This window comes from Agrobacterium sp. CFBP 3001 (assembly GCF_027871605.1).
GTDB lineage: Bacteria > Pseudomonadota > Alphaproteobacteria > Rhizobiales > Rhizobiaceae > Agrobacterium > Agrobacterium leguminum.
In genome coordinates, this window is the sequence record NZ_JAQAHD010000019.1 from 55,865 (window position 1) to 96,991 (window position 41,127).

A 41,127-nucleotide genomic window follows, 5' to 3' on the forward strand; every position below is an offset into this window, starting at 1 on the left:
CGGCCTCACCGTGCGGGAAGCGATAAGCGAAAAGGGCACACCTTACGCCGACCTCGGCCTCGACAACCCGGGCCTCACCGACGACCAGCTGCTTGATGCCATGCTCAAGAATCCGATCCTGATCAACCGGCCGTTCGTGATTACGCCCATGGGCACGCGCCTGTCGCGGCCCTCGGAACTCGTGCTCGACATCCTGCCCGACACTCATCAGGGCGCGTTCGCCAAGGAAGACGGTGAACAGGTCCTCGATGCGGAGGGCAAGCGCATTGGCTGATTTCCCTGCCGCCGATCTGGCGCATCTGCGCCAGCCGGATATTGAGGCCCTGCGTCCACCGTTCTCCACCCATAAACCGCGTATCCTGATCCTGTATGGCTCGTTGCGAGAGGTCTCCTATAGCCGGTTGCTCGCCCGCGAAGCGGCGCGCCTGCTGGAGCATTTCGGGTGCGATGTGCGCATCTTTGACCCGGCCGGCCTGCCGCTGCCCGATGCGGAGCCGGTGACGCACCCCAAGGTGCAGGAGCTGCGTGAGCTGTCGCAATGGTCCGAAGGCCAGGTGTGGGTTAGTCCGGAGCGCCACGGTGCCATGACCGGCATCATGAAAGCGCAGATCGACTGGATCCCGCTTTCGGTCGGCTCCGTGCGGCCGACGCAGGGCAAGACCCTGGCCGTTATGCAGGTCTCCGGCGGCTCGCAGTCGTTCAACGCCGTCAGCCAGCTCCGCGTTCTCGGCCGCTGGATGCGGATGATCACCATCCCCAACCAGTCGTCGGTGGCCAAGGCGTTTCAGGAGTTCGACGGGGAGGGGCGAATGAAACCCTCGTCCTATTACGATCGCGTGGTTGATGTCTGCGAGGAGCTGGTAAAGTTCACCTGGCTCACCCGCGACGCCTCGGCCTATCTCACCGATCGCTACAGCGAACGGAAGGAAGAGGCGGAAAAGCTGGAGCAACGCGTGAGCCTGAAATCCATATGACCACCCGCACGCCGATCGCCGCAGTGCTGATCCTTGGTCTGACCCAGATCATCGGCTACGGCACCCTCTATTACAGCTTTAGCATCCTCGCGCCTGACATGGCCAAGGACCTGGCCTGGTCCACCGAATGGGTCTTCGGCGCGCTGTCAGCGGCCCTGCTCATCGGCGGCTTGACGGCGCCGTGGCTGGGCAGCCTGATTGACCGGATTGGAGCGGGAAGAGTGATGACCATCGGCTCCGCCGTGGCCGCTCTGGCGCTGATCGCCTGCGCCTATGCGCCCGGCAAAGCGACCTATGTCCTGGCCCTCATTGCTATCGAAACTGCTGCCAATCTGGTGCAATACGGCGCTGCCTTTGCGCTGCTGGTACAACTGCAACCGGCGGCGGCGTCGCGCAGCATCACCTACCTGACCCTGATTGCCGGCTTTGCTTCGACGATCTTCTGGCCGATCACCACAGCGCTTCATGCGCAGTTCAGCTGGCAGACGGTGTACCTGATTTTCGCGGGCCTGAATCTGGCCATCTGCTTGCCGCTGCACGCCTGGCTGTCGTTCGGACTCGCCAAAAGCCGCCGCGCAGAGGCCACCACCGCCGCGCCCTCGGTCGTCGGGATCCTGCGAGCTGATCAGCGGTCGCGCGGATTTCTCCTGATGGCCACGGCGTTCTCCCTGCAATACCTCGCCAGCTCGGCCGTGCTGGTCCACATGGTGCCGTTGCTAGGCGGCCTTGGCCTTGGCGCCGCCGCCGCCCTGGTCGGCGCGCTGTTCGGCCCGTCTCAGGTGGCCAGCCGCCTGATCAACATGCTCTTCGGCAAGAACCTGTCGGCCCTGCACCTGGCGTTGGTCTCCGCTGCGCTGATTCCAATCGGCACGGTGGTGCTGCTCCTCACCGCGCCGTCCGTTCTGGGTGCGATGGTCTTCGCCGTTATCTTCGGCATGGGCAACGGTCTGTTGAGTATCGTCAGCGGTACCCTGCCGCTGGCCTTGTTTGGTAGTGACGGATACGGCAGACTGCAGGGCAAGATGATGGCGGCGCGGCTGATCGTGTCGGCTACCGCGCCGTTTGTCTTGGCGCTGGGGATGGAGCGGCTTGGCATAAGCCTCTCACTGGCACTAACGGCGACGCTGGGGGCAGGGGCCATCGCGCTTTTTGGTGCTGTGGCTTATGTGGGGCGGCGGGCGCAGTTGGACACTGAAGAATCTGGGCGAGCTGTTGCAGGCTGACAGCCGTTATCGTGGTCACGTCACTTGCAGGTCCCAGGATTGACCAGCATAAACGAAAGGCCACAAGCGCGGCGAGGAACGGAGGAATGTCGAGGCGTCTTGCATCAAGCGCTATCGATGAACGTTGAGCTGCCGCTCATATCATCCGACCGTTTCCGCCGTCAGCGTGATGTCGCCAAAGCGTCGATCGACTCTTGCTAGAGAAGCCGTGCCGCCCGTCCGCTGCGCCGTGTCGCGTTGTTGTAATAACTGGACGCCTGCTGAACTGATCGGTGCCTCGATTGCTCCATCGCTTCGGGCAGTGGAACGCCGCGATTGGCTGCCTCAGTCAGATAGCCTGACCGCAATCCATGCGCCGAAAAGTCGCGGCTGTCCAAGCCCGCTATCTCCGCGCGCTGCTTGAGAATGGCATTAATAGATTGGGGATCGAGCGCCCGGCGCGAGACGGTGCCCCATCTTCCGATCCCCCGGAACACACTGCCCTTGTCGATCCTGGCGGCCGCCAGCCAGGCATTCAGCGCCTCGACCGGCCGGCCGGTGAGATAGACGATGTCGTCCTCTTCGCCGGAGGTCGTCTTGGTCCGACCGAGGTGAATGGCAAGGGAGGGGAGGGGAGGGCCATCTTCGACTTCGATCGGTGCCTCGATGCTCAGTTGCTCCTTCCGCAATCCGGCGATCTCGCTACGGCGGCGGCCGCCGGAGGCGAAGGCGACCATCAGGATCGCCCGGTCGCGCAGATCACGAAGGTTTTCGCTTTCGCAGGTCGCCAGCAGCTTGGCCAAAATATCGCCGGTGACCGCCTTGGCACTTTTGCGACGACGCGGCCTAGGGACGGCACGCACTGCCAGCCGGATCGCCTGCTTGAGGGCAGGGGAGGCGAATGCGCCGTCGAGGCCGCGCCATTTGGTCAAGGTTGACCAGCTGGCCAGCCTGCGACGAACCGTGTCGGGCGCGTGCGGGCCAGTGGATTTCAAAAATCTCTGATCTCGCAACAGTTGATCGACGTCGGCCGGCATGCCGTGATCAGGATCGTTCTGGCGTTTTTTGGGATCCCACAGATGATGAGCGACGAATTTCAGCAGCAGCGCCTCGGGCGCCGGCCAGGGCAGGGATTTTTTCGTCGCCGCCAATCCCCAGGCTTCGAGGTAGGCGAGATCGGAGGTCAGCGCCCGCAGCGTGTTGTCGCCCATGCCCTGGTTGACCAGATGTTTTAGCGTTTCGACGTCCTGGTCGGTCAGCAGTTCGGCCAATTCGTCCCGGCGCTCGATGGGCAGCACAGAAGCGATGGTATCGAGCTCGACTGCACGGCGCTCGACGCTGGACAGGGTGTCGGATTTCTTTGGGGTCGCCATCAGTCGATCTCGACGTGCGGCCGCCAGCGGCGGATGATCTGGATGATCTCCGGCTTGTAGGCGTCCGGATAGGAGAGTGTTTCTTCGCGCGCCATCCAGGTAAAGACGGTGACCATGTCGCCGCAGATTTCAGGATCGAGATCGGCGAGGTCAGTCAGATCGAAGCCGCCATGCACGCTGGCATTCCACCAGGCGAGCAAAAAATTGGCGACGCGGCGCCCTTGGCCGGTATCCTGGTGAGCGACATTGAGCAGCTTTTCGAGGGCGAAGCGGACGCGATCTTCCATGGTTGGTAGCCTTTGCTGAGCGTGATTTGGCCCAGGTTAAGTGAATTTACGGGCTTTGTCGATCTACCATCGATAAGGGTTACTTATCGATGGTTAGAACCCCAACCCGCAACCATACCATGTGAGGAACCCTAATATTTAGATAGAGTTCCTTTAGCAAATCATTTACCATGATTTCAATGGCTTACGATCTCGCGAAAATCAGCATTTCAAACTTGGTGGGGTCTTCATTTGACGCCGCTGTCGCCCTCACGCGTCTCGACGAGCGCATCGCCCGTTCACCGGTCGGCGAAGGCTGGATCGAGCGCCAGAATTTCGCCGATGCCTGCGCCTCGCTTTGGATCGATGGCGAACTCGTCCATCTCGAAGACCTCGTCCTCCATGACGCGACCCGCGATATCCGCACACCCACCCACGAGCTGACAATCGCCCGCGACGTGTTGCGCACCCGTAGGCGCATCGCGGCTCAGTCGCCAAACTGGGCGCTCTCGCCGGAAGGCATTCGCACACTGCGGCAGACCTCGGAGATCACAGCCGCTGACACTGGCGCGGCGGAGGCGGCCAGCACCATCCGGCGCTCCGTCCCGGTGGACGAGGCAGGGGAGGGGGATGAGGACGCCGACCTAGGCGAAAATCTGCCCGGCGTAGACTATGCCGCCATCGATGCTGTGCTGGCCCGATCGGAGGCGGTAATCGAAAGTGTGACCCGTCCCAGCCGCAACGGCAGCAGCCGTGCCGAAAAAGATCCAATGATCTACGATCTCGACTGGGACGAGGATACCCGGCTCGACGAATGGCGCGGTGTTCTGCGCCAGGCAGAAAATCTGCCGGCGGTGCTGCAGGCCATCGTCGCCCTCGATGCCTGGAACGAGCTTGCCGTCCTGCAGCATGCACGCTGGCTCGGCCGGCTATTTGCGGCCTCCATCCTGCGTCAGGCCGGCGTCACCACCGGCGCGCACCTGGCCGCCATCAATCTTGGCCTCAAAACCATTCCCGTCGATCGGCGCCGGCATCGTGATCGGGAGACCCGGTTGCTCGCCATCGCCCACGGATTTTTGGCGGCCGCCGAGATCGGCATGAAAGAGCATGACCGGCTGACGCTGGCGAAGACGATGATGGACCGAAAACTTGAAGGACGGCGGACCTCCTCTAAATTGCCGGAGCTGGTCGAGCTGGTGATGGCAAAGCCGCTGGTGTCGGCCGGGATGGTGGCGAAAACGCTCGAGGTCACGCCGCAGGCGGCACGGCGGATCGTGTTGGAACTCGGTCTCAGAGAGATGACGGGGAGGGGGAGGTTTCGGGCGTGGGGAGTTGTGTAGCCTGATCACTCTTTAAAGACGGCATAGCTCGTCCCGCGCGACCGGCGGAAAGGAGCCGATGGCGTTCAACTTGAGCGTAGCAGCCGGGATCGTGGATTTGCGCGCTTTAAGACCTAACCACCCTGGTTCTTGTATGAAGCCATGGCCCTGGGATCGAGACCAGTAGAGTCCTTCATTAAGTTGATGAACTCCAGAGCAGTCTCATGAAACATTTTGGCGTGCTGTAGGTCGACTAAGCTGAGGTAGTCTTTATGACGCCACTTTTTATGCAGTTTTCGGGTAGCCTCTGTCGTATCCGTTATAATCGTCGGCTCGATTTCATAAGGCGAAGCATGTGTGACCAGATTGCGCCAATGCTGCATTTTCTCGATCCGCTGAAATAGGGCCTTCGATTTATCGACTTCGATTCCTGCGGCACGGCAGAGCAGGTCCATTTTATCCCAGAACCGTTTCGTGTGCCGGTATTTGTCAAAGTCGAACGCTTCGAACCTCGCATCACCCTTCATAGTGAAGGCAATGGAGGCTGAGAAGCTTTCGATTGCTGCAAAGGCCAGGACCATTCCGCCGGTAAAGTAGGCAAAGCCCATGGACATGTTGCCGGTTCGCTCTTGCTGATCTGCGGCTATGCCCGCTTTGATAAGCTGGGTAGCTGCCAGCATAGTCATGTCCCAGTCGTGACTTTGCGCCGAGTACTCGTAAGCCATCAACGTTCCATATCCTTTATGTCAACATGAGCGCGGGGCAAACTTGTCGTTCCGTCCTGTTCGCCGCCCATTAAGGCTGTTTACTCAATCCTTTTTGGGTTCGCCACGTTTGAAATCCGGGCGACGATATCCTGCGCAACCTCCATGACTTCCTTCGCCTTTACCGGGGCGTCTCCCTCAGACATCTGAAGTGCGACACTCAGCGGCTCCAGAAATTCTTTGGCTGGTGATGCCTCAATTAAGGCGAGGGCTTCTTTCGCGTTCCCCCGGCGCGCCAAAGCGATAGTCGTGTCTACGACGCCCGGGAGGAGTTCCCGACGATTTGAAAGCGCTGCCATCGCCTCGTTAAGGAAGGGCATTGCTTCGACCGGGTCGCCGTGCTCCGCCAATATCAGCGAAAGAACCAATTGTGCTTCTGGGAAATCCGCGGTGATGTTCAGGCTTTGACGCAGGTCTTCTATGCTATCGACGATCGCGCCTCGGGCACGCTTCACCAGTGCTCGGGCGAGAAAGACCCTAGCATCGGCAGGATTGGTCTCTACCGCCTTCTCGACCCAATGCTCGGCGGCAATTGGATCGTTCTCCAATTCGATCGCGATCTGCGCGAGACTGGTCATCGCGGTGATGCCCTTTGGGTTCACATCGAGTGCTCGGGAAAAGAATGCCTTGGCTTCCTCTGCGTTGCAGGCTCGAGTGGCGATCCCTCCATGCAGCGTCAGGCTACAATAGCAACGGGCATTTGCATTTACGGCGCCGTTGAGGAACGGTCTTGCCTCTTCATCCTGTCCACGGTGGATGAGAAGCGCTGCAAGTTCCTTATGGAGCATGCAGGGTGCATCGTTGGTTGAGGCCAGCGATTTTCGCAAAACTGCTTCTGCATCGTCCAGCCTGCCAGGTCGCTGCTGCAAAAAGCGAGCATATTCATAAGACGGATACGAGCCAGCATTCGGAAGAGATATCGCCTTCTTGTATGCATCTTCCGCTTCAAGCCAGTCTTCGTTCTTCGCCAGGATCTCAGCCCGCGTAATCCAACCTCCGACTGAATCTGGGTCGAGCTCGATGGACTTGCCGCTCGCTTCCAGCGCAAGACGAAAATCGGAGTCCACGGCCGACAATGTCTCTGCATAGGCCTGCCAATAAAAGCTCTCGTTCGGTTCGAGGCCTAATAGCTTCTCGAACGCCTCTGCTGCTTCCCGATGCTTTCGCAGGGTGCGATGGAGCATAGCCGCGAGGTTGAACCAAGCGTCGACCGACGCTGGGTCATACTCCACCGCCGACCTAAGAGTTTGTTCGGCTTCTTCGGCTCTCCCAAGGACCAGCAGACATTGGGCCAGAAATTGCCTAGCATCGTCCCAGTCGGGATGTTCTGCAACCGCCTGCTGAAGCAGCTTCTCTGCTTCTTCAGCACGCCCAAGGCCTGGACCCAGCACCGACGTCAGCTTCACAAGCGACTCTTCGATGTCAGGCGCAACTTCCCATGCTCTACGATAGAGCATCAGCGCCTCGTCCAGATCGTCGTTGTGGTATCGGATGTCACCCAGCGTAGCTAACGCAATTACGTTGTCAGCATCGAGATCTAGCGCCTGCTTAAGGTGGCGTTCGGCCTTCTCTGCGTCCCTTATCTCGCTATACAAGAGTAGCCCGTACATCGAATGAGCAGTGCTGGAGGCCGGCAAGCAGTCAACGGCGTTGGAGGCGGCTGTAACAGCGTCTGTCCGTCGATCGGACTCCTTGCTCAGCAGGAAAGCCAGTTCCAGCCACAATGTGCCGTTGGTGGCATCGTTTGCCAGAGCGTCACGAAGAAGAGATTCGGCAATGTCTGGCTTGTCATCATTGATCGCCGATTTAACCTGCGACAGCAGGGCCTCATAATGCCTTTTTTTTCTCGGCGCCTTCTTCGCAACAGTTCTCTTTTGGAAATCCATTTGCCTCTCAGTTGCTGCGAGGGCGGACCTGAACTCGGCATCATCCTGAAGTGGAGATAGGAAGTCCGCTGGCGTCTGAGAAAGTATTTTTTGGCGGGTTTCGCCACTCGACTGAGCAATGATGGCATTGAACGCTGAATGATATTCCTGTCGCCGATGCGGATGGAGTAGGCACGCTTCAGCAACGAGCTTTGCTGTAGTGTCAACAAGCTCGTCATTCTTGTAGTATTGCGTCATGAAGGCGACAAGAGCGCGGACGCGGCTAGAGGGGTGGCTCCGTCGCCGCATAAGATAGTAAATGTTGAAGAGTCTTTCAGTTGCATGATAGCTGACCGCCCGCCCTTTTCCCGGAAGTTTGATGACTGATCCTCGGTCAGCGAGGCGTCCGAGCATTGCGGATGCAATATTGACATTCACGCGGGCATTTTGAGCGACTTCTTTCGCCGTGCTGGGATCCCAGATGTCAAGGAGCGCAGCGAATACCTTCCGCTCTGTTGGCGGTAGATTATCGAGCTGGCTCTTAAAATACTCGGTGTTTTGGTCGATTAGCTGATTCAGATTTTCCATCAGGTTTTGGAGTGAAGGCGATACTGTGAACTCCGCCATAATCCTCATCAGACGTGGGCTCCCTCCCGTCAGGATTTGGATTGGCCTAATGCGTTCCGAGCGTACTTCCTGGTTTGTGAGGGCGGCCCATAACTCCGTGCACTCGGCGAGATCAAGCGGTTGCAGCGAAACGATTTCGAAACGCTGATAAAGCCACTTCGTGTCGTCGGGATCCTGACTATCGTCAGCACAATCCTTGACGGAAGTCCCCAGCAGCATCAGCGACGGCTCGGCATTGAAGATTGCTTCCAGGGTTGCTGCATCTGGCCCAATTTGCTCCCCGAGGATCATGTGTAGATTTTCAACGATCAGAAGCAGCTTCTTGCCCGTGTGCTCAGAAAATCTCCGCAGCTCTCCCACTGATACCTTGAGGAGATCCGCTTCACTCTGTTGCTTCTCGGCAAGTTCGAATGCGCGAACCCATTGTTCATCTTGAAGCTGATCCTGAAGATGGAAGAGGCATTCGAGAAAGAATTCGCCCGGGGTGGTAATGTTGTAGCTTTCCTCGCCGAGGATAAGTGGAAACCAATCAGCTGAAAACTCGTGGTTCAAGCGCAACTCGGCTAACACGCGCCTTACTATGGTTGTCTTGCCGGCGCCCCGTGGTGCGGAGACTAAGACATTTTTGTTTGTCGGGGCGTTCGTGTTCGCCGAAATCTGACCCAGAATCCGCGCGAGCTCTTTTTTGCGAACTACAAAAGACTCGATGACCTCTCCATCGGTCAAAAAGCTCGGGTTGAATTTGTACGGCAGAGAGGATGGTTTGGCGGCTTCTTTTTCAATCATTGAATCTTTCCAACAAAATTGTTGGTACCCCTTGAACGACTCGCTTGTTGCCATCATATTTGTTGGCAACAATTCTGCTGGCAAAATGACATGGGCTTGATCTAGCGTCAACGAACGTCAGCGTGCGTTTTCTTGAAGTTCAACTCAGGGGGTAAATGCGTGAACGGGATTGATGTCTTTTTGAAACGCTTTGCGCGGAACCCGGAGATCCTACGGGAGCCGATGAGCAATGTCTGTCGTCGCCTGAAGCGTTTGCGAGATGATGAGTATCTCTGCCGCGAAGGCGAGCCCGCAGAGTGCTTTTGGATCGTGGACGACGGGGCTATAGTTATTGGCACAGAGGGTAAAATCGTCCGGCGCACCAAGGGGGATCTTGTTGGGGAGATCGCCTTTCACCGCCGAGACGAGGCCAGGCGGACTACCTCGATGCGTGCGGACGGAGTTGCCAGGGTCTGGCAAATCGATCGAGTATTCCTAGATGAACTCACTCCTGAACAGAGCGCGGCCTGGTTTGAAACCGTTGCGGCCGTTCTGGCAGAAAAAGTCATTGAAGCAACAGAGCAGCGCACGAGGCTTCTGTCCGACAACGTTTCGCTGGACCACGTCCTGCGTCGCTTCGTCTGTGATGACGGCTTGATGGCCGTCAACGCTACGTTTGGTGATTCCGAGTTGGCGAACATCGTGCCGGATCAAACCACTGCGATGCTGTGGTTCAGTGACGTTGCAGGGTTTTCTTCCTTCGCGAAGGAGATGGCGCCGAAAGATGCTGCACGCCAAATGCGTCGATTCATGGATATCCAAGTCGAGGAAATCACTCGCGCTGGGGGTGAGATCGACAAGTTCATGGGCGACGGGTTGATGGCTTTTTGGCGTGTTCCAGACGACGCTCGCATACGCGATCGGGTCCCCAAAGCGGTTCTGGCGGCGTTCAACTCAATCGACCGCATCCGGGCGATCATCAACGAGGAAGGCCTTTCCCTGGACATTAGGATAGGTCTCCACCTTGGTCCGGTAGTCATTGGCGATTTCGGCGGTAGTGGCCGGATCGCGTACACATTGATGGGCGAAACTGTCAACTCGGCATCTAGATACGAGCAGGCGCGTCTAGATTCTGAAAACAATCAACTTGGGGCCCTTCGCCTCAGCGAGATGGTGTTCGCCCATGTTCAGAACACGCACCTTTTAGCGCGGCTGAATTCTGAACCACGTCGCTTTCTTGCGAAGGCTGGTCGCGAGTTCACCACTTACACATCGATCGACTGAGGAGATTTGAATGAGCTGGAGCCAACCCCGGGCCGAGCAGAGGATTCGTCAGTCGCTGCAGACTGTGCCGAGCAAGCTCGTTAATGTTCAAACGTATGAAGAGCGTGTTGTGGATGTCGCGACCGTTGCTTCTTTTAGCCTCGGTGGACGAACTAATCCACCGCCCCTCCTCCATATCCCTCCGAGCACGGCGGTGGTCGTGGACGGGGTCCATGTTTATCTGCAGCTGATCGACTATCACGCCGTGTTGCAGGACACTCGACGGGAATCTGAAGCACGCCATCGCCGTGCGCTTCAGTTCCTGCATATCCACTACAGCGCGTGCGATCAGATCGTCCGCGAATTCGGCGCGCAACGCGTGGATTTCCACGGACCGCGCCTTCACGCGGTCATAGCCACGCCGCCCGGCAAGGCGAATGAACGGTTGCGTCTTGAGCGCGCGTTGGAATTCGCCAATGCCCTCGCCAGAATGGTCGAGGAGACGGGTCGTTCTGTGTCAAACGGAGAGTTTCAGACACGCACCAGGATCGGGATAGACACCGGGAAAGCCATCGCCGTCAATTCTGGCAGAGGCGATGAGCCTGAGCCGCTGTTTTTGGGTCGTCCAGCGAACTATGCGGCTAAGCTCGCCGATGGAGATGAGAAGGGCATCTATCTGAGTGACCAGGCTCGTTCAACCCTCGGCTACATACCGGCGGGTTCATTGGTGTTGGAGAAGAGTAGCTCCTTTAATTTACGTAGCAGAGCAGCGCTACCAAGCGCCATAACTGGAGTGACAGATGCTCGCATCCGCACCTTGTCAGCAGATGTGCGTCTGCGCGTCGAACCTGCAATTCGCGACGTGAATTTTAGGTTTCACCACCATACCCCTCCGCTGCGAACGATCGACTATTCTCTCTTGTCGCCCAGCAACAGCATTCACATGCCGCTTGTTTCGATTTTCGCCGATATAGACGGCTTTACGAAGTATGTTGACGACTGCACGATCGGCGGAAAGATCGCTGAGATGGTCTCGAATCTCCATGCCATCCGACACGAGCTCGCAGCTGTGTTGAAGAAGGATTTCGACGGAAAGAAGGTCCGTTTCATTGGCGATTGCCTGCATGGCGTCATGGCTACCGGGACAGCCTTCGACATAGATGAGCGGGAGACGGTTCGTAACGCCGTCATGTGTGCCGCTGCCATGCGATCGAGCTTCGATCTTTGCAAGACATTGCTACCCAGCATCCAGCAGCTTGGATTGGCGATCGGGGTCGAGTTGGGGCCAACGCCGATAACTCGTCTGGGCATTCGAGGTGATTTCTCGGTTCGATGCGCGACCAGTAAGGCAGTCTCCAACTCCGAGGACCTACAGTCTATCTGCGGCGGTAGAGAGAGCGCGCTCGGCGACCGAGCCCTTGCAGTTGCGCCTCGTGACATCCGAGATCTCTTCGGGCACAGCGGCCGCGTGCAAGATCTTACATATTCACGGGCGCTCGCCCTCGATTCAGGGAACGCCAGCAAGGCGTCGCCTCTCGCCGCCCCGGCGCTCGCCACGTCGGGCGGCTGGATCAGCCGTGCTGCCGCGAGTGAAAATGCCGTGCACAGCAGCGGTGGCACTCGCCATGCTTGAGCTGAATGATGATGTGTTTGACCACATAGATGAGGCAGTTGCGGCTGCAGTGGAACAACGTTTCTCCGCCGTTGAAGGGACAGAATGGCGGCGCCTCGAAAGGCGCGATCTCCTGCGTTATGTGGGGCGAAACTTTGAAGGCGGCTGGCGATTGTCCCTCAAGTTCTCCGACGGGATCAAACACCTTGATGTTCTCATCACACGCTGGTTCCCGAGCATATCAGCACGCATAGCACTGGTAGAACATCCTCCTCGGCTGACGTGGCCGCATGTTGAGGATGATGGCGTGCTTTGTCTGCTTGGAAACGGCTTTGAGTTGGACCAGGATGATCCCCCTGCTGTCGTAGAGAACCTGCTTTCCCGCTCCTGTCGTCTCATTGAAGAGCTCCTTTGCGGTGAAATCATTGAACGCGATTTTCAGGAAGAGTTCCTGACGTACTGGGCATACGATCTTTGCAGACCACGTCGACATTACAGCCTTCTGCGCGCCGCGGGCCCCTCGCGGGAGATATGGTCCTGGAATGGACCGGCTTTCACCCTACTCGCTGAAACCGAGGAGGATGTTCGCGATTGGCTTCGGAAGTATACCGGGTTGACCAAGGTCTACGCCATACTGCCAGCAGCATTGCTGTGGTTCGAGGCGGCGCCTCTCCCAGCCGACTATCCGCAGCGTGCGCGCCATATCGTTAATCTTGCGCGCCGTGCCCAGGGCGACGGCCTCGGAGCTGTACGCTCGACCTTGTCAGACTTAAACCGAGCAAAGACAATTGTAATTGGTGCGCCAGGTCGAGGCGGGCCGGGACTTGTCGCGGCGACCGTTGACATGCCTGTCGCTGAGGCCTCCCGCGGCAGAGGTCGGCTTCCTTCCGACGGCTTCAGGAGCGGCGCAGTGCCCACAGACATTCTGATGGATCGCGTTTTTGGCTCGCAGACCATATCCCGAAGCCGCGTCATCAGAGCTGAGGCCGAATGGATTCACGGCCGCGGCCGAGATCCAAGGGCCAGTCGCTTGCTGAATTCGACCGTCGTCCTGTTTGGCTGCGGGTCGGTGGGGAGCTTTGTGGCGGCATCTCTTCTGCGTGCGGGGGTAGGCAAGTTGCATGTGGTAGATTGCGACACGCTGGAATGGTCTAATGTCGGCCGACATCATCTCGGTGGGCAGTCCGTTGGGCTCAATAAGGCCAGCGAATTCGCGGCTCGTTCAAGCGCCGAATACCCTCACCTTAACATCGTGGGTCATGAGTGGACTGCGGAGTCAGTCGTTGCGGAAGCTCCAGACTGGTTCAGCGGAGCAGATCTAATCATCTCAACGACGGGCAGCGGGCATGCCGATAAATTGCTGAATGCATGGCAGAACACGCACGGTCGCCGAATTCCAGTCGTCTATGGATGGACCGAGCCATTCGCGGGTGCAGGTCATGCGCTGGCGGTCCTTGAAAACGGACCATGTTTGTCATCGACTGTCGACAATCTTGGTCGCTCAAACTTCAACATGGTCACCTGGACGGAGGGCGGCCTGCTTGAAGAGCCAGCGTGTGGTGTGCATTTTGCTCCTTACGGACCGATCGAGCTCAATCACGTTACCAGTCTTGTGTGCGAACTTGCACTGGATTGCTTGCTTGGTCGTGAGAAGGAATCCTCTCATCGGATATGGGCGGCGCGAAAGCGTCATCTACAGGAATTTGGTGGAGTTTGGACGGAACAGGCTTTGGCCCTCATGAAGGGTGACCCTCGCGGGGAAACGGTTCTCGACCGGCAGCTCCCCTCGTGTTCATGCTGTTCAGGAGGAGGGCTTTAGGCTGAAAGAACAAGCGTGACGCCAATCTGCTTAACTGGGGGCTTTTTACAACCCCTTTCGCCGGTTTATGTCGTTGGTGTCGCGAGCTTCGGAACGGGGTGAATTAGAAGACCAAAAGCAAAATTTTCAGTGGCTTGATAAACCAACTAATGGGCCGGTCGTTCGAATCCGCTCAAGAGCGAAACGAAGAGGTCGGCTCGGACGGAGACTGTCATCACTATACGAGCCGAGTATCTCATTCGATCTTACGCAGCTTCCCAAACTTGGTTGAGGATTTTGGCAGCCAGGGCCGCCTTGTCTTGCGGCAAGAAGCGACCGTAGTGCTGCTGCACGACATCTGGCGTATCTTGAATGGCATAGCTTGCCTGCTCGTAGGATCCGGTCTGTTTCAGAATATGCGTCGCAAGAATGTCCCGCAGGTTATGCGGTCCATGCGGCAGGAGGCCCTTGATCGCACCCCGGCCGGTATAGGGATTATAGATGCCGTAACGTTGGATGACCGTCCGCCAAGCCTCGTAGAATGTGGTCGAATTGTAAGCAGCATCAATGCTGGTCGTTTTCACTGTCTTGACGAATAGCGTTTGGGGATCTTTCGCACCGCTGAGCAGAACTCCACGATGCCTGTCGATATACGCGTCGAGGTATTTGTAGAGATCGAGAAGGTCGGGCAAAATCAACCGGAATGGCTTCTGTCCGAAGAAGGAGGAGCCCGAGTTTTTGAACGCGACCGATGGGATAAGGACCTCCCACCCATGATCGCGGTCGCTCCAGCGCAACTCTCCGCACTTCATATCTTCAAGTCGGCGTTCTGAGGTCGGATAATGTCCGCGCGGGCAGACGCGTAACTGGCGAAGGTTCTTTTGCCGCAGCCCAAGGTGCAGGCCAAGCCGAAGCAGCAGGAATGATCTGACGGCTTCGGCCGCCGGCCGGGGATATCTGTTCTCATCCGGCATGCGTTCAAGAATCTCATCGGTGATCTTACGATATTCGGCCAACGGACTCTCTGCCTCAAGGACGCACATGATCGGCTCGAATGGATCGCGATGGACGCGCATGACACGCTGAATTTCCTTGGAACGATTGGCGGCATGTCGGTGAAAAGCGTCACAGGCGCCATGCCAGTCGCGAGCCGCAAAGTTGATTTCTTCGGCCTCAATCAAGCCCGCGATTGGCCTGACGTTCTGAAGTAGCTCCGGGTGCTGCCGTATCCAGCCGACGTCCGCGCGAGTAAGAGCCTGGGCGACCATCAGCATGTCTTCTTCCCATTTTGTATAGAAACCGCGCCGCTGTTCCCGCCACTGCAGATACCAGTCCCAAACACCGGGGAAGACGAGAAGGCCAAAGCTCAACTGGCTAAGCGGTACGCCGAAACCTCTTACTGCGCCATTCGGTGAGGAAGCTAGTGCGCCGAACATCAAGCCGAGATGTTCTATCTTCTGAGAGGCCGTTTCCTCCCCCCAGACTCCATTCCGTTGAAAGCCAATGGCAGTCAGGGTCGAGGTTTTGAAACGGATAAGGTCTGCCATTTCCATTGCAAGCCTTGGCGGCGCATCGATAACCCCGGACAGCAAATCCGGATCATCGTTTTCTGTCACTGCATTCTGATAGGTGCTGACTGCGGGTGCCAAGGACCGGGGTGATATGGAACTTCCGCCATAAGTGACACCAGGAAAGCGGATGGCATAACGTTGCTTGCTCGCCGCTGCCTGATATCGGCGATATTCTGTCGATCCGGAAATGATCACCCGGCGCACCCAATCGAGAATCTCCTCGCGCTTGGTAAAGGGCAGGCTACTGAAGTCATCTGGCAGATGCATTGAAATCCTGCGCCGCTCAGCCGGGCTGATATCGCCGAGATCATGACCATAAAGCGAGCGCGCCTGGTGCGGTAGCTTGTCCTTGAAATATCCTTCCTGCAACCGATAGCGCCGCTCGATGCGGCGCAGGATATTAAAGCTGGCAACGGAGCGGGGCACGCGCTCCCCCTGCATCCAGGATAGCAGCGTCTTGTTATCGAATGTCTCATCCAGATGAACAACGGCGCGGTGGAGCTGCCAATAAGTGTCGCCGAACCGACGCATATGATATATCAATGCTTCCTGAAAGCTCGCCGGATCTTCTGTCGCTTCAAAGAGTGCTTCTGGGAAAGGGCTTATCGGTTTTAGTGCAGGCCCGCGCTGTGACGACGCAGACCGGGTAAAGGCACCGTCGGTCGCCGCGCATTGCGGCTTTCTGGTCGAGGATGCGGGAGCTGCCTTCTTGGCGGGGGCCATTTTGCCCGAGGTAACTGTCGGCTTTGGCGGTCGTCGTTCCTCGGCCGCTGGTGGTGCGCCCAGCCAGCGGATGATTGCATCCAAGCCCGGCCGGAGCTGCTTTTTCAGTTCTGCCGTCAGCTCGGCTTCGATCCCACAGGCCTGACTGATCATCGTCCAGTCGATATGGCCATTCAGAAGCGGAGGGGATTTCCGGTAGATGATCAAACTGGCTAGATAAGGCCGTATATTCTCCAACACCCGCCTGGATGCGATCGGAGCGATACGAAGCTCGCAGAATTCTGAAATTTTTCGCTGAAAATGTCGTGATGAAAGGTCGTGTTTAGTCATGCTCATTCCGTTTCTTTCGGCACCAGTGCCGAGGGCGAGCGGGAATAGGGGGCGCCCGTTAACAAAATATGTTTAGGACAAGTGGTTAGCTGTCGATCGCTGCCTCTTGAACGGAGCGCTGCAGATTGTGGTGCCGAGCGATAGACGGGCTTGCAATAGCTCATTTCTGGCAATAATTATGAGTTATAGAGAGGGGTGCTATAACTCATGAAATGGAACTGGCAAAACACGGATTGGCCAAACTTCAGATACGACACCGCAAGCCTGGTAACGTTGGAGCAGAAATTCCTGCAGTCCGCCGGCGAGGTTATCGGTGCTGTTCGACATTTCAACGAGGACGACAGCAACCAACTTCGCATTGAATTGCTGAGCGACGAAGCGGTCAAGACCTCAGAGATTGAGGGGGAATTTCTGGACCGCGTGAGTGTCCAGTCGTCACTCCGTCGACAGTTCGGGCTAAACACTGATGACAGACAAATCCGCCCCCAAGAGCGGGGGATCGCCGAGATGATGGCGGATGTCTATCGAAGCTGGCATGGGCCGCTGCGTCATGAGGGACTGTTCCACTGGCATTCAATGCTGATGGCGGGAAACCTATATATTGAAACAGTTGGTGCTTACCGCAGGCATGAAGACGCCATGCAGATCGTGTCGGGTCGATTGGACAAGCCCACCATCCACTTCGAGGCTCCCCCGTCTCGCCGGGTTGCCGCTGAGATGGAGACCTTTATCGCATGGTTCAATCAATCCGGGCCAGATGGCCAAACGTCGCTTCAAGCGTTGACGCGCGCCGCAGTAGGCCATCTTTACTTTGAAAGCATACATCCCTTTGAGGATGGCAACGGCCGAATTGGGCGCGCGCTCGCTGAGAAATCCTTGGCGCAAAACATAGGGCAACCAAGTCTCATTTCACTCGCCTTCACAATCGAGAAGCGCCGGAAGGCCTACTACTCCGAGCTTGAGCGGCACCAGCGCACGCTTGATATCACCGACTGGATCATTTTCTTTTCGGAAACGATCCTGGATGCTCAGCGGGCGACGCTTGAGCGCATCGATTTCTTCATTCAAAAAGCAAAGTTCTATGATCGTTTTCGTGGCCAGTTGAACGAGCGGCAGGAAAAGGTAGTCGCGCGCATCTTCAAGGAAGGCACGGCAGGCTTCAAGGGAGGGCTCAGTGCCGAAAACTATATTTCGATCACAGACACATCCCGCGCTACAGCAACACGCGACCTTCAGCAGCTCGTGGAGATCGGTGCACTGACGCGCACGGGTGAACGTCGGCATACCCGGTACTCGCTGTCACTGCAGAAATAAACTGCTGCTAGGCAAATGCACTTGGTGAACGGCTGTTCGATTCCGCTCAAGGCGAAGACGCTCGCAAGGCATCTTGCTCGAGCTAACTGTGGTTCATTCGCAACGACGGCATTGCGCCTTCGAAGCAGTCGTTGTTCGTTATCCACGGATAAAGCTGCTTTGCCCCTTCATTCCGGACGTAAGCATAGCAATTACACGCTCCCTAAAGCAGTCTTTTCGCTTATCAGGCCTTCAACGATCGTTAAGGGATGGGAAATTGACTGGCAGGTTTCGGACGACGGCGGCGGGAAAGCTGCATCCCACCGAGCCAGCGAGCTTTGGGCGGCAGTGCACTTTACATCGCCACTCCTTCATTCCTGCCGCTCCTCAGGAGTGAGCATCGCGTGTATCGATGGAGGGTCAAATTAGCCCTCGTTCTTTGATATTAACGGTTTTACAGAACGGCAAATATCTGTGCGGGTTGGCTTCGAAGCTATCCCGCCCCCAAATGACCTTAATTGAAGGATTGCTAAACAGACGAGCGGGCCTCATCATCGTGACCTCGGCAGCAATTTCACCGGGCGCTGCCGCCGGGGGCTTTAATGCCGCGCCCGCAATCTGAAAGGAGGACACCATGTCTTCCAGCGTCCACGTCGTCGATTTCGATCCCGGCAGCAATCGAATTCTCAACCAGATGCTTCATAAGGCCGGATATGTAACGGCGAGGATGAAACCGCTGTCAGGAGCGCTTTCAAGTCAATCGCGCATTGTGTTGCTCCGGTTCATGTCCGGAGTTATACGCCAGCGAGACGGTGGTTTTCCGTCGGGACCGGAGTCCATTTCTGCTTTCGGACGACCGTGATTCCATAGGTGAACCTCGTGTCTGGTTACGCTCCCAGCTCCGTTTCCGCAGTCGAGGCTGTGAAACGGCTTAGGAAAATACAACTAAATGCTGAGAATATTGGTGAGAAAAAACTAAAAGTTGACAATCGCATATGAGCGACCTATATGTTGATTGTCGATATTTGCTTGCTTAGCTTTGGTTATCGCGCGTCTGGCACCGTGCCCTGAACGAGCCTTTTCTCTCAAAAATCGCTATCGCATCTGCAGCGCCGCAGGCGTTGTGGTCCTCTTATTGCTATGAAAGGGTTCATCATGACCACTGGCACAGTTAAATGGTTCAATTCCACGAAGGGCTTTGGCTTCATCCAGCCTGACAATGGCGGCACCGACGCGTTCGTGCATATCTCGGCCGTCGAGCGCGCCGGAATGCGCGAACTCATTGAAGGCCAGAAGATCGGCTACGACCTTGAGCGCGATAACAAGTCGGGCAAGATGTCGGCTTGCAACCTCCAGGCCGCTTAATCATCCCGGTATCCGCTCTCCGTTGACCACGGATGTACTGGCACTGGCGAGAGCATGATACCAGCAAGGTCAGGCAGATTGCCTGACCTTTTTTTTGTTGCCACGGCGGCGTTCAATCTGGAAAAGCCATGTCACAGACACACAGCAAATCCCGGCAGAAGGCGGAGATTGCCTTCGCCAATACTCAATCGCAATTCTTCGCGCGTAACAGCGCCGTCGAGGAACTCGATTCCCTCGTTCTGGCCCGCGAGGAAAAGACGAGGCGGCTTCGTGAAGCGCGACTTGCGAAAGAATTGAAGGACCGTGAGGCGACGACAGCCTCTCTTCTCACGAAACGACGGGCCAAGACGGTCTGATCTGCCCAGGAAGAGTGGGGCGCGGACGGATAAAACACGACGAGGCCGCCCGCAATCGGCGGTACGCCAATCGCAAGGCAAGGCGGTTATAGCAAATGGCTTGGTCACGTGAGATCATCAATCAGGCTCTGTCCGCAGTTTCTTTCAAACCGTTGCACTCCGCAACCGAAAGGGATACCTATGGCAGACAGTATCGGCGAACTTCAGGCACTCAACACGGCATGGCAGATCGCAATCCAGGAAATCCTGCGGATGGTGATCCGAGACATGTATCATGCGGCCGGAGAGGAAGCCTTTCTGGCGAACATCAAGCGGATCGAAGAGGCCGCCGTCGACAGCATTTATGCAGACCTGCGGCTACGCGGGACGAATGAATGGACGGAAGCGCTTGTCAAGGATAATGCGAGTAACTTTGTAACCACGCTGCTGACATCGTTCACATATGATCGAATCTAGTGGAAGATCGGGCCGTGAGCCGCATCGCTGCTGTTTCGTATGAGCATGTTGATAAGTTCCGCTTTGCGCGCGGCAAGTCGCTGGCGAGCGTCTGCTTTCAGGAACTATATGGGAGGCTCACAGCCCTAATGTCCGGACGGACGCTATGGCGGCAAGATGGAAAACCGCGCGCGTCTGATACTCGAAGTCACGGCCACGTGGTGCAGGAAATCGGCGGCGAGCGCACGGGTGTGCCGGATTTCGCCAGTTTCGCCTACAAATAGTATTTCCTGTAGCGGTCCCAGACGCAATACGAGTATATCATCGATCGACTTGATGTTCTCGGCATCACCTGCATTCACGTCGTTGAAGGCGCGACGGGCCGCCCGCGCGAGGTCGCACCCTTCGAATACGGATCGCTCCGCCGCCGCTTCAGCAGGACATATATCGCCAATAATGGCTGTGACCTCGACCTTGCAACGCCGCATCTGGCCGATGGCAAGGCAGTTCTGATCGCCTTCGGACGCCCGTTCGTCGCCAATCCGAATCTCGTCGAACGACTGCAAAGCGACCCCGGCTGAGATCGGGTCACGCTGTATGGCGGCGGCGCTGCGGGTTATATCGATTATCCCGCTTCATCGGGACTTCCGGCCGTGAGCCATCAGGGGGCGTACTTCGGGGGGGCTCCTGCGATATCGATCTTCATCAATCTCCGATAATTCCCAAGGCTGCGTAGCCGGATGCCGCGTCATATCAAAAAAATCTCTGGCCACCGTCGCCTCAAAGGACACCTGTCCGCACCCATGATCCATAGCACAGAGTGAAAACAGAGAGCATCAAGTTTTGTGATGGGGTTGATGAAATCAAGGGCGGAGTCTGCAGGCTATTTTTCGTCGGGGAAAAATCTTATGAGCTGTGTCTTCGTAAGCGTATCTCGACTCGCTGTATCAGAGGAGATGCAATGTTCAATATTTGCGCGTAAATCTGCCGGCACTTCTGGTCCGCCGGCTTTCAAGAGCTTGTCGCTCATCGCGAGAAGAGTCGCCAGTTCCACACCGCATCGAGACGCAGACATAACTACTCCTCCGGCCGGACTGGATCGCATTTCTTCAAGGTCTTTGCTGCCGGTATAAAGCGTCAACAAATACCAGATCAGAAAGAAAGCGGACCAAAGCACCATACTTCCAAGAACATACGCGCGCACAGGTGTTTCCCCGCTATCTGCCGAACCCCGGAAGACCTTGGATTGCATATCTCGGGAGTGGTCTGCGAGATGGCACACGTTCCCGTTGCTGTACCCCGAACAGGAACAGCATTTCTCCTTTGAGTTTGGAAGGGTCGGTCATTCCACCCTGAAAAAGATCGATTATCTTGCGGGTGGCCTTGTTGAATGACCGGTCGTCAGCCGAGCGCGTGTCGATTTCAAAGCCGGCATCTGACAACAGGGACAGCAACATATTCAGATCGTGAGACGAAATCGGGCCGTATTCTTGTGTGGAAGACATCGTGTCCTCCTTTCGTTGGGGCCAAGGGATTTCACCTTGAAGCGGTAACGCCCTTTAAAAAAGCTACCGAAGGAACGAGCCTGCGCGTTTTGAGGTTCATTAGCAAGGGAATTCCAATGTGCTAGAACGCAGCCGCCGCTCAATAATGACCAGCGAATGGCTGGTGAACTTCGCTGGAGCTTTCCAAAACCGTATTCGCTTGCGTCTTAAGCTATTCAGGCGCACTGTAAGGCGTCGGTAGCGATGTCACGGGCACTACTGGTTGAGGGTCGGTTACCCTAGCCCCAACGAGAGGAGGACATTATGTCTTCCCACCCCAGTTTTGCAGCCATCTCCCCCAAAGAGATGGAGATGATCCAGTCAGTTTTGAAGAGTGCGGGCTATAACGCCACATTGCTGGGCAATGACCAGCGACAATTCAACACGGCCGCGTTTCTTGTAATGAGACTGTTTCTTGCGGGAGAAACATCTGCCGATGCTCTCGCAGCACAATTGAAACGCCGTCTTGGGAATGCGGACTCACTCAATCAATCCTACCAATCACGGCCTGTCCTTGAGACCATCAGAAGTGTCCCGCGCAACACGATATACGTCCTCAGCTTTTTCAGGAAGGCCAGTGGTCGATCAATTGGGGCTAATGAATAGCCCTGGAAGAGCGAAGCCGGCGCGCTATAGGCAATCTCTTTGTTAATCCTTCTCAGGGGGTCGAAATCCACTTAGTGGAGAGCGATGACGGTCAAGGATAAACGTTGCGGCGCGGTGTGAATGACGTGTCAGGAAAGAGTTTAAGGGTATGAAAGAAAGAACGACATACAAAGAAATCACCTTCGCGAATCCGTTCGTATTGGATGGATTAGTAGTACCTTTGGAAGCTGGAACATATCGTCTGGTCGTTGATGAACAGCTCATTGAAGGTCTCAGTTTTCCTTCGTATCAACCCGTCGCAACACACCTTGAGATACCTGCTATCTCCGCACAATTAGTGAAGCGCCAGTTTTTGCAGGTGTCCGCGGAGGAAATAGAAGTGGCGCTGCAAAAGGATACCGAATCGCAATGCGGTGAGTCAGACCAGTGATCAACGTTTCACAAGTTGGCCGGCGATTGCGCTGGTCAGTTATGGGCAAGCGGTAATACAACGCCACTTGCGCTGCTTAGTTTTCTCCAGCAGAAATCTATCTCTGGCGTAGCACGGGCGAGCGCAGAACGAGCAAGGATATTCCTGTGTTACGCGCCTTCAGAGGGAAGAAGCTGATAGTGGTAGAGCGGCGTCCGTCGTTGACGGCGGCGTGCCATGCGCAACTTACTGCCGCCGGAGCCACCGTTGCAGGCCCTGTTTTTTCTGTCGAGCAAGTCTTGAACCTGTTGGAAGCCGGCGATGTCGACGGGGCAATTATTGACGTCAAAGTTGACGTAGAAATGATGTTACGCTTAGCCATGCTACTGGAATCAATGGCGACGCCGTTCGTTTTCGCATCTTTCATCGATGTGAACTCGGAAGGCTACTCTTTTGGTGGTGATAGGAAGCATCTCCGCAAGATAGCCGACGTTCTTTTTGGCTCGCCTGGACCGGCGTCAACCCTCCATTAACGTGGTCCCGTTGCATAGATGGTGTGGTTGATGGTCCACCCACCCCGCGCGTTCTTGTCAGAGGATGGCCGGATTAAACACAACGGGTGAAAGGACGGCGGCATGACATCAAATACTATGAGGGGGATCGATTTCGCGAAGAACGTTTTCCAAGATTCATGGAGCTTCGCTTTCCGAAGAGGTCAAGTTTCGGCGGAAGCTATCCCGGCAGCATTTCCTAGTTTGTAGCCGGGCAGGGCGTTTCGATAGTCGTAATGGAGGCTTGCGGGATGGCTCATTACTGGTCACGCGAACTGACGAAACTCGGCCATGAAGTACGGCTGACAACACCACAGTATGTGTGTCCATTCGTAAAGCGCGAGAAGAACGATGCTGTGGATCGCACTATGACCTCTATGACAAACCGGAGCCGGTCGAAAGAGCGTTGGCGAAACTGATCCCTTCTACACGGAAAACCTCTGAGCATGGCTAAACGGCCGCCATGTTACAATGGCGGCCCCTCTGCATGCGCAAACGAGCGGCATCAGACGTCTGTTTGGAGGTCTGGTAACTGAACGACAGCTATCCGATAAATGCGTCCACCACCGGACAGTCCGCTCCCGGCCCCAGACCGGCCACTCCGGAAAGTAAGTGTTGCCCGGATCGGCAAGATGCCGCCAACAAAACCCAGGGGTCGGCGGTTCGACTCCCTTCAAGGCGTTCACAAAACCTTTGTATGTGGGAAAGCCCTACCCTATCTCAACAATTCCCTCAGTCGCGGAGTTGCGAAGTCGAGGAACGTTCTGAGTTTGAGCGGCATCAGGCCCTCCGATATGTGGAGGAGATGAACCGGCGACGCCTTCGGTTCAAAAGTCTCCAACAGCGGCACCAGCAAGCCGGCATCGACTGCTCGCTTCGCCTGATAAGCCATGACACGTGTTATCCCGAGACCGGCGGCTGCAGCATCGACCGCCGCTTCTGCCGTGTTGACGGAAAGGCGCGTCCGGATCGGCACTTCGACTTCCTTTGCCCCGTCGCGGAACGTCCATGACCGCGTTGACAGTACTCCGTTGAAGGCGATGCAATCATGGTCCTTGAGGTCGTGAGGATTTGAGGGAAGGGAGTGCCGCTTCAGATAGTCGGGATTGCCATAGGTCGTGGTGCGGATCGAACCCAGACGGATCGCGATCAGGCTGCTGTCTGAAAGCGCGCTGATGCGCAGAGCAACATCGATATGTTCGTCAGCGAGACTGACCGTCCGATCGCTCAGCGTCAGGTGAATGTTGATATCCGGATAGGCCTTCAGGAAGTCCGTGATCACCGGCAGCACATGCAAGCGGCCGAAGACAATCGGCGCCGTCATGGTCAGATCACCCTTCGGCGCCGCATATTCTCCTTTGGCACGGCGTTCGGCGTCTTCCACTCGCTCGAGAATCTCGCGTGCTGCCGCGACATAACTCTCCCCGGCCTCTGTAAGCAGAATCCGGCGGCTGGTGCGAGTGATCAGGCGCACGCCGAGATGAGCCTCCAATTCGGCGATCTTGCGGCTGACTGTCGGGAGCGGCGAGTGCATTGCGCGTGACGCGGCGGAAAGGCTGCCATGCTCCACGACAGAGAGCAGCACCGCCATGGAATCAAGCCGATCCATATATGCCTTCCATAAAACGAGAGGATGACTCCAGAAATGGAGCTCTACTACGAAAAGATGGATGCCGCTACCTTTCTGCCATCGCCGGATGATGGTGTCCGGATCTCAAGGGAGCCAGCGATGAAACTCTATCACTTTCCACTTTCGGGTCATGCGCACCGCGCCCGCCTCTTCCTTTCTCTGCTCAACGTGAAAGCTGAGATTGTCGACGTTGATCTGGCGCATGGCGAGCACAAGACGCCCGAGTTCCTGAAGCTCAACCCGTTCGGGCAGGTGCCGGTGCTCGAAGATGGCGATGTCGTCGTCAACGATTCCAATGCCATCCTGGTCTATGTCGCCACGAAGTTCGGACGCAAAGACTGGCTGCCGGATGATCTGGCTTCCACCGCGAAGATCCAGAAGTGGCTATCCGTCGCGGCCGGAGAGATTGCCTATGGCCCATGCGCGGCGCGATTGGTTACGGTCTTCGGGGCAGATTTCCGGGCCGAGGAGGTGATCGCACGCGCTCACCGGGTTCTTGCCCTCATCAATGCGGAGCTTGATGATCACCCCTTCATGACAGGCGAAACGCCGACGATCGCGGATGTCGCACTCTACAGCTACATCGCTGGCGCGCCGGAAGGCAATGTCGACCTGGCAGCGCATCCGCATGTTCTCCAGTGGCTGGCGCGGATCGAAGCTTTGCCCGGTTTCGTCCCTTTCCCCAAAACGCCGGTCGGCCTCGCAGCCTGAGACAATCTTGCGGCCGGGACCTTGGTTCCGGCTGCCTTCCCAAAGGAGAGGCCGATGCCTGCTGAAGAATCCTCACCATCGTCACCATGGCATGCGGGTGAACTGCAGTTGCAGCGGCACGCCGGCGTGGTCGAGCAGATGGACCCCATCGGCCGCAGGGTCCTGCGCACCTTTATGCTCGATCAGCACCGGGAGTTCTATTCGCTGCTGCCCTTCATCGTGATCGGATCTGTCGATCGTGATGGCATGCCATGGGCGACGATCCGCAGCGGACGGCCAGGCTTTCTGCATTCGCCCGATCCTCTGACGCTGGATATTAATGCCGCGAGCGATCCGGATGATCCGGCCGAAGCCGGCATCATCGATGGGGAACCGATCGGTCTGGTTGGCGTCGATCTAATAACGCGCCGACGCAATCGGCTAAATGGTACTGTCATCCGCAGCGGCAACGAACGCTTTTCCGTTTCAGTCGGGCAGAGCTTCGGCAACTGTCCGCGCTACATCCAAAATCGGCAGTTCAGCTTTGTGCGCGATCCGGCTTTGCCGAGGCGGTCCGAGGTGCTGGTTTCAAATGGACTGGACGCAGACGCACGGGGTCTCATCACAGCTGCCGACACCCTCTTCGTTGCCTCATATGTGGAGCGCGAGGGTGAGGGACGGCAGGTGGATGTCTCCCATCGGGGCGGCCGACGCGGTTTCGTCCGCGTGGATGCCGATGGTGGCCTGACCATACCGGATTTCAATGGAAATCAGTTTTTCAACACGCTTGGTAACTTCATCATCAATTCGCGCGCCGGACTTCTGTTCGTGGATCACGAGACGGGCGACATGCTGCAGATCACCGGCCGCGTCGACGTCATTTTGGATTCACCCGAAATTGCCGCCTTCGAGGGCGCCGAGCGTCTGTGGCATGTCATGCCAGAGAAGGTGGTGATGCGCAAAGACGCCTTGCCGCTGCGGTGGAGCTTGATCGAAGGCGGTATGTCACCGAACAGTTTGATGACAGGCGGATGGAGTGAGGCCGCTAGCCGCTTAAAGATAGCAGCCCAGCCAAAGACGTGGCGGCGCTTCCGCGTGCAGAAGGCCATTCGGGAGAGTTCCACCGTCCGTTCGCTTCACCTTGCACCAGTCGATGAAGAAGCTGTCATTCCCCACCTTGCGGGCCAGCATCTGCCGATCAGAATGAGGGACGGGGCGGACTCGCTTCGTCGGAGCTATACAATATCCAGTGCTCCATTGGATGGCTTCTACAGATTGAGCGTGAAGAGTCAGGGTAGGGCATCAACGCTCTTGCACGCACTGCGTGAAGGCGACGAGATCGAGGCACTGCCACCGGTCGGAGCGTTTACCATCGACGCGATGGAACGGAACCGGCCGGCCGTTCTCCTCGCTGCTGGCATCGGGATCACGCCGTTGCTGTCCATGCTGCGCCACGTTGTCCAAACTGGCGACAGGACGCGCTATCGGCGGGGAATCTGGTTGTTCCGGTCGTCGCATGTCTCTGCTGAAAGAGCGTTTGATCGCGAAATCGGCGAACTGGTTGAGCGCAGCGAAGGGACAATTCGAGATATCCGGGTGCTCGGAGCGCCCGATGTCGAGGACGAAGGTCTTTTTGATGCAGTCGGTCGCGTCGACATGACGCTGTTGAACGCACATCTGCCATTTAACGACTATGATTTCTATATCTGCGGACCATCTTCCTTCATGCAATCCATATATGACGGGCTGCGCGGACTAAATATCCCAGACGGTCGGATACATGCAGAGCAGTTTGGCCCTTCCGGCCTGAAGCGAGATCCAGGTGCTTACTCGTCCTCTCTGCCGCTCAAGCCTGCAGCCAAGGCACCGATCCGCGTCGTCTTCACTCGGTCGGGAAAAGAGACACTCTGGCAGCCAGGCGGGGGGGCGTTGCTGGAAGTCGCCGAGCAGCTCGGACTCAGTCCGGTCTTCGGCTGCCGAGCAGGCAATTGCGGCGATTGCCGAACGAAGATTGTCAAGGGTGCCGTCAGCTATCAATCAGAGCCTGGCTGTGCCGTAGCAGCTGGAGAGGCACTAATCTGCTGTTCGGTACCTGCACAAATGGATGAGGCTTTAAAGCTCGAACTGTAATGGCTGGCCGGATCGGTACGCGCGTTTTCCTATCCCCGCCGTGTAGGCGAGGTGAGTGAGAATATTCTCTGAGAAACACTGAATTGCTGCGTTACCGCTTCCGGATCCTGGCGCTGGGGGATGTGCTTATGCACTGAAGCACTTGCATCGATCTCACAAGTCCATGATTTGATCCTCTGAGACTTAGTCCGTCGCTACGGCGGGTCGTCGTTCCATGCTCTTCAAGGAGGCAAGATGGGCCGCTTTCCGCAGTGCCTTGGGTTCAATACTTGTCGGTGTTCACCGGAGCAAAAGTTGCATAATTTAACGCAACATTACAACCCACGCTCCGCTTGCATGCACCGTCTGTATTTTCAATAGCTTGGCGGACTAACTCTCGGGGCGAGGGTTCTGATCCCTTCAAGAGCTTAAAAGGCTGGCAGCCACGCGGCGCAAGAAAGGGATTGCGAGATTAAAATGAAAGCGTTATATGTAGATACGTTCCTACATGGAGGCGACTATGGCTACGACTAACTTGACCAGCCGCGAACTGAATCACGATGTTGGCAGAGCGAAAAAAGCTGCTGAGGCAGGGCCTGTCGTCATCACCGATCGAGGCAGACCTTCGCATGTGTTGATGACGTACCGTGAGTTTGAGCGTCTGACAGGTAAGCGTCACAATCTTGTCGATGCGCTTTCAATGCCAGGATTGTCGAATATCGATTTCGATCTGTCTCGGTCGGTCATTGCAACTCGCGAAGTTGATCTCTCTTGAAATACTTGCTCGACACAAACGTTGTCTCCGAGCTCCGTAAAGTGGGTGACGGTAAGGCTGATCTGAACGTGACGACTTGGTTAGGTGCCAAGGATTCTCGTGATCTGTATATTTCTGCCATAACAATTTTAGAGCTTGAGCGCGGGATACTCAGCATCCAGCGCCGTGACATCGAGCAGGGCTCTCGCTTACGAACCTGGATGGATAGCCGAGTTCGACCGGAGTTCGCTGAGCGCATGATCTCTATCGATGAAGCAATTGCGACGCGATGTGCTCACTTGCATATTCCGGATCGCCGCAATGAAGCAGATGCACTCATTGCTGCGACAGCGATCGTGCATGGACTAGTGGTTGTCACACGCAACATTCATGATTTCCAAGGTACAGGCGTTGTTCTCGTAGACCCATGGCGTGCCTAAAGACCGGCATGCGGGGCGCCTTGAAATTGTTTCTGCGAGCTCGGCAGGAACCTCATTGAGTTTTCGAAATGCAGAGGTCGGCCGTTCAGATTATATCAAGGCGAAATGGCTTCGAGAAACAAGCTCGATACCTCAAAAGATATGTATTTTAACCTGTTGCTGGAGATGAAGGTCATAACGTAATATGCCCAAGGGTAGCGATGTTGCGTACTTCCGGCAGCAAAGGATTGCGGTTGTGGGGACTCCAAATGGCGTGAAGCTCTGCAACACATTCTTCTCGCAAATCCAAGGATCGAAAGATCACATCATCGAAGCAGGCGTTTTGGGTGCCGGCCGGAACTAGCGCCAGGCCGATGCCGGCGCTGACCAGTGAGAGGATGGCCTGAGAATGGGTCATGCTTTGAACGACGCGGGGGGCAATACCGTTCTGCTCCATCAGTCTGGTCAGCTTGTCGTGCAGATAGCGTGCAGGCGGGGAAAACATGATGAAGGGCTCACCATTGAGCGCATCCAGCGCAGGTCGGCGTTTTGCGGCAAGCGGATGCGCGCGAGGGATGGCGAGCATCATGGGTTCGCGCGCAACGCACAGGCTTTCCAGATGATGATTGCCGGTAAGCGGGCGGGAAAGTCCGAGATCGATATCGCCGGCATTGATCGCTTGAAGCTGCTCGGCCGTTTCCATCTGCACCAGTTCGAGTTCGACCTGAGGTACGGCAGTACGCGCCCGACTGATGAACCTCGGCAGGAAACTATAGGTGCTGGCGCCGACAAAGGCGATTTTCACTGCCCCCGCACTCCCGCGTGCTGCCCTTCTTGTCGCGGTTACCGCTGCATCCCCCTGTTCAAGCAGTTTCCGGGCCTCCGCCAGAAACGCTACCCCTGCCGGCGTCAGGACGACGCTGCGGCTGGTTCTCTCGAAGAGTGTGACGTCGAGTTCCTGCTCCAGCAGCTTGATCTGCCGGCTGAGTGGAGGCTGGGTCATATTCAAACGCCGGGCCGCGCGGCTGAAATTCAGCTCGGCGGCGATGGCGACAAATGAACGGACCTGTCCCAAATCAAGCATCTATTCAATCCTGGTATCAATATCCAACAGAAAACAACTTGGACTTAAATTGATTGCCGCGATATCAGTCAAGACGAGGGCCGCTCGGCGGGTGAAAATCAGAGAGGCGAAGATGGATACGCAGCCAGCAAAAACCGGCCACCGGCAACAGGCCCTCGGCGCAGACAGCATTGCCTGGATAAAGCTTTCCTCGATCTTCCTGCCGCTGAAGGCGCCGATAAGCGATGCAAAGGTTTTGACCGGCAGGCAGAGGCCTTTGACCGAAGTCGCTTTTCTCTTTGCGGAAATAGAGACGAAGCACGGCCATAGCGGCATTGGGTTCAGCTATTCCAAGCGTGCCGGTGGTCCGGGTCAATATGAACACGCCAAGGAGATCGCGAGCGTCCTTATCGGCGAAGACCCGAACGACATTGGCAAGCTGTGGAACAAGCTTTGCTGGGCCGGAGCGTCGGTCGGTCGCAGCGGGCTTGCCGTCCAGGCGATAGCAGCCTTCGATGTGGCCTTGTGGGACCTCAAGGCGAAACGTGCAGGCCTGCCGCTTGCCAAGTTGCTCGGCGCCCACCGCGATTCCGTGCAATGCTATAACACATCAGGTGGCTTCCTGTCGTCGCCGATTGAGGAAGTTCTCGATAATGTCGAGCGCTCGATTGCTGCGGGCATAGGTGGGATCAAGATCAAGGTCGGTCAGCCCGATATGGCTGTCGATCTCAAACGCGTCGCGGCGGTGCATGAGCGCCTCGGCGGCAGGGTGGCGATGATGGTTGATGCGAACCAGCAGTGGGATCGCCCCACCGCTATGCGTTTCGGCCGTCTCATGGAGCCCTATAATCTGACATGGATCGAAGAGCCGCTCGATGCCTATGATGTCGAAGGCCATGCGGCGCTCGCCGCAACGCTCGATACACCGATCGCAACCGGCGAAATGCTGGCGAGCGTTCTGGAGCATATCTCGTTGATTGAGAATAAATCCGTCGATTTCATCCAGCCCGATGCGCCGCGCGTTGGGGGCATCACGCAATTCCTGAAAATCTGCGCGCTGGCAGAGTCCAGGAAGCTGCAGCTTGCGCCCCATTTCGCCATGGAAATCCACCTCCATCTGGCGGCCGCCTACGAGCTTGAGCCTTGGGTGGAGCATTTCGACTGGCTCGATCCGCTTTTCAACGAGCGGCTGGAGATCAGGGATGGCCGCATGCTGGTGCCAAGCCGGCCAGGTCTTGGCATTACGCTTTCGGAACAGGCCGATCACTGGACGCGGGCCACGGCGGAATTTGGCAAGCGGCCGTAAGCGCGCTGCGTCAGGCGGTGCCGCGGGCAACGATGTGGAAACCGATATTGATCATGGCCTCCACATTCCCGTCGCCTTCTATCTTTCTGAGAATGGAGCGCGCTGCCTTGGTGCCGATGTCACGGCGATCGATACGGATCGTTGTCAATGGCGGGTGTGTGTAGGGAGCAAAGTCAAAATCGCCGAAACCGATAACGGCGAGCTGATCGGGTATGCTGCAGCCGCGTGCATTTGCTTCCGCTAGGGCGCCGTGGGCGACGACGTCCGATGAACAGAATACGCCGAGCGTGCCCTGCCCACTGTCCAGAAGCTGCGCCATCGCCAATCTTCCGTCCCGAAAGGTAGAGGGTGAATTCATTTCCAGCGCTGGTAACTCGACATCCGCGACCCCTCTGAGGCGACCGACGAAACCGTCGCGGCGCTGAACGGCGCGGGGATCGTTGGCACCGATCTGGGCATAGCGGTCGTAGCCCTTGACCAGCAGATGCTCGGCCGCCAGAGCGCCAACCGCCGCATGCGAGAAGCCGACCGCAGTGTCGAGCGGTGAGGGGGTGGAATCCCATATCTCGACAATCGGCAGGCCCGCGCCTGTCAACATGGCGCGTGTCCCTTTAAGATGCGTGATGCCGGTGAGGACGATGCCATCGGGACGGCGTGCCAAAATCGCGCGTGTCAGTTCCAGCTCGCGGGCATTGTCATAACCGGAAAGGCCAAGCAGCAGTTGATAGCCGGCGGCGACGAGTTCAGCGTTAAGCCCCTCGATAGTCTCGGCAAAGATCGTGCTGGAAACGGTTGGGACGATCGCAGCGATCAGCCGGGTGCGCCGGGAAGCAAGGCCGCCAGCCAACAGATTAGGCACATAACCCGTTTTTGCGATCACCCGCTCAATCACCTCCAGCGTGCGGGGCTTGACCAGAGCGGGAGTATTGATCGCCCGGGAAACCGTGACCGGCGAAACGCCCGCGAGCTTTGCAATGTCGGCGAGCGTGACCGGCCCGCCTGGTGCGATATAACTGCTTTTCTCGTGGTCGGCCATTTTTCATTCCCCTCAAAATGATTTACGCTTTCATTTTGAGCTTAATCAAGATGTTCGTCTAAAGTATTGTGGTGATTCAAGTTAATATGTTGAAACTTAATGATTAAAAAAACACCGTCTGCGGTTGCGGAAGAGATTTTTGGGGCTAAAATGAAAGCGCTTCCATTTCTTCGGGAGGAGGGTTTCGAAGGGTGGTGAGCAGTGCTGGCGGGAAGCCAGAAAAGTGGAGGAATTACTATGAACCTCAAGCGTTTCATGACGTTTGCGGCTGTCACAGCCGCAATATCCGCAATCGGTCTCCAGTCCAGTTTTGCCGAAGACTATCCGTCCAAGACGGTGACCGTCATTGTTCCTTTTGCCGCAGGCGGCAATACGGATACATTCGGCCGCCTTGTGGCTGAAGAATTGGACAAGAGGCTGGGACAACGTTTCATCGTTGAAAACAAGCCCGGTGCCGGCGGCAATATCGGCCTTGGCGACCTCGCGCGGTCAAAGCCTGATGGCTATACGATCGGTATGGGAACGGTCAGTTCCAACGCGATCAACCAGACGCTCTACAAGACCCTGCCTTATGACAAGGAAAAGGGATTTGCGCCGATTTCGCTGATTGCAAGCCTGCCGAACGTGCTGGTTGTCAATCCCGATAAGATAAAGGCGAATTCCGTCAAGGAGTTGATCGCCTTCCTGAAGGCGGAGCCGGGCAAGCACACTTACGCCTCTTCCGGCGTCGGGACGTCCATCCATCTTGCGGGCGAGCTTCTGGCCACCAAGGCCGATCTCGAGATCACGCATGTGCCTTACAAAGGCAGCAGCCAGGCCATTCTCGACGTTGTTGGTGGCCATGTGGACATGATGTTCGATAATATTCCGACCGCTGCCCAGCAGGTGAAGGCCGGCAAGGTCAAGGCGCTCGCCGTCACCAGCCTGGAAAAAGCCAGCTTGCTGCCCGACGTGCCGACCATGGCAAGCGTCATTCCCGGTTTCGAGGCGACCTCCTGGCATGGCCTGTTTGCGCCTCCCGGCACCCCGCCGGAAATCGTCGAAAAGCTCAGCAAGGAAGTCCAGGAGATCATCGCGGATCCGGCGATAAAAGCGAAACTCGAAGCAATGGGTGTGACGCCGGTCGGCAATACGTCGGTCGAATTCCAGGCGTTCATCGACAAGGAAACGACGAAGTGGGCCGAGGTCATCAAGGCCGCGAACGTCCCGCCGCAGTGATGCAGGCTGCCGGCCGGTATGATTTCCTTCGATGTCATTCCGGCCGGCACATTTCCACAGCGAGTATAGTGCCATGCTGAAGATAAAAAACGGTCGCGACTTCGCCGGCGGCGTGACGATGATTTTTGCCGGCCTGTTATTCATCTGGTTCGGTCGCAATCTGGAGGTCGGGAACTCGTTCCAGATGGGCCCCGGTTATTTCCCGACCATGCTCAGCCTGATCTTGATGACGCTTGGCGCGTTCATCCTCATCCAGTCGCTGATGGTAGGCGCTGAGGAAGGTGAGACCGAAACCTGGAACTGGAAGGCCTATTTTCTGGTGATCCTCGCTCCCGTCGGCTTCGGTCTCGTGCTGGCGGGGCTTGGCCTTGCACCCACGATGTTCCTGCTCATTGTCGGGGCATCGGCGGCCAGTCGTTATGTCAACTGGCGTCATTCCATCCTGTTGGGCCTGTTCCTGGCGGGCTGCTCCGCCCTGCTTTTCACCAAGCTCCTCGCGCTCCCTCTCCAGGCTTTCGGACCGTGGATCCCCTTCATCGGTGACTTTTTCTAGGGCTCGCCAGTCAGCCCCGAAACCGGATTGGATTACTTATGGACATCTTCTCTAACCTCTGGCTCGGCGCATCCACCGCTTTCCTGCCGATGAACCTGCTTTACGGCTTCATCGGCTGTCTTCTGGGAACTGCGATCGGGGTGTTGCCGGGGCTTGGGCCGACGGCCACGATCGCGATGCTCTTGCCGATCACCTTCGGCTTGCCGCCGGAATCCGCCCTCATCATGCTGGCTGGTATCTTTTATGGCGCGCAATATGGTGGCTCGACAACGGCCATTCTCATCAATCTGCCAGGGGAAAGCTCTTCGGTCGTCACCGTGATCGACGGTTACCAGATGGCGCGCAACGGCCGCGCGGGGGCAGCGCTCGCAACCGCAGCCCTCGGCTCCTTCTTTGCCGGCACGGTGGCGACCATCCTGCTTGCGGTTGCCGCGCCGCCACTTGCCGCAGTCGCGCTCAACTTCGGGCCAGCCGAATATTTCTCCCTTATGGTTCTGGGGCTTGTCGCCTCCGTCGCGCTGGCAAGCGGTTCGCTGCTCAAGGCCTTCGCCATGATCGTCTTCGGCCTGCTGCTTGGCACTGTCGGCACGGATGTCGAAAGTGGTACACCACGCTATGTCTTCGATATTCCCGAACTCTATGATGGATTGAATTTCGTTGCCGTCAGCATGGGCATATTCGGTATTTGTGAAATCCTGCGCAATCTGGAAAACGAGCAGGAGCGTTCGGTTGGCGTCAAGCGTGTGACGGGACTGATGCTGACGAAAGACGATTTCCGGCGAATTTGTGCGCCCGTTTTGCGTGGCACCGCACTTGGGTCCTTCCTCGGTGTTCTGCCGGGCGGTGGGGCTATGCTGGCCTCCTTCGCCGCCTATGCTGTGGAAAAACGGGTTTCTCCCAACCGGGTCGAGTTCGGCAAGGGTGCGATCGAAGGGGTTGCTGCCCCTGAAGCCGCCAACAATGCCGGCGCGCAAACATCGTTCATTCCCATGCTCACCCTCGGCATTCCCGGAAACCCGGTCATGGCGTTGATGGTCGGTGCGATGATAATCCAGGGCATCACGCCCGGCCCGAATGTGATCTCCGAGGAGCCGAGCCTGTTCTGGGGCATGATCGTCTCCATGTGGTCGGGTAATCTCATGCTCGTCATTCTGAACCTGCCGCTGATCGGGCTTTGGGTCCGGATGCTGACCGTGCCTTACCACCTTTTATTTCCGGCGATCATTGGCTTCTGCTGCATCGGCGCTTACAGCATCAACAACAGCGTTTTTGATGTCTTCGTCATGGCAGGTTTCAGCATTGTCGGTTTTGCATTGAGCAAGATGCGTTTCGAACCGGCGCCTTTGCTGCTCGGCTTCATTTTGGGGCCGATGCTGGAGGAAAATCTGCGCCGTGCGATGCTGATCAGCCAGGGCGATCCGACGATCTTTCTGCGCAGCCCGCTTAGCCTGTCGCTGTTGATCTTTGCGGTTGCGGTGCTGGCGCTGGTACTGTCGCCGAGCATCAGCCGCAAACGGGAGGAAGCGTTCACCGAATAGTGAGATTATAACAATCCCATCAGGTCGCTCGGCGACTATCTTGCTGCGGACGATCCGAAGCCGCGTGGCGACGGCCATGAAGGTTGTCCTGTGTGGGGGTATCGATGTATCTGGGGGCGGATACTCATTTGAACCTGCAGGCACATGGAAACATCGCTTTATCTGCCCATCAAAGGCTTTCTTGAAAAGGCGGGTTACACCGTCAAGGGCGAAGTTGGCGGTTGCGACCTTGTCGGTTTGAGCGATGGCGATCCGCCGGTTGTCGTGATTTGCGAGCTGAAACTGAGTTTCAATCTGGAACTCATTTTGCAGGCCGTTGATCGCGCGGCTATCGCCGATGAAGTCTGGATCGCGGCTCGGGTCTCGGCCAGGGGTAAAGGCCGCGAGGCCGACAGGCGTTACCGCGACCTTTGCCGCAGGCTCGGGATCGGCATGCTCGGTATCGCCGATACCGGCGAGGTCAGCATGATCGTTGGTTCGATATCGCCGATGCCGCGAACCAATCCGAAACGGCGGTCGCGGCTCATGCGTGAACACCGGAAACGACGCGGCGATCCAACAGCAGGCGGAAGCACCCGCGCGCCGATCATGACCGCGTATCGCCAGCAGGCGCTTGGCTGCGCTTTGGCGCTGTCGTCAGGGCCGATGCGTGTGCGTCAGGTCAGGTCCAGCATTCCGGATGCAGGGAAGATCCTGCTTGCGAATGTTTATGGCTGGTTTGAGCGGCTCGATCGAGGAGTGTATGGCCTGACGCCGGCCGGATGTGAAGCCTTGCAGCGATGGCCGCAGCAGGACTGCATTTGAGGCCGCGGTTTCACACCACTCCATTCAGATCTTCGGCGTCGGCTTGCGTCCCCGACTCACCTTTTGGGGGTGCTCTTTCCGCATTTGTTCCACCAGGCCGTCAATGCTTCCATGGCAGGACCAAGCCCTCTGGCCTTAAGCGGCCATCGGTTCGATGTCTTCTTCATTCAAATGTTCGACGGTCCACTTCATGATCAGTGGTAGGGGGACCACCGCCACGCCGCTTCTTACTGAAAAGGCGAAGCTGATTTACCAGAGAGGCGCTTGGCTGGCCGGAAAGGCGCAGAATAGCAGCGTTGCTATCATCTTTTTTGTGACAGTTGAGGCAAGCCGGAATATTCGTGCCGAATCTCCGTGGCTTGTTCGGCTCATCTACAACGATTGTGGAATAGCAGGGGCGTCAGTTTGAGTCTTTTCAGAATCCGGACCGGCTGCACAACAGACAAAGCGATGGCGCCTCGCCGGCATAAGTCAACCAGCTACCTTTCGGAATGATTAGATGACGATCACCAGCATCTGAGAGATTGCGAAATTGCGCTCACGGTCAATCAGAACGGGTGGCCCCTTGAAAGCGACCGGCTGCTTTTCCACCCCGAGATCCATAATGCCTTCAACCGCATCGACATCGTGTTCATCCCAGGAACTCCCACAATGGGCCAGAGTTCCGCGAATGAAGAGACCTCGAAACGGAACTGGCCAATAATAAAGGTCGAAGTCGCTTATGTTGTACTCCATTGGTCATGCAAACCACTAACGGGGCTGGTTATTGCTGGTCCCCAAAATGCATTGAGAGCGAACATGGAGCTCAACTGAGCGCTGACCCTTTGTAAGCTGGGGGCCGTGTGATCTCGTTCTCTGCGTCGATTCCGCACCGCTATCGACCGAACTGCTCGGGAATGGTACGCTTAAGACTTACCGGGCCTAGGACACGGCATGTGGATCAATAGGGGCATGATCAACGCTGACAGCCTTCCTCCGGAGTGATGCCTCCGGACGTGTACGGTAGCCCCGCTATATCTCTGCCCATTAGGCGCCGCGGCACGTTCTTGATTTGCGCAACTTTCTGGGGACCCGCATGCTCATTCTTTTCACAATTCTCATAGGATTCGTTGCCGGTCTACGCGCCATGACCGCTCCCGCCGTAGTTGCCTGGAGTGCCTATCTCGGATGGTTCGATATTTCACAAAGCAGTCTCTCCTTCATGGGGTCGATCTGGGCCGTGGCGATTTTTACCGTGCTTGCCATCATCGAACTCATCACCGACCAGCTTCCCAGCACGCCTTCACGCAAAGTGCCCATGCAGTTCGGAGCACGTATCGCGGCGGGCGCTCTCAGCGGTGCGACGATCGCCGCAACTGAGGGCATGGTGGTTGTTGGGCTCCTCGCGGGTGTCGTCGGCGCTGTGATCGGAACATTTGGCGGTGCGGCTGGTCGCGGCTATCTCGCCAACCGGTTCGGCCGTGATCTCCCCGCCGCCCTCATCGAAGATGCGGTCGCCATTGCACTTGCACTGCTCGCCGCGACGGCCGTGTCATGAGGGAGTACGACGCGATCTTCATTGGAGCAGGACAGGCCGGACCGTTCCTCGCCGCCCGCATGGCCGCGATGGGCCGCAAGGTAGTCCTGATCGAACGGAAGTTTCTTGGCGGAACCTGCGTAAATGCCGGATGCATGCCGACAAAGGCCCTGGTCGCCAGTGCCAAGACCGCCGAGGTCGCCCGGCGTGCATCGGAATTCGGCGTCAAGATTGATGGCGAGCCCATCGTGGACATGTCGGCCGTGGCAGCCCGCGCCAGGAAGGTGACCCTAGACGCGAGAAGCGGTCTGGCGGCTTGGTTCGACAGTCTCGAGACGATGGATGTGGTCTATGGCCACGCCAAATTCGTCGCCGCGAAGGCGGTATCCGTGGAAGGGAAGCGCTACACCGCCCCGCAGATTTTCATCAATGTGGGCGCGCGGCCGCATATCCCCGATGTTCCGGGCCTCGCCGACGTGCCTTATCTCACGAGCACGTCGATGATCGCGCTTGAGGAATTGCCGAAGCATCTGGTCATTCTCGGTGGCAGTTATATTGGATTGGAATTCGCCCAGATGTATCGGCGCTTCGGCGCGGAGGTCACTGTCATCGAGCGCGGGCAGCACCTGGCGGCTCGGGAGGACACGGATATCTCGCAAGCCATCGCGGATGTACTGACAAAGGATGGCATCCAGATTCTTCGGGGCCACAATCTGCTATCCATTGCCAGAGACGGCGCAGACGTGGTCGTGCGGACTGATCAGGGCGAAGTTCGTGGCAGCCATGTCCTGGTCGCCGTCGGACGTCAGCCGAATACCGACGATCTCGGGCTCGATCTCGCAGGCGTCGAGACCGATCGGCGCGGCTTCATCACCGTCGATGAGCGTCTGCAGACGACTGCCGACGGTGTCTGGGCACTTGGCGACTGCAATGGGCGAGGGGCCTTCACCCACACATCCTACAATGATTTCGAGATCGCGGCGGCGAACCTCCTCGACGGCGGCGACCGCAAGGTGACCGACCGCATCCTCGGCTATGGCCTCTACATCGATCCACCGCTCGGGCGTGTTGGCATGACAGAGCGCCAGGCGAAAGAGGCCGGCCACCGGATCAAGGTCTCGACCCGTCCCATGAGCCGCGTCGGCCGCGCCGTCGAGAAGGGCGAGACGCTCGGCCTCCTCAAACTCGTGGCCGATGCCGACACCGACCAGGTACTCGGTGCCGCCTTTCTCGGGGTGGGGGGTGACGAGGCGGTCTATGGCGTTCTCGATGCCATGAACATGGAAGCCACGACCGAAAAACTTAGATGGGCCGTACCGATCCATCCGACCGTCGGCGAACTGGTGCCGACGTTGATCGGCGACCTCAGGGAACCTGACGCTTAGCCAGGACCGAACAACATTGAAGCAGTCTGCCAATCTCATTGTTAGGGAAACAGTCCCACCCACTGCAGACCCAGTTCGTGGGGCGGAAATCTTGATTGTGGGTCGTACCTGTTTGGGCGGCAGCCATTTACAATGGGCCCAGAGAATTGCAGGCTGCTTACTGCCTCTAAAGCAACCGTGACGTTAAACCAAGCTCTTGCTTAGCCTGCCGATCTCGTGCTGAGGGAGTTTGTAATAACAGCGTCGGTGGTTTTGATCCCATCAAGGCGAACGTCCCTGCCACCCGTCTCAACGACAGCGGATCCGAAAACAAAGTAATTTCGCTCGTCTCGATAAGAAGCTGTCGTCGGCCCCGTCCGTGGCAGTTCAAGGCATGGCCGAACGCTGAACCGGCGAACCGCCTTAGCTCGACTGAGCGGCCGCGCTGAGCTTGCGACTTCCCTCAAGCAAATGACGCTGCAAAATTGCACTCGCAGCGTCGATATCCCGATCTCTGCAAGGCTTTAGCAGAGCACGGTGCTCGTCCTGCGATTGCTGGTCATAGTCTAAGCTGGATAGCAACACCCGCACGTAGCGGTATGACGAACCGGAGAAGAAAATGAGGAACGCAGAGCGTACAAGCCCGCTTCGGTACCGTGGGGTATCGACCATCGGCAGCTTTTGCTCTGCATTTTTGGTTTTCGGAGTGGCCACGGCGATGTCAGCGGACATGACGCCGGAGTGCCTTCTCAATATCTGCGAAGCACCATCGTACAGACCGCGATGATCGACGTTTTGACAGAGATAAAATCGTCAGGTCAACGCTCTTATCTGTGCCTATGTCAGTTTGCCTCTATGGTGATGGTGTAGCTTGAGGGGTTGTCCGTATAGGTACGCAACAGATACGTCCCCGCATTCACTTCGTATTCGATGCTGGGTTCATGCGAGAAGGCAGTACTGATCAAAAGGCCATCGACGCCGAGACTGCCAACCACGCGCAGGTCGAATGTGACGTCTGGTTGGTCTGCCGCGATCCTGACTCGGGTAGCGTTCGGCAACGTGAAGGCGAACCAGGCGTCCTTCATTGGCCCTTCGCCGGTTCGTCCCCTGAAGGTCAGGACGCCTTCGACCTTACCCAAATCGGCAGGCTGTTCCGTTGTACCGGCGGTGACGTAACGAGATTCCGCAAAAGCGGGCATATCCGCCGGGCAAAGCAGCGCGATGACGACCGACAACAGGCGCAAAACTGGTAGAAGTCTTTCAATCATTGTTTCCCGTCCGAACAGCCCGCTTCCCCAGAGGTACTCCAGGAAGCCGTTCATGCGCAAACCACCCCTGCTGGACATGTTTACATCAGCCTTTTAGGGTCCGCTTCGGTCAAAGCCAGTGGCATGTTGCCGTTCAGGCATATCCGGCGAAAAGAGGAGAGTGGCTGCCCTTGAACAGCGTAACGTCAGCAGAGTGGCAGGAATTTGTGATCCAGAGGTCGAGGAAGCTTCCTGACCCCGCCGTGGCCGAGGCCCTGTCGAGGTTTCAGCTGGTGTCCGGAGGACCCCAAAACGAAACCGCGGACGCGTGCATTCATCGCGGCGATCTCGCGATTGACGGGGATTTCGTCCCGTCTTCATGGATCACTGTCATCGACGGAAACCTGCATGTCAGCGGCAAAGTCTCAACATGCATCGAAGGGGGCGATGGGCATGTTACCCTCGTTGTCTTTGGCGATCTGAACTGCGGCAGTATCGACAATGACTGGGCCAGCATTATCTTCGTCACTGGAGATGCCGTCGTCAGGGACTGGGTTTTTGCGTCCAGGGAAGACTCGTCGATGGTTGTCGGTGGCGATTTCAGGACGCCGATTTTTATCGGTGCCGATATCTGGGTATCTGTCGGCGGCTCGGTCGAGATGGAATACGGATACGGGTATGCAGTCGCTCTTGCATGGTTCGCTGATGCCTATGGTGCACCCCAGGTCCGGCCGACATATGGTTGGCGCGAGTTGGCAATGAAGCTCGGCTTGGGGCAGGGTCGTATTCGCGAGGAGCAGCTTATGGAATTGCTGGAAGAGCGTTTGCGAACGACAGGAAGCCTGTTGCGCCCGGTGTGAACGCCGGGG

Annotated in this window: 40 protein-coding genes and 2 pseudogenes (1 of these 42 running past the window's edge); 29 read left to right on the forward strand and 13 right to left on the reverse strand. The window is 57.1% G+C overall.

Going from position 1 to position 41,127, the window contains the following annotated elements; all coding sequences use genetic code 11:
- The 3 genes in view from arsC to arsK are tightly spaced (each overlapping or abutting the next) and all read left to right on the forward strand, a layout consistent with a single transcriptional unit that may run on beyond the window.
- Positions 1 to 274, forward strand: partial view of an arsenate reductase (glutaredoxin) gene (gene arsC, locus PH605_RS20255; RefSeq protein WP_161987964.1) — the 3' portion only. It extends 155 nt beyond the left edge of the window; 274 of the gene's 429 nt are visible here — the last part of the coding sequence; its start codon lies beyond the left edge, outside the window; its stop codon occupies positions 272 to 274.
- The gene (arsH, locus tag PH605_RS20260; RefSeq protein WP_161987967.1) at positions 249 to 974 is read left to right on the forward strand and encodes an arsenical resistance protein ArsH; all 726 of its coding nucleotides are present in this window, start codon (positions 249 to 251) and stop codon (positions 972 to 974) included. The genes arsC and arsH overlap by 26 nt, the downstream gene beginning before the upstream one ends.
- Entirely contained in the window at positions 971 to 2,197 is a 1,227-nt protein-coding gene (arsK, locus tag PH605_RS20265) for an arsenite efflux MFS transporter ArsK (RefSeq protein WP_142845870.1), read from the forward strand. The genes arsH and arsK overlap by 4 nt, the downstream gene beginning before the upstream one ends.
- A 197-nt stretch (positions 2,198 to 2,394) precedes the next feature.
- Here the strand turns inward: arsK and PH605_RS20270 are convergent, their stop codons facing one another.
- Positions 2,395 to 3,549, reverse strand: a complete 1,155-nt coding sequence (locus PH605_RS20270) for a site-specific integrase (RefSeq protein WP_142845871.1) — start codon at positions 3,547 to 3,549, stop codon at positions 2,395 to 2,397.
- Positions 3,549 to 3,836 (reverse strand): DUF7673 family protein, encoded by a 288-nt coding sequence (locus PH605_RS20275; protein WP_142845872.1) that lies wholly within the window; start codon positions 3,834 to 3,836, stop codon positions 3,549 to 3,551. Before PH605_RS20275 ends, PH605_RS20270 begins: the two co-directional genes overlap by 1 nt.
- Positions 3,837 to 4,006: 170 nt before the next feature.
- Between PH605_RS20275 and PH605_RS20280 the strand changes: the two genes are divergently transcribed.
- Positions 4,007 to 5,155, forward strand: coding sequence for an RHE_PE00001 family protein (locus PH605_RS20280; RefSeq protein WP_142845873.1), 1,149 nt, complete (start codon positions 4,007 to 4,009; stop codon positions 5,153 to 5,155).
- A 113-nt stretch (positions 5,156 to 5,268) separates the two neighbouring features.
- On the opposite strand, the gene PH605_RS20285 is transcribed toward PH605_RS20280, so the two are convergent.
- Both PH605_RS20285 and PH605_RS20290 read right to left on the reverse strand, forming a co-directional pair.
- Entirely contained in the window at positions 5,269 to 5,859 is a 591-nt protein-coding gene (locus PH605_RS20285; RefSeq protein ID WP_142845874.1) for a hypothetical protein, read from the reverse strand.
- Positions 5,860 to 5,939: 80 nt separating this feature from the next.
- Entirely contained in the window at positions 5,940 to 9,176 is a 3,237-nt protein-coding gene (locus PH605_RS20290; RefSeq protein WP_161987965.1) for an ATP-binding protein, read from the reverse strand.
- Between the two features lie 159 nt (positions 9,177 to 9,335).
- Here PH605_RS20290 and PH605_RS20295 point away from each other — a divergent pair, with 159 nt between their 5' ends.
- The 3 genes from PH605_RS20295 to PH605_RS20305 are packed head-to-tail and all read left to right on the forward strand — an operon-like array spanning position 9,336 to position 13,849.
- Positions 9,336 to 10,439, forward strand: coding sequence for an adenylate/guanylate cyclase domain-containing protein (locus tag PH605_RS20295; protein ID WP_137006077.1), 1,104 nt, complete (start codon positions 9,336 to 9,338; stop codon positions 10,437 to 10,439).
- Between the two features lie 10 nt (positions 10,440 to 10,449).
- Positions 10,450 to 12,051: an adenylate/guanylate cyclase domain-containing protein gene (locus tag PH605_RS20300; RefSeq protein ID WP_142845875.1), complete on the forward strand. Its 1,602-nt coding sequence runs from the start codon at positions 10,450 to 10,452 to the stop codon at positions 12,049 to 12,051.
- Entirely contained in the window at positions 12,044 to 13,849 is a 1,806-nt protein-coding gene (locus PH605_RS20305) for a ThiF family adenylyltransferase (RefSeq protein ID WP_161987966.1), read from the forward strand. Before PH605_RS20300 ends, PH605_RS20305 begins: the two co-directional genes overlap by 8 nt.
- Before the next feature lie 245 nt (positions 13,850 to 14,094).
- On the opposite strand, the gene PH605_RS20310 is transcribed toward PH605_RS20305, so the two are convergent.
- Positions 14,095 to 16,458 carry a hypothetical protein gene (locus PH605_RS20310; protein ID WP_137006080.1) on the reverse strand — a complete coding sequence of 788 codons (2,364 nt, stop codon included), beginning with the start codon at positions 16,456 to 16,458 and terminating at the stop codon, positions 14,095 to 14,097.
- A gap of 201 nt (positions 16,459 to 16,659) precedes the next feature.
- Between PH605_RS20310 and PH605_RS20315 the strand changes: the two genes are divergently transcribed.
- The 6 genes from PH605_RS20315 (at position 16,660) to PH605_RS25380 (ending at position 20,482) form a co-directional block, all read left to right on the forward strand.
- Positions 16,660 to 17,766 carry a Fic family protein gene (locus PH605_RS20315; RefSeq protein WP_080821228.1) on the forward strand — a complete coding sequence of 369 codons (1,107 nt, stop codon included), beginning with the start codon at positions 16,660 to 16,662 and terminating at the stop codon, positions 17,764 to 17,766.
- Between the two features lie 613 nt (positions 17,767 to 18,379).
- Entirely contained in the window at positions 18,380 to 18,607 is a 228-nt protein-coding gene (locus PH605_RS20320) for a hypothetical protein (RefSeq protein ID WP_080821230.1), read from the forward strand.
- Between the two features lie 293 nt (positions 18,608 to 18,900).
- Positions 18,901 to 19,110: a cold-shock protein gene (locus tag PH605_RS20325; protein WP_003519970.1), complete on the forward strand. Its 210-nt coding sequence runs from the start codon at positions 18,901 to 18,903 to the stop codon at positions 19,108 to 19,110.
- A 128-nt stretch (positions 19,111 to 19,238) separates the two neighbouring features.
- Positions 19,239 to 19,466 (forward strand): hypothetical protein, encoded by a 228-nt coding sequence (locus PH605_RS20330; RefSeq protein WP_034499643.1) that lies wholly within the window; start codon positions 19,239 to 19,241, stop codon positions 19,464 to 19,466.
- A gap of 180 nt (positions 19,467 to 19,646) precedes the next feature.
- Positions 19,647 to 19,922 (forward strand): hypothetical protein, encoded by a 276-nt coding sequence (locus PH605_RS20335; protein WP_003519968.1) that lies wholly within the window; start codon positions 19,647 to 19,649, stop codon positions 19,920 to 19,922.
- Positions 19,923 to 20,257: 335 nt separating this feature from the next.
- The gene (locus PH605_RS25380) at positions 20,258 to 20,482 is read left to right on the forward strand and encodes a hypothetical protein (RefSeq protein WP_442866771.1); all 225 of its coding nucleotides are present in this window, start codon (positions 20,258 to 20,260) and stop codon (positions 20,480 to 20,482) included.
- Positions 20,483 to 20,784: 302 nt separating this feature from the next.
- Here the strand turns inward: PH605_RS25380 and PH605_RS20345 are convergent, their stop codons facing one another.
- Complete coding sequence (locus PH605_RS20345; protein ID WP_035265084.1) at positions 20,785 to 21,105, reverse strand: hypothetical protein; 321 nt, start codon at positions 21,103 to 21,105, stop codon at positions 20,785 to 20,787.
- 13 nt (positions 21,106 to 21,118) lie between these two features.
- Complete coding sequence (locus PH605_RS20350) at positions 21,119 to 21,406, reverse strand: hypothetical protein (RefSeq protein ID WP_104680355.1); 288 nt, start codon at positions 21,404 to 21,406, stop codon at positions 21,119 to 21,121.
- 303 nt (positions 21,407 to 21,709) lie between these two features.
- On the opposite strand from PH605_RS20350, the gene PH605_RS20355 reads away from it, so the two are divergent.
- From PH605_RS20355 to PH605_RS25385, 4 genes and pseudogenes are all read left to right on the forward strand, one after another.
- Complete coding sequence (locus PH605_RS20355) at positions 21,710 to 22,051, forward strand: hypothetical protein (RefSeq protein WP_003519959.1); 342 nt, start codon at positions 21,710 to 21,712, stop codon at positions 22,049 to 22,051.
- Between the two features lie 148 nt (positions 22,052 to 22,199).
- Positions 22,200 to 22,481 (forward strand): hypothetical protein, encoded by a 282-nt coding sequence (locus PH605_RS20360; protein ID WP_059759462.1) that lies wholly within the window; start codon positions 22,200 to 22,202, stop codon positions 22,479 to 22,481.
- Between the two features lie 146 nt (positions 22,482 to 22,627).
- Positions 22,628 to 22,993, forward strand: coding sequence for a hypothetical protein (locus PH605_RS20365; RefSeq protein ID WP_080821232.1), 366 nt, complete (start codon positions 22,628 to 22,630; stop codon positions 22,991 to 22,993).
- 248 nt (positions 22,994 to 23,241) lie between these two features.
- A pseudogene (locus tag PH605_RS25385) lies at positions 23,242 to 23,373 on the forward strand (IS110 family transposase); the annotation flags it as partial.
- Between the two features lie 353 nt (positions 23,374 to 23,726).
- Here the strand turns inward: PH605_RS25385 and PH605_RS20375 are convergent.
- Positions 23,727 to 24,620 carry a LysR family transcriptional regulator gene (locus tag PH605_RS20375; RefSeq protein ID WP_080858341.1) on the reverse strand — a complete coding sequence of 298 codons (894 nt, stop codon included), beginning with the start codon at positions 24,618 to 24,620 and terminating at the stop codon, positions 23,727 to 23,729.
- 120 nt (positions 24,621 to 24,740) lie between these two features.
- Between PH605_RS20375 and PH605_RS20380 the strand changes: the two genes are divergently transcribed.
- The 4 genes from PH605_RS20380 (at position 24,741) to PH605_RS20395 (ending at position 28,634) form a co-directional block, all read left to right on the forward strand.
- Positions 24,741 to 25,352 carry a glutathione S-transferase family protein gene (locus PH605_RS20380; RefSeq protein WP_080821278.1) on the forward strand — a complete coding sequence of 204 codons (612 nt, stop codon included), beginning with the start codon at positions 24,741 to 24,743 and terminating at the stop codon, positions 25,350 to 25,352.
- Between the two features lie 54 nt (positions 25,353 to 25,406).
- Positions 25,407 to 27,461: a 2Fe-2S iron-sulfur cluster-binding protein gene (locus tag PH605_RS20385; protein WP_112967583.1), complete on the forward strand. Its 2,055-nt coding sequence runs from the start codon at positions 25,407 to 25,409 to the stop codon at positions 27,459 to 27,461.
- A gap of 499 nt (positions 27,462 to 27,960) precedes the next feature.
- The gene (locus tag PH605_RS20390) at positions 27,961 to 28,215 is read left to right on the forward strand and encodes a type II toxin-antitoxin system Phd/YefM family antitoxin (RefSeq protein ID WP_078053837.1); all 255 of its coding nucleotides are present in this window, start codon (positions 27,961 to 27,963) and stop codon (positions 28,213 to 28,215) included.
- The gene (locus tag PH605_RS20395) at positions 28,212 to 28,634 is read left to right on the forward strand and encodes a type II toxin-antitoxin system VapC family toxin (RefSeq protein WP_078053807.1); all 423 of its coding nucleotides are present in this window, start codon (positions 28,212 to 28,214) and stop codon (positions 28,632 to 28,634) included. Before PH605_RS20390 ends, PH605_RS20395 begins: the two co-directional genes overlap by 4 nt.
- 172 nt (positions 28,635 to 28,806) lie before the next feature.
- On the opposite strand, the gene PH605_RS20400 is transcribed toward PH605_RS20395, so the two are convergent.
- Entirely contained in the window at positions 28,807 to 29,697 is an 891-nt protein-coding gene (locus PH605_RS20400; RefSeq protein WP_078053806.1) for a LysR family transcriptional regulator, read from the reverse strand.
- A 112-nt stretch (positions 29,698 to 29,809) separates the two neighbouring features.
- Between PH605_RS20400 and PH605_RS20405 the strand changes: the two genes are divergently transcribed.
- Positions 29,810 to 30,982, forward strand: coding sequence for an L-talarate/galactarate dehydratase (locus PH605_RS20405; protein ID WP_078053805.1), 1,173 nt, complete (start codon positions 29,810 to 29,812; stop codon positions 30,980 to 30,982).
- Positions 30,983 to 30,992: 10 nt separating this feature from the next.
- Here PH605_RS20405 and PH605_RS20410 read toward each other — a convergent pair whose 3' ends face one another.
- Positions 30,993 to 32,018: a LacI family DNA-binding transcriptional regulator gene (locus PH605_RS20410; protein WP_142845877.1), complete on the reverse strand. Its 1,026-nt coding sequence runs from the start codon at positions 32,016 to 32,018 to the stop codon at positions 30,993 to 30,995.
- 237 nt (positions 32,019 to 32,255) lie between these two features.
- On the opposite strand from PH605_RS20410, the gene PH605_RS20415 reads away from it, so the two are divergent.
- The 4 genes from PH605_RS20415 to PH605_RS20430 all read left to right on the forward strand — a co-directional run bounded on the left by PH605_RS20415 (position 32,256) and on the right by PH605_RS20430 (position 36,131).
- Positions 32,256 to 33,236 carry a Bug family tripartite tricarboxylate transporter substrate binding protein gene (locus PH605_RS20415; protein WP_142845878.1) on the forward strand — a complete coding sequence of 327 codons (981 nt, stop codon included), beginning with the start codon at positions 32,256 to 32,258 and terminating at the stop codon, positions 33,234 to 33,236.
- Positions 33,237 to 33,309: 73 nt separating this feature from the next.
- Positions 33,310 to 33,789, forward strand: a complete 480-nt coding sequence (locus PH605_RS20420; protein ID WP_080855003.1) for a tripartite tricarboxylate transporter TctB family protein — start codon at positions 33,310 to 33,312, stop codon at positions 33,787 to 33,789.
- A gap of 38 nt (positions 33,790 to 33,827) precedes the next feature.
- Positions 33,828 to 35,327: a tripartite tricarboxylate transporter permease gene (locus PH605_RS20425; RefSeq protein WP_080855004.1), complete on the forward strand. Its 1,500-nt coding sequence runs from the start codon at positions 33,828 to 33,830 to the stop codon at positions 35,325 to 35,327.
- A 144-nt stretch (positions 35,328 to 35,471) separates the two neighbouring features.
- Complete coding sequence (locus PH605_RS20430; protein WP_078053800.1) at positions 35,472 to 36,131, forward strand: DUF2161 domain-containing phosphodiesterase; 660 nt, start codon at positions 35,472 to 35,474, stop codon at positions 36,129 to 36,131.
- 498 nt (positions 36,132 to 36,629) lie between these two features.
- Here PH605_RS20430 and PH605_RS20435 read toward each other — a convergent pair.
- Positions 36,630 to 36,854, reverse strand: a pseudogene (locus PH605_RS20435) (glutathione S-transferase N-terminal domain-containing protein); the annotation flags it as partial.
- 352 nt (positions 36,855 to 37,206) lie between these two features.
- Here PH605_RS20435 and PH605_RS20440 point away from each other — a divergent pair.
- Together PH605_RS20440 and PH605_RS20445 are read left to right on the forward strand one after the other, a co-directional pair.
- Positions 37,207 to 37,668 (forward strand): DUF4126 family protein, encoded by a 462-nt coding sequence (locus PH605_RS20440; RefSeq protein ID WP_078053798.1) that lies wholly within the window; start codon positions 37,207 to 37,209, stop codon positions 37,666 to 37,668.
- The gene (locus PH605_RS20445) at positions 37,665 to 39,032 is read left to right on the forward strand and encodes an FAD-containing oxidoreductase (protein WP_078053797.1); all 1,368 of its coding nucleotides are present in this window, start codon (positions 37,665 to 37,667) and stop codon (positions 39,030 to 39,032) included. Before PH605_RS20440 ends, PH605_RS20445 begins: the two co-directional genes overlap by 4 nt.
- A 402-nt stretch (positions 39,033 to 39,434) precedes the next feature.
- Here PH605_RS20445 and PH605_RS20450 read toward each other — a convergent pair whose 3' ends face one another.
- Together PH605_RS20450 and PH605_RS20455 are read right to left on the reverse strand one after the other, a co-directional pair.
- Positions 39,435 to 39,743: an FCD domain-containing protein gene (locus PH605_RS20450; protein ID WP_223215703.1), complete on the reverse strand. Its 309-nt coding sequence runs from the start codon at positions 39,741 to 39,743 to the stop codon at positions 39,435 to 39,437.
- 110 nt (positions 39,744 to 39,853) lie between these two features.
- The gene (locus PH605_RS20455; protein ID WP_078053770.1) at positions 39,854 to 40,333 is read right to left on the reverse strand and encodes a PPC domain-containing protein; all 480 of its coding nucleotides are present in this window, start codon (positions 40,331 to 40,333) and stop codon (positions 39,854 to 39,856) included.
- A gap of 116 nt (positions 40,334 to 40,449) precedes the next feature.
- On the opposite strand from PH605_RS20455, the gene PH605_RS20460 reads away from it, so the two are divergent.
- Complete coding sequence (locus PH605_RS20460; RefSeq protein ID WP_078053769.1) at positions 40,450 to 41,118, forward strand: hypothetical protein; 669 nt, start codon at positions 40,450 to 40,452, stop codon at positions 41,116 to 41,118.
- The last annotated feature ends 9 nt before the right edge of the window (positions 41,119 to 41,127 follow it).

Bases quoted from the DNA above. Each gene is read 5' to 3' on its own strand.
- arsH (WP_161987967.1), top strand. From the start codon at position 249: ATGCGGAGGGCAAGCGCATTGGCTGATTTCCCTGCCGCCGATCTGGCG.
- arsK (WP_142845870.1), top strand. From the start codon at position 971: ATGACCACCCGCACGCCGATCGCCGCAGTGCTGATCCTTGGTCTGACC.
- PH605_RS20270 (WP_142845871.1), bottom strand. From the start codon at position 3,549: ATGGCGACCCCAAAGAAATCCGACACCCTGTCCAGCGTCGAGCGCCGT.
- PH605_RS20275 (WP_142845872.1), bottom strand. From the start codon at position 3,836: ATGGAAGATCGCGTCCGCTTCGCCCTCGAAAAGCTGCTCAATGTCGCT.
- PH605_RS20280 (WP_142845873.1), top strand. From the start codon at position 4,007: ATGATTTCAATGGCTTACGATCTCGCGAAAATCAGCATTTCAAACTTG.
- PH605_RS20285 (WP_142845874.1), bottom strand. From the start codon at position 5,859: ATGGCTTACGAGTACTCGGCGCAAAGTCACGACTGGGACATGACTATG.
- PH605_RS20290 (WP_161987965.1), bottom strand. From the start codon at position 9,176: ATGATTGAAAAAGAAGCCGCCAAACCATCCTCTCTGCCGTACAAATTC.
- PH605_RS20300 (WP_142845875.1), top strand. From the start codon at position 10,450: ATGAGCTGGAGCCAACCCCGGGCCGAGCAGAGGATTCGTCAGTCGCTG.
- PH605_RS20305 (WP_161987966.1), top strand. From the start codon at position 12,044: ATGCTTGAGCTGAATGATGATGTGTTTGACCACATAGATGAGGCAGTT.
- PH605_RS20310 (WP_137006080.1), bottom strand. From the start codon at position 16,458: ATGAGCATGACTAAACACGACCTTTCATCACGACATTTTCAGCGAAAA.
- PH605_RS20315 (WP_080821228.1), top strand. From the start codon at position 16,660: ATGAAATGGAACTGGCAAAACACGGATTGGCCAAACTTCAGATACGAC.
- PH605_RS20320 (WP_080821230.1), top strand. From the start codon at position 18,380: ATGTCTTCCAGCGTCCACGTCGTCGATTTCGATCCCGGCAGCAATCGA.
- PH605_RS20325 (WP_003519970.1), top strand. From the start codon at position 18,901: ATGACCACTGGCACAGTTAAATGGTTCAATTCCACGAAGGGCTTTGGC.
- PH605_RS20330 (WP_034499643.1), top strand. From the start codon at position 19,239: ATGTCACAGACACACAGCAAATCCCGGCAGAAGGCGGAGATTGCCTTC.
- PH605_RS20335 (WP_003519968.1), top strand. From the start codon at position 19,647: ATGGCAGACAGTATCGGCGAACTTCAGGCACTCAACACGGCATGGCAG.
- PH605_RS20350 (WP_104680355.1), bottom strand. From the start codon at position 21,406: ATGTCTTCCACACAAGAATACGGCCCGATTTCGTCTCACGATCTGAAT.
- PH605_RS20355 (WP_003519959.1), top strand. From the start codon at position 21,710: ATGTCTTCCCACCCCAGTTTTGCAGCCATCTCCCCCAAAGAGATGGAG.
- PH605_RS20360 (WP_059759462.1), top strand. From the start codon at position 22,200: ATGAAAGAAAGAACGACATACAAAGAAATCACCTTCGCGAATCCGTTC.
- PH605_RS20375 (WP_080858341.1), bottom strand. From the start codon at position 24,620: ATGGATCGGCTTGATTCCATGGCGGTGCTGCTCTCTGTCGTGGAGCAT.
- PH605_RS20380 (WP_080821278.1), top strand. From the start codon at position 24,741: ATGAAACTCTATCACTTTCCACTTTCGGGTCATGCGCACCGCGCCCGC.
- PH605_RS20385 (WP_112967583.1), top strand. From the start codon at position 25,407: ATGCCTGCTGAAGAATCCTCACCATCGTCACCATGGCATGCGGGTGAA.
- PH605_RS20390 (WP_078053837.1), top strand. From the start codon at position 27,961: ATGGCTACGACTAACTTGACCAGCCGCGAACTGAATCACGATGTTGGC.
- PH605_RS20400 (WP_078053806.1), bottom strand. From the start codon at position 29,697: ATGCTTGATTTGGGACAGGTCCGTTCATTTGTCGCCATCGCCGCCGAG.
- PH605_RS20405 (WP_078053805.1), top strand. From the start codon at position 29,810: ATGGATACGCAGCCAGCAAAAACCGGCCACCGGCAACAGGCCCTCGGC.
- PH605_RS20410 (WP_142845877.1), bottom strand. From the start codon at position 32,018: ATGGCCGACCACGAGAAAAGCAGTTATATCGCACCAGGCGGGCCGGTC.
- PH605_RS20415 (WP_142845878.1), top strand. From the start codon at position 32,256: ATGAACCTCAAGCGTTTCATGACGTTTGCGGCTGTCACAGCCGCAATA.
- PH605_RS20420 (WP_080855003.1), top strand. From the start codon at position 33,310: ATGCTGAAGATAAAAAACGGTCGCGACTTCGCCGGCGGCGTGACGATG.
- PH605_RS20425 (WP_080855004.1), top strand. From the start codon at position 33,828: ATGGACATCTTCTCTAACCTCTGGCTCGGCGCATCCACCGCTTTCCTG.
- PH605_RS20430 (WP_078053800.1), top strand. From the start codon at position 35,472: ATGGAAACATCGCTTTATCTGCCCATCAAAGGCTTTCTTGAAAAGGCG.
- PH605_RS20440 (WP_078053798.1), top strand. From the start codon at position 37,207: ATGCTCATTCTTTTCACAATTCTCATAGGATTCGTTGCCGGTCTACGC.
- PH605_RS20445 (WP_078053797.1), top strand. From the start codon at position 37,665: ATGAGGGAGTACGACGCGATCTTCATTGGAGCAGGACAGGCCGGACCG.
- PH605_RS20450 (WP_223215703.1), bottom strand. From the start codon at position 39,743: ATGTCCGCTGACATCGCCGTGGCCACTCCGAAAACCAAAAATGCAGAG.
- PH605_RS20455 (WP_078053770.1), bottom strand. From the start codon at position 40,333: ATGAACGGCTTCCTGGAGTACCTCTGGGGAAGCGGGCTGTTCGGACGG.